The sequence below is a fragment of the Streptomyces sp. NPDC001450 genome, from assembly GCF_053597295.1.
The window spans coordinates 1-56,743 of the sequence record NZ_JBSFHY010000040.1 but is presented as its reverse complement, the minus strand read 5'-3'; the positions used below and the strand labels follow the sequence as shown (position 1 = coordinate 56,743).

General features: G+C 71.0%; 48 protein-coding genes, 1 tRNA gene and 4 pseudogenes (1 of these 53 cut by a window edge). 31 read left to right on the top strand and 22 right to left on the bottom strand.

The annotated features are described in order from the left end of the window. The 5 genes from ACWC5O_RS34685 to dnaK all read left to right on the top strand — a co-directional run. A protein-coding gene (locus ACWC5O_RS34685) for a phage holin family protein (protein WP_450583112.1) crosses the window boundary here: on the top strand, positions 1–1,009 show its end. The gene continues 1,109 nt to the left of window position 1, outside the view; only the last 1,009 of its 2,118 coding nucleotides appear in the window; its start codon lies off the left edge, out of view; it ends in the stop codon at positions 1,007–1,009. A gap of 135 nt (positions 1,010–1,144) precedes the next feature. Beyond that, positions 1,145–2,206: an ATP-binding protein gene (locus ACWC5O_RS34680; RefSeq protein WP_450583114.1), complete on the top strand. Its 1,062-nt coding sequence runs from the start codon at positions 1,145–1,147 to the stop codon at positions 2,204–2,206. After that, complete coding sequence (locus ACWC5O_RS34675; protein ID WP_450583115.1) at positions 2,203–4,005, top strand: vWA domain-containing protein; 1,803 nt, start codon at positions 2,203–2,205, stop codon at positions 4,003–4,005. The genes ACWC5O_RS34680 and ACWC5O_RS34675 overlap by 4 nt, the downstream gene beginning before the upstream one ends. A 64-nt stretch (positions 4,006–4,069) precedes the next feature. Then, positions 4,070–4,495 (top strand): OsmC family protein, encoded by a 426-nt coding sequence (locus ACWC5O_RS34670; RefSeq protein ID WP_450583116.1) that lies wholly within the window; start codon positions 4,070–4,072, stop codon positions 4,493–4,495. 139 nt (positions 4,496–4,634) lie between these two features. Beyond that, a complete protein-coding gene (gene dnaK / locus ACWC5O_RS34665; protein ID WP_450583118.1) occupies positions 4,635–6,500 on the top strand; it encodes a molecular chaperone DnaK in 1,866 nt (621 codons plus the stop codon). A 90-nt stretch (positions 6,501–6,590) separates the two neighbouring features. On the opposite strand, the gene narI is transcribed toward dnaK, so the two are convergent. From narI to ACWC5O_RS34630, 7 genes are all read right to left on the bottom strand, one after another. Continuing rightward, positions 6,591–7,313 carry a respiratory nitrate reductase subunit gamma gene (gene narI, locus ACWC5O_RS34660; RefSeq protein WP_450583119.1) on the bottom strand — a complete coding sequence of 241 codons (723 nt, stop codon included), beginning with the start codon at positions 7,311–7,313 and terminating at the stop codon, positions 6,591–6,593. Then, positions 7,310–7,804 carry a nitrate reductase molybdenum cofactor assembly chaperone gene (gene narJ, locus ACWC5O_RS34655; RefSeq protein WP_450583120.1) on the bottom strand — a complete coding sequence of 165 codons (495 nt, stop codon included), beginning with the start codon at positions 7,802–7,804 and terminating at the stop codon, positions 7,310–7,312. Before narJ ends, narI begins: the two co-directional genes overlap by 4 nt. 9 nt (positions 7,805–7,813) lie before the next feature. Beyond that, complete coding sequence (gene narH, locus ACWC5O_RS34650; RefSeq protein WP_450583122.1) at positions 7,814–9,409, bottom strand: nitrate reductase subunit beta; 1,596 nt, start codon at positions 9,407–9,409, stop codon at positions 7,814–7,816. After that, on the bottom strand, positions 9,409–13,104 hold the full coding sequence (locus ACWC5O_RS34645; protein WP_450583124.1) for a nitrate reductase subunit alpha: 3,696 nt from the start codon (positions 13,102–13,104) through the stop codon (positions 9,409–9,411). The genes narH and ACWC5O_RS34645 overlap by 1 nt, the downstream gene beginning before the upstream one ends. A 108-nt stretch (positions 13,105–13,212) precedes the next feature. Then, positions 13,213–14,034 (bottom strand): SAM-dependent methyltransferase, encoded by an 822-nt coding sequence (locus ACWC5O_RS34640; RefSeq protein ID WP_450583126.1) that lies wholly within the window; start codon positions 14,032–14,034, stop codon positions 13,213–13,215. Positions 14,035–14,048: 14 nt separating this feature from the next. Beyond that, positions 14,049–14,951 (bottom strand): helix-turn-helix domain-containing protein, encoded by a 903-nt coding sequence (locus tag ACWC5O_RS34635; RefSeq protein ID WP_450583127.1) that lies wholly within the window; start codon positions 14,949–14,951, stop codon positions 14,049–14,051. Between the two features lie 96 nt (positions 14,952–15,047). Next, positions 15,048–15,896, bottom strand: coding sequence for a helix-turn-helix domain-containing protein (locus ACWC5O_RS34630; RefSeq protein ID WP_450583129.1), 849 nt, complete (start codon positions 15,894–15,896; stop codon positions 15,048–15,050). A gap of 68 nt (positions 15,897–15,964) precedes the next feature. On the opposite strand from ACWC5O_RS34630, the gene ACWC5O_RS34625 reads away from it, so the two are divergent. The 3 genes from ACWC5O_RS34625 to ACWC5O_RS34615 are packed head-to-tail and all read left to right on the top strand — an operon-like array spanning position 15,965 to position 18,177. Beyond that, on the top strand, positions 15,965–17,041 hold the full coding sequence (locus tag ACWC5O_RS34625) for an ADP-ribosylglycohydrolase family protein (RefSeq protein WP_450583130.1): 1,077 nt from the start codon (positions 15,965–15,967) through the stop codon (positions 17,039–17,041). 48 nt (positions 17,042–17,089) lie between these two features. Further along, positions 17,090–17,395 carry a 4a-hydroxytetrahydrobiopterin dehydratase gene (locus tag ACWC5O_RS34620; RefSeq protein WP_450583132.1) on the top strand — a complete coding sequence of 102 codons (306 nt, stop codon included), beginning with the start codon at positions 17,090–17,092 and terminating at the stop codon, positions 17,393–17,395. A 5-nt stretch (positions 17,396–17,400) separates the two neighbouring features. After that, the gene (locus tag ACWC5O_RS34615) at positions 17,401–18,177 is read left to right on the top strand and encodes a class I SAM-dependent methyltransferase (RefSeq protein ID WP_450583134.1); all 777 of its coding nucleotides are present in this window, start codon (positions 17,401–17,403) and stop codon (positions 18,175–18,177) included. A 181-nt stretch (positions 18,178–18,358) separates the two neighbouring features. Here ACWC5O_RS34615 and ACWC5O_RS34610 read toward each other — a convergent pair whose 3' ends face one another. Both ACWC5O_RS34610 and ACWC5O_RS34605 read right to left on the bottom strand, forming a co-directional pair. Next, positions 18,359–18,715 (bottom strand): hypothetical protein, encoded by a 357-nt coding sequence (locus ACWC5O_RS34610; RefSeq protein WP_450583214.1) that lies wholly within the window; start codon positions 18,713–18,715, stop codon positions 18,359–18,361. Between the two features lie 420 nt (positions 18,716–19,135). Then, positions 19,136–22,051 carry a glycoside hydrolase family 48 protein gene (locus ACWC5O_RS34605; RefSeq protein ID WP_450583136.1) on the bottom strand — a complete coding sequence of 972 codons (2,916 nt, stop codon included), beginning with the start codon at positions 22,049–22,051 and terminating at the stop codon, positions 19,136–19,138. Positions 22,052–22,313: 262 nt separating this feature from the next. On the opposite strand from ACWC5O_RS34605, the gene ACWC5O_RS34600 reads away from it, so the two are divergent. Together ACWC5O_RS34600 and ACWC5O_RS34595 are read left to right on the top strand one after the other, a co-directional pair. Further along, positions 22,314–23,789, top strand: a complete 1,476-nt coding sequence (locus ACWC5O_RS34600) for a cellulose binding domain-containing protein (RefSeq protein WP_450583137.1) — start codon at positions 22,314–22,316, stop codon at positions 23,787–23,789. A gap of 39 nt (positions 23,790–23,828) precedes the next feature. Then, entirely contained in the window at positions 23,829–25,550 is a 1,722-nt protein-coding gene (locus tag ACWC5O_RS34595; protein ID WP_450583138.1) for a glycoside hydrolase family 6 protein, read from the top strand. 24 nt (positions 25,551–25,574) lie between these two features. On the opposite strand, the gene ACWC5O_RS34590 is transcribed toward ACWC5O_RS34595, so the two are convergent. Beyond that, entirely contained in the window at positions 25,575–26,381 is an 807-nt protein-coding gene (locus tag ACWC5O_RS34590) for a phytanoyl-CoA dioxygenase family protein (RefSeq protein ID WP_450583140.1), read from the bottom strand. A gap of 87 nt (positions 26,382–26,468) precedes the next feature. Here ACWC5O_RS34590 and ACWC5O_RS34585 point away from each other — a divergent pair, with 87 nt between their 5' ends. Further along, a complete protein-coding gene (locus ACWC5O_RS34585; protein ID WP_450583142.1) occupies positions 26,469–27,368 on the top strand; it encodes a class I SAM-dependent methyltransferase in 900 nt (299 codons plus the stop codon). Positions 27,369–27,482: 114 nt separating this feature from the next. Continuing rightward, positions 27,483–28,184, top strand: a complete 702-nt coding sequence (locus ACWC5O_RS34580; protein ID WP_450583143.1) for an SDR family oxidoreductase — start codon at positions 27,483–27,485, stop codon at positions 28,182–28,184. Positions 28,185–28,197: 13 nt separating this feature from the next. Here ACWC5O_RS34580 and ACWC5O_RS34575 read toward each other — a convergent pair whose 3' ends face one another. Beyond that, on the bottom strand, positions 28,198–28,893 hold the full coding sequence (locus ACWC5O_RS34575; protein ID WP_450583145.1) for a glycoside hydrolase family 75 protein: 696 nt from the start codon (positions 28,891–28,893) through the stop codon (positions 28,198–28,200). Between the two features lie 186 nt (positions 28,894–29,079). Between ACWC5O_RS34575 and ACWC5O_RS34570 the strand changes: the two genes are divergently transcribed. Then, the gene (locus ACWC5O_RS34570; protein WP_450583147.1) at positions 29,080–29,691 is read left to right on the top strand and encodes a hypothetical protein; all 612 of its coding nucleotides are present in this window, start codon (positions 29,080–29,082) and stop codon (positions 29,689–29,691) included. Positions 29,692–29,816: 125 nt separating this feature from the next. On the opposite strand, the gene ACWC5O_RS34565 is transcribed toward ACWC5O_RS34570, so the two are convergent. After that, entirely contained in the window at positions 29,817–30,653 is an 837-nt protein-coding gene (locus ACWC5O_RS34565; protein ID WP_450583148.1) for an aldo/keto reductase, read from the bottom strand. Between the two features lie 306 nt (positions 30,654–30,959). Between ACWC5O_RS34565 and pqqA the strand changes: the two genes are divergently transcribed. From pqqA to ACWC5O_RS34535, 6 genes are all read left to right on the top strand, one after another. Then, complete coding sequence (pqqA, locus tag ACWC5O_RS34560; protein ID WP_450583150.1) at positions 30,960–31,127, top strand: pyrroloquinoline quinone precursor peptide PqqA; 168 nt, start codon at positions 30,960–30,962, stop codon at positions 31,125–31,127. Beyond that, positions 31,124–31,900, top strand: coding sequence for a pyrroloquinoline-quinone synthase PqqC (gene pqqC, locus ACWC5O_RS34555; protein WP_450583152.1), 777 nt, complete (start codon positions 31,124–31,126; stop codon positions 31,898–31,900). The genes pqqA and pqqC overlap by 4 nt, the downstream gene beginning before the upstream one ends. Next, positions 31,897–32,229, top strand: coding sequence for a pyrroloquinoline quinone biosynthesis peptide chaperone PqqD (gene pqqD / locus ACWC5O_RS34550; RefSeq protein ID WP_450583154.1), 333 nt, complete (start codon positions 31,897–31,899; stop codon positions 32,227–32,229). The genes pqqC and pqqD overlap by 4 nt, the downstream gene beginning before the upstream one ends. Further along, on the top strand, positions 32,226–32,936 hold the full coding sequence (locus ACWC5O_RS34545) for a radical SAM protein (RefSeq protein WP_450583156.1): 711 nt from the start codon (positions 32,226–32,228) through the stop codon (positions 32,934–32,936). Before pqqD ends, ACWC5O_RS34545 begins: the two co-directional genes overlap by 4 nt. 121 nt (positions 32,937–33,057) lie before the next feature. After that, positions 33,058–36,516: a glycosyl hydrolase family 28 protein gene (locus ACWC5O_RS34540; protein WP_450583158.1), complete on the top strand. Its 3,459-nt coding sequence runs from the start codon at positions 33,058–33,060 to the stop codon at positions 36,514–36,516. An 11-nt stretch (positions 36,517–36,527) separates the two neighbouring features. Further along, complete coding sequence (locus ACWC5O_RS34535) at positions 36,528–38,558, top strand: PQQ-dependent sugar dehydrogenase (protein WP_450583160.1); 2,031 nt, start codon at positions 36,528–36,530, stop codon at positions 38,556–38,558. A gap of 7 nt (positions 38,559–38,565) precedes the next feature. Here ACWC5O_RS34535 and ACWC5O_RS34530 read toward each other — a convergent pair whose 3' ends face one another. From ACWC5O_RS34530 to ACWC5O_RS34520, 3 genes are all read right to left on the bottom strand, one after another. Beyond that, complete coding sequence (locus ACWC5O_RS34530; protein WP_450583162.1) at positions 38,566–40,392, bottom strand: AMP-dependent synthetase/ligase; 1,827 nt, start codon at positions 40,390–40,392, stop codon at positions 38,566–38,568. 212 nt (positions 40,393–40,604) lie between these two features. Then, positions 40,605–40,850: a hypothetical protein gene (locus ACWC5O_RS34525; RefSeq protein ID WP_450583163.1), complete on the bottom strand. Its 246-nt coding sequence runs from the start codon at positions 40,848–40,850 to the stop codon at positions 40,605–40,607. 28 nt (positions 40,851–40,878) lie between these two features. Further along, positions 40,879–41,757, bottom strand: coding sequence for a LysR substrate-binding domain-containing protein (locus ACWC5O_RS34520; protein ID WP_450583164.1), 879 nt, complete (start codon positions 41,755–41,757; stop codon positions 40,879–40,881). Positions 41,758–41,900: 143 nt separating this feature from the next. On the opposite strand from ACWC5O_RS34520, the gene ACWC5O_RS34515 reads away from it, so the two are divergent. After that, positions 41,901–42,944, top strand: a complete 1,044-nt coding sequence (locus tag ACWC5O_RS34515; RefSeq protein ID WP_450583208.1) for a bile acid:sodium symporter family protein — start codon at positions 41,901–41,903, stop codon at positions 42,942–42,944. Here ACWC5O_RS34515 and ACWC5O_RS34510 read toward each other — a convergent pair. Both ACWC5O_RS34510 and ACWC5O_RS34505 read right to left on the bottom strand, forming a co-directional pair. Next, positions 42,885–44,759 (bottom strand): exo-alpha-sialidase, encoded by a 1,875-nt coding sequence (locus ACWC5O_RS34510; RefSeq protein ID WP_450583165.1) that lies wholly within the window; start codon positions 44,757–44,759, stop codon positions 42,885–42,887. The genes ACWC5O_RS34515 and ACWC5O_RS34510 overlap by 60 nt on opposite strands. 127 nt (positions 44,760–44,886) lie before the next feature. Next, positions 44,887–45,804: a quinone oxidoreductase family protein gene (locus tag ACWC5O_RS34505; protein ID WP_450583166.1), complete on the bottom strand. Its 918-nt coding sequence runs from the start codon at positions 45,802–45,804 to the stop codon at positions 44,887–44,889. A gap of 113 nt (positions 45,805–45,917) precedes the next feature. Between ACWC5O_RS34505 and ACWC5O_RS34500 the strand changes: the two genes are divergently transcribed. Together ACWC5O_RS34500 and ACWC5O_RS34495 are read left to right on the top strand one after the other, a co-directional pair. After that, positions 45,918–46,355 (top strand): MarR family winged helix-turn-helix transcriptional regulator, encoded by a 438-nt coding sequence (locus ACWC5O_RS34500; RefSeq protein WP_450583167.1) that lies wholly within the window; start codon positions 45,918–45,920, stop codon positions 46,353–46,355. Between the two features lie 19 nt (positions 46,356–46,374). Further along, on the top strand, positions 46,375–46,902 hold the full coding sequence (locus ACWC5O_RS34495) for an isochorismatase family protein (protein WP_450583168.1): 528 nt from the start codon (positions 46,375–46,377) through the stop codon (positions 46,900–46,902). Between the two features lie 4 nt (positions 46,903–46,906). On the opposite strand, the gene ACWC5O_RS34490 is transcribed toward ACWC5O_RS34495, so the two are convergent. After that, complete coding sequence (locus tag ACWC5O_RS34490; protein WP_450583169.1) at positions 46,907–47,626, bottom strand: SDR family oxidoreductase; 720 nt, start codon at positions 47,624–47,626, stop codon at positions 46,907–46,909. 127 nt (positions 47,627–47,753) lie between these two features. Here ACWC5O_RS34490 and ACWC5O_RS34485 point away from each other — a divergent pair, with 127 nt between their 5' ends. After that, complete coding sequence (locus ACWC5O_RS34485) at positions 47,754–48,581, top strand: LysR family transcriptional regulator (protein ID WP_450583171.1); 828 nt, start codon at positions 47,754–47,756, stop codon at positions 48,579–48,581. Between the two features lie 74 nt (positions 48,582–48,655). Here ACWC5O_RS34485 and fdhD read toward each other — a convergent pair whose 3' ends face one another. From fdhD to ACWC5O_RS34470, 3 genes and pseudogenes are all read right to left on the bottom strand, one after another. Beyond that, positions 48,656–49,504 carry a formate dehydrogenase accessory sulfurtransferase FdhD gene (gene fdhD, locus ACWC5O_RS34480; RefSeq protein ID WP_450583173.1) on the bottom strand — a complete coding sequence of 283 codons (849 nt, stop codon included), beginning with the start codon at positions 49,502–49,504 and terminating at the stop codon, positions 48,656–48,658. A gap of 7 nt (positions 49,505–49,511) precedes the next feature. Further along, positions 49,512–49,742 (bottom strand): annotated as a pseudogene (locus ACWC5O_RS34475) (2Fe-2S iron-sulfur cluster-binding protein); the annotation flags it as partial. Positions 49,743–49,790: 48 nt separating this feature from the next. Beyond that, positions 49,791–50,350: pseudogene (locus ACWC5O_RS34470) on the bottom strand (2-dehydropantoate 2-reductase); the annotation flags it as partial. 11 nt (positions 50,351–50,361) lie between these two features. Between ACWC5O_RS34470 and ACWC5O_RS34465 the strand changes: the two are divergent. From ACWC5O_RS34465 to ACWC5O_RS34450, 4 genes are all read left to right on the top strand, one after another. Then, positions 50,362–50,490, top strand: coding sequence for an MFS transporter small subunit (locus ACWC5O_RS34465; protein ID WP_450583175.1), 129 nt, complete (start codon positions 50,362–50,364; stop codon positions 50,488–50,490). Between the two features lie 138 nt (positions 50,491–50,628). Next, positions 50,629–51,576 carry a beta-ketoacyl-ACP synthase III gene (locus ACWC5O_RS34460; protein ID WP_393484720.1) on the top strand — a complete coding sequence of 316 codons (948 nt, stop codon included), beginning with the start codon at positions 50,629–50,631 and terminating at the stop codon, positions 51,574–51,576. A 143-nt stretch (positions 51,577–51,719) separates the two neighbouring features. Then, positions 51,720–52,397, top strand: coding sequence for a GntR family transcriptional regulator (locus tag ACWC5O_RS34455; protein ID WP_450583177.1), 678 nt, complete (start codon positions 51,720–51,722; stop codon positions 52,395–52,397). A 32-nt stretch (positions 52,398–52,429) separates the two neighbouring features. Further along, positions 52,430–52,951 (top strand): GNAT family N-acetyltransferase, encoded by a 522-nt coding sequence (locus ACWC5O_RS34450; RefSeq protein WP_450583178.1) that lies wholly within the window; start codon positions 52,430–52,432, stop codon positions 52,949–52,951. Here the strand turns inward: ACWC5O_RS34450 and ACWC5O_RS34445 are convergent. Next, positions 52,948–54,147: a low temperature requirement protein A gene (locus ACWC5O_RS34445; RefSeq protein ID WP_450583180.1), complete on the bottom strand. Its 1,200-nt coding sequence runs from the start codon at positions 54,145–54,147 to the stop codon at positions 52,948–52,950. The two genes, ACWC5O_RS34450 and ACWC5O_RS34445, sit on opposite strands and share 4 nt — an antisense overlap. Positions 54,148–54,301: 154 nt before the next feature. On the opposite strand from ACWC5O_RS34445, the pseudogene ACWC5O_RS34440 reads away from it, so the two are divergent. The 4 genes and pseudogenes from ACWC5O_RS34440 to ACWC5O_RS34425 form a co-directional block, all read left to right on the top strand. Further along, positions 54,302–54,547, top strand: a pseudogene (locus ACWC5O_RS34440) (succinate--CoA ligase subunit alpha); the annotation flags it as partial. Positions 54,548–54,783: 236 nt separating this feature from the next. Next, positions 54,784–56,325 (top strand): aldehyde dehydrogenase family protein, encoded by a 1,542-nt coding sequence (locus ACWC5O_RS34435; protein ID WP_450583181.1) that lies wholly within the window; start codon positions 54,784–54,786, stop codon positions 56,323–56,325. A 183-nt stretch (positions 56,326–56,508) separates the two neighbouring features. Continuing rightward, positions 56,509–56,593, top strand: a tRNA-Leu gene (locus ACWC5O_RS34430). Positions 56,594–56,658: 65 nt separating this feature from the next. After that, a pseudogene (locus tag ACWC5O_RS34425) lies at positions 56,659–56,743 on the top strand (DNA-binding response regulator); the annotation flags it as partial.

Here is a 56,743-nt window from a genome sequence, read left to right as displayed (position 1 = left end):
CGTGGTCGCCGCCGTGATGGGCGACCTGCTCGCCGGCCGCACCGCCGTCTACGCCGACCTCGTCGCCTACGACGAGGTCGCCCACCACTCCGGACCGTGCAGCCGGGACGCCGAGAAGGTGCTGCAGCGCCTCGACCGGTCCCTCGCGCTCATCGAGAAGGCCGCCGAACACGCCCCGCGCCCCTACCGGATCGTCGTCCTGTCCGACCACGGCCAGAGCCCCGGCGAGACCTTCCGCGCCCGCTACGGCCTCACCCTCGCCGACCTCGTCCGCGCCGGCTGCGGACTGCCGGTACCGCGCCGGGCGGAACGCACCCGCAGTGGTGCAGAGGCCCGCACCGCCGTCCGCGCGGCCCTGCACCGGCCCGTGGAGGAGAAGGGCGAGCTGCACCGGCCCTCCCCCACCCTTCGGGCGGGGGGACCCCCATCGCGCTTCGCTCCGGACTCCGAGCCGATCGTGCTGGCCTCCGGCAACCTCGGCCTGGTCTCCTTCCCGGACGTGCCGCACCGCATGACCAAGGAGGAGATCGAGGCCCGCCACCCCGCCCTGCTCGCCACCCTCGCCAACCACCCCGGCATCGGCTTCCTGCTGGTGCGCAGCGAGGAACACGACGGCGTGGTGCTCGGCCCCTACGGCACCGAGATCCCGCTGGCCGAGCTGGACCACGAGCCCGGTCCGCTCGCCCGGTTCGGCCCCGGCGCCGCCGATGCCGTCCGCCGCACCCACTCCTTCCCGCACACCGCCGACATCATGGTCAACTCCTTCCACGACCCCGCCGACGGTGAAGTCCTCGCCTTCGAGGAGCAGATCGGCTCCCACGGCGGCCTCGGCGGCGCCCAGTCCCACCCCTTCCTGCTCTCCCCGCTCACCCTGTCCGCGCCGGTCGAGGAGGGAGCGGAGCTGACCGGTGCCGAGCACGTGCACCGCGTACTGCGCCGCTGGCTGCGCGAGGCGAACGGCCCCCAGGTGCCGATCGGCACGGAGGCCGAAGAGGAGCGGGCCGCCTGAGCGTGGAGGCTCTCAGCGCCGGGCCGTGCAGAAAATTCAAGTGACGGCCGCAACCATCAATTGAGAACCTCGACGGCGAGCAACCACGTACGCGAGAGCGGCGCCGGTTTAGGCGCAAAGAAGGGAGCCTCTGCTTTGCAGGCTGCCGTCACGGTCACCCCTGCCCGCCTCCCCGAGCTGCTGCTCGGCCTCGCCACCGTCCGGCCCGTCTTCGTCTGGGGCGCCCCCGGCATCGGAAAGTCCTCCCTGGTGCGGGAGTTCGCCGCCTCGCTCGGCCTGGAGTGCGTGAGCCTGCTCGGCACCCAGCTCGCCCCCGAGGACCTGATCGGCGTGCCGCAGATCCGCGACGGGCGCTCCGTGTTCTGCCCGCCGGAGACGATCGCCCGAGACGAGCCGTACTGCCTGTTCCTGGACGAGTTGAACGCGGCCACCCCGGACGTGCAGAAGGCCTTCTACTCGCTCATCCTCGACCGCCGTATCGGCAGCTACGAGCTGCCCGAGGGGTCCATCGTCATCGGCGCCGGCAACCGCGCCACCGACAACGCTCTCGCCCGGCCCATCGCCTCCGCCCTGGTCAACCGGCTCGCCCACGTCCACCTCGAGGCCTCCCCGACGGACTGGCTCGCCTGGGCCGCGGGCCACGGCATCCACCCGTGGATCCTGGACCACCTCACCGACCGGCCCGACCACCTGTGGTCCCAGCCGCCGAAGACCGAGGAGCCGTTCTCCACGCCCCGCTCCTGGCACATGCTCTCCGACGCCCTGCACTCCTTCGGACCCGACCTCGACGAACCCACCCTGAGCGTCCTCGCGCACGGCACCCTCACCCCGGCGCACGCCACCGCGTTCTGCGGCTACGTCAAGATCGTCCGCAGCCGCTTCGGCATCGAGGCGATCCTCAGGGGCGACGCCCGCTGGCCGCACCGCCTGGAGGACCGCGACCTGCTGTACTACCTCGCCGAGTCCTTCCGCGGCCGCCTGGTCAAGGAGCTGCCGGTCAGCAAGGAGCACATGTCGGCGAACGGCCGGCAGACCGCCTACCGCGCCAAGTCCCTGCTGGTGCAGCTCGCCGAGATCTCCGTCGAAGTCGCGCAGAGCGTCATCGCCTCCGACGCCGACGGCAACCCCGTCCTGCCCGCCTGGTTCCTCATCGAGGCCGCCCGGGACATGCCCCGGCTGGTCGAGGCCCGGCGATGAGCAGCCGTACCGCGAAGAGCAGGAAGAAGCCGGATCCGGCCGCCGAGGACTGCGCCAAGGGCGTCCAGCTGGTGTGGGCCAACCCGGCGCTCGCCGCGATCGAAGCCGACATGTGCCGCCGCGAGGACTGCCCCGCCTCGCCCCGCCAGGGCCTGGTCCGCATCGACTCCGGCGGCCGCGTCCACCTGCACCCCACCCGCCGGGCGGAGCCCGCCGAATGGGCCTGGGCCATCGCCCACGGCCTGATCCACCTCGGCTTCGGGCACGTCCCCGCCGCCAAGGGCGAACGCGTACAGCCGGACCGCTACGACCTCGCCGCGCGCTGCGCCGTCGTCAACCGCTTCCTGCTCACCTTCCCCGTCGGCCGCACCCCCGACGACCTGCCCGCGTCCTACCCCGACGGCGACGAGGAGCAGATCGCCGCCCGCTGGCGCCGTGACGAACACATCCCGGCCGTATACGAGCGCTGCGGCACGGCCGGCACCGAACCCGACCAGCTGCTCGTGCCCTGGACCGGCCACCTGCAGCAGCCCCCCGACTGGCAGCTCGCCTTCGCCCACGGCCTCACCCGCACCATGGCCACCGCCATGGACCTGGCCGGCGGCCGCCGCGACGACATGACCGGCGGCCCCACCCGGCTGCGCCCCTGGGAGCGGGCCCTGAGCTGGTTCGTCTCCTCCTACCCGCTGCTCGGCGGCATCGCGGCCGGCATCAGACTCGTCGCCGACGCCGAACTCGCCCGCGCCCACGGCATCGCCGTCGCCGCCGTCAACGCCGAGGCCGGCGAGATCTACGTCAACCCGCTGCGCACCTTCGAGGACGAGGAGTGGCGGTTCGTCCTCGCCCACGAGATGCTGCACGCCGCCCTGCGCCACGGCGACCGCTGCGGCACCCGCGACCCCTACCTGTTCAACGTCGCCTGCGACTACGTCATCAACGGCTGGCTCGCCGAGATGCAGGTCGGCACCATGCCCGACGGTCTGCTGTACGACCCGCGGCTGGCGGGTCTGTCCGCCGAGGAGGTCTACGACCGCATCGCCGGCGACCGGCGCCGCATGCGCCGCCTCGCCACCCTGCGCGGCAAGGGCCTCGGCGACGTCCTCGGCGCCCCGCTCGGCCCGCCCGGCGCCCCCGTGGACCTGGACGAGTTCTACCGCCGCGGCCTGGTCCGCGGCATGGACCTGCATCAGGGGCAGCAGCGCGGATTCCTGCCGGGCGGACTGGTCGAGGAGATCCGCGCGCTCAGCCACCCCCCGCTGCCCTGGGACGCCCGACTGGCCCGCTGGTTCGACGAGTTCGTGCCCAGCCCACAGGCCGTACGCTCCTACGCCCGCCCCTCGCGCCGCCAGTCCGCCACCCCCGACATCCCGCGCGCGGGCCGCTACCTCCCGCCGCAGGAGATCGCCCGCTGCACCTTCGGCGTCGTCCTCGACACCTCCGGCTCGATGGACCGCACCCTGCTCGGCAAGGCCCTCGGCGCGATCGCCTCCTATGCCGAGGCCCGCGACGTACCGGCCGCCCGCGTGGTGTTCTGCGACGCCGCCCCGCACGACGCGGGCTATGTGCCGGTCACCGAGATCGCCGGCCGGGTACGGGTGCACGGGCGCGGCGGCACCGTTCTGCAGCCCGGTATCGACCTGCTGCACCGCGCGCCGGACTTCCCGCCGGGCGCGCCGGTGCTGGTGATCACCGACGGCTGGTGCGACGTCCTGCGGGTGCGGCGCGAGCACGCCTATCTGATCCCGCAGGGCGGTCGCCTTCCGTTCACTCCGCGTGGCCCGGTCTTCAGGGTGCAGTGAGCCCGGATGTGATCGGATGGGGGCGCAGGACTTGGACACGGGACCACATGCGAAAGGAACCACCGTGGCTACCACGCGCACCGCACACACGGTCTGGGAAGGCAACCTGATCGAGGGCAACGGCGTCGTCACCTTCGACTCCTCCGGCATCGGCCAGCAGCCGGTGTCGTGGCCGTCGCGTGCCGAGAAGGCGGGCGGCAAGACCAGCCCCGAGGAGCTGATCGCCGCCGCCCACTCCAGCTGCTTCTCCATGGCCCTCTCGCACGGCCTCACCGGCGCCGGCACCCCGCCCACCCGCCTGGAGACCAAGGCCGACGTCACCTTCCAGCCGGGCGAGGGCATCACCGGCATCCACCTCACCGTCCGCGGCGAGGTGCCGGGCCTGGACGCGGAGGGCTTCGCCTCGGCGGCCGAGGACGCCAAGAAGAACTGCCCGGTCAGCCAGGCCCTGACCGGTACGACCATCACCCTGACGGCCGAGCTGGCCTGAACGCCGCACGACCGCCACGATGCCGCGCTCCCGCGCAGGGGCGCGGCATCGCCGTTTCCGGGTATTCGTACATTGACAGCGCCGTACGCACGTTTTGTGCTGGAAGGGTGCGAGGCGCCCTGGCGGAAGGGAACGGACCATGGCACGTGCGGTCGGGATCGATCTGGGGACGACGAACTCGGTGGTGGCCGTCCTGGAGGGCGGCGAGCCCACCGTCGTCACGAACGCGGAGGGCGCGCGGACCACCCCCTCCGTGGTGGCATTCGCGAAGAACGGTGAGGTACTGGTCGGCGAGGTCGCCAAACGGCAGGCCGTGACGAACGTGGAGCGCACGGCCCGCTCGGTGAAGCGGCACATGGGCGACGGGGCCTGGCGCTTCCCCGAGCAGGGCACCGTGGACGGCGCCCGGCTGCGTGCCCAGGAGCTGTCGGCGCGGGTGCTGCAGAAGCTGAAGCGGGACGCGGAGGCCTATCTCGGCGAGGACGTCACGGACGCGGTGATCACCGTGCCGGCGTACTTCGACGACGCCCAGCGGCAGGCGACCAAGGAGGCCGGGGAGATCGCCGGCCTGAAGGTGCTCAGGATCATCAACGAGCCCACGGCCGCCGCCCTCGCCTACGGTCTGGACCGCGGTGAGGAGCAGACCGTCCTCGTCTTCGACCTCGGCGGCGGCACCTTCGACGTGTCCCTGCTGGAGATCGGCGACGGCGTCATCGAGGTGAAGGCCACCAACGGTGACACCCACCTCGGCGGCGACGACTGGGACCAGCGCGTGGTCGACCACCTGGTCAAGCGCTTCAAGGGGCAGTACGGCATCGACCTCGGCGGCGACAAGATGGCGGTGCAGCGGCTGCGCGAGGCCGCCGAGAAGGCCAAGATCGAGCTGTCCTCGTCCTCGGAGACCTCGATGAACCTGCCCTACATCACCGCCTCCGCCGAGGGCCCGCTGCACCTGGAGGAGAAGCTGACCCGCGCCCAGTTCCAGGAGCTGACCGCGGACCTGCTGGACCGCTGCAAGACCCCCTTCCACCAGGCGGTCAAGGACGCGGGCGTGAAGCTCTCCGCCATCGACCACGTCATCCTCGTCGGCGGCTCGACCCGGATGCCCGCGGTCACCGACCTGGTCAAGGACCTCACCGGCAAGGACCCGCACAAGGGCGTCAACCCCGACGAGGTGGTGGCGGTCGGCGCCACCCTCCAGGCGGGCGTGCTCCGCGGCGACGTCAAGGACGTCCTCCTCCTGGACGTCACCCCGCTGTCCCTGGGCATCGAGACCAAGGGCGGCATCATGACCAAGCTGATCGAGCGGAACACCACGATCCCGACCCGCCGTTCGGAGATCTTCACCACCGCCACCGACAACCAGCCCTCGGTCGGCATCCAGGTCTACCAGGGCGAACGCGAGATCGCCGCCTACAACAAGAAGCTCGGCGTCTTCGACCTCACCGGCCTGCCGCCCGCCCCGCGCGGTGTCCCGCAGATCGAGGTGGCCTTCGACATCGACGCCAACGGCATCATGCACGTCTCCGCGAAGGACCTCGCGACCGGACGGGAACAGAAGATGACCGTCACCGGCGGCTCCGCCCTCCCCAAGGACGACATCGACCGCATGATGCGGGACGCCGAGCAGTACGCCGAGGAGGACCGGCAGCGCAAGGAGGCCGCCGAGACCCGCAACCAGGCCGAGCAACTCGTCTACCAGACCGAGAAGTTCATCCGTGACAACGAGGACCGCGTGCCCGCCGACACCCGCACCGAGGTCGAGACCGCGGCCACGGAGCTGAAGACCCTGCTGGAGCAGAACGCCGACACCGCCGCCCTGCGCACGGGCGTCGAGAAGCTCGCCACGGTCAGCCAGAAGATGGGGCAGGCCATGTACAGCCAGGCCCAGCCCTCGCCCTCCGGCACTTCGGCCGAGGAACAGAGCGCGCCGCCCGAGGAAGAGGGAGTGGTGGACGCGGAGATCGTCGACGAGGACCGGGAGCAGAAGGGCGGCGCTGCCTAGGGGGTGTCGTTTGGATCAGGCCGGCCATGACGAACAGTGCGGACAGGCCGACCGGACCCCGCGATGCCGGGATGATCCAAACGACACCCTCTAACCGCCCAGCCGTTCCCAGCCCCGCCGCTCCGGCCGCGGCCCGAGCTGCCTCGGATCCCGTGTCCGGTAGACGACATACGGCCGGAACAGGTACTGCACCGGTGCGCTGAACATATGCACCAGGCGGCTGTACGGCACGAACGCGATCAGCAGCATGCCGATCACCGCGTGCACCTGGTACAGCACCGGCACGCCCTCCATCAGGCGGGTCTTCGGCTGGAGCGTGAACAGACTGCGCGCCCAGGGGGCGATCGTCTCGCGGTAGTCGTAGCCGCCGCCGGAGGCATGGGTGAGCTTGGCGGCCATGCCCAGGACGATCGCCCCGAGCAGGACGACGTACATGATCTTGTCGTTGACCGTGGTGGCCCGGAACACGGGGGAGCGGGTCCGCCGACGGTAGACGAGCAAAAGGATCCCGACGACCGTCAGCACTCCGGCCGCCGTCCCGCCGTACAGCGAGAACAGGTGGTACGTGCGCTCGCTGACGCCGATCGCGTGCGTCCAGGACGCGGGCACGAACAGCCCGACCAGATGCCCGGCCAGCACGAACAGGATGCCGTAGTGGAAGCAGGGCGAGGCGATGTTCAGGAGCTTCGACTCGTACACCTGCGACGAGCGCGTGGTCCAGCCGTACTTGTCGTAGCGGTAGCGCCAGACGAGGCCGGCCACCAGCAGGGCGAAGGCGATGTAGGGCAGGGCGCCCCACAGGAGTGTGGTCATGAGCGCACCCCGGTGTGTGCGGTCGGGAGTGTGGCGCACACGGCGTCCAGGACGGCCGCGTACGGTGTGCCGTGGTCGGTCAGCCGGGACCGCAGCTGTTCCAGGCCGTCGCGGTGTTCGGTCAGCAGATCGGTGTCGCCGGTACGGGCGGTGAACTCCAGCACCGCGGGCAGGAAGTCCGGCAGTTCCTCGCCGCTGAACTCCAGCCCGTGCTGTCGGTAGACGTCCTTGAAGCGGACCAGGGACATGCCCCGCCGCCGGGTGTCGCCGTCCCGCCACCAGCTCAGGTACAGGCTGTGCCGGTTCCTGAAGTCGAAGACCTGCACATAGTGCATCGCCAGCTCCTGCGGCTCGGTGACGGCCGCGTGGTCGGTGAACGCGCGCAGCTGCGGAGCGGCTTCGCGCAGCAGCGGCAGCCGGGCGAAGAAGTCGTCGTCCGGGTAGGTCAGGCAGAGCGCCGCCGCCTGGTACAGCACCGCGTCCGAGGGCATCAGGGCCTCCTAGGCGTCGTCCGCTTGGTCCGAGGTCTGCCGCTTGCGCAGCAGGTGGAAGTTCTCGACGGACACCAGCGGCAGCCGTCTGCGGCCGGAGTCCTGCCCGAAGGGGCCGTCGCCGCCCATGCCCGGGCCGCCCTCGCGGTCGAGGCTGCATCCCTCGGGCAGCGCCGACTCCTCCAGCCGGCGGGCGTCGCCGACGGCGGCGGTCGGGATGACGTACCGGTCCTCGTACTTCGCGATCGCCAGCAGCCGGTACATCTCCTCGATCTCGTGCGGCTGCATGCCGACCGCGGCGGCGATCGCCGTGTCCGGTTGCTCGCCGAGGTTGAGCGCGCGCATGTGGGACCGCATCGCCGCGAGCCGCTCCAGCGACGCCCGCACCGGCCGGGTGTCGCCCGCCGTGAACATCTCCGCCAGGTACTCCAGCGGGATGCGCAGGGTGTCGATCGCGCCGAAGAGGTTCCGCGCGTCCTCCCCGTCGTGCCCGGTCTCGGCCAGCGCGTCCACCACCGGTGACAGTGGCGGGATGTACCAGACCATCGGCATCGTCCGGTACTCGGGATGCAGCGGCAGCGCCACCCGGTACCTGCTGATCAGCGCGTGCACGGGGGAGCGGCGGGCGGCCTCGGTCCAGTCGTGCGGGATGCCCGCCTCCTCGCAGGCCTGCCGCACCGCGGGGTCCTCCGGGTCGAGGAAGACGCCCAACTGGGCCTCGTACAGCTCCCGTTCCTCCCGCACGGACGCGGCAGCGGTCACCCGGTCGGCGTCGTAGAGGATCACTCCCAGGTAGCGCAGCCGGCCCACGCAGGTCTCGGAGCAGACCGTAGGCAGCCCGACCTCGATCCGCGGGTAGCACAGGGTGCACTTCTCGGCCTTGCCGGTGGCGTGGTTGAAGTACACCTTCTTGTACGGGCATCCGGTCACGCACATCCGCCAGCCCCGGCACCGGTCCTGGTCGACCAGCACGATGCCGTCCTCGGCGCGCTTGTACATCGCCCCCGACGGGCAGGAGGCCACGCACGAGGGGTTCAGGCAGTGCTCGCAGATCCGCGGCAGATAGAACATGAAGGTCTGCTCGAACGCGAACTTCACCTTGTCCGAGGCCTGTTGGCGTACGCGCTCCACCATCGGGTCGAGGTCGCCGTGAGCCGGTGCGCCCGCGAGGTTGTCGTCCCAGTTCGAGGACCACTCGATCTTCATCGGCTTGCCGTCCAGGGACGACACCGGCCGGGCGACCGGGAAGTCCTCGCCGAGCGGGGCGTCGGTGAGGTTCCGGTAGTCGTACGTCCAGGGTTCGTAGTAGTCCTTGATCTCCGGCAGCCTGGGGTTGGAGAAGATCCCGGCGAGCTTGTGCAGCCGGCCGCCCGCCTTGAGCCTCAGGAAGCCGCGGCGGTTCAGCTCCCAGCCGCCGCGCCACTTCTCCTGGTCCTCGTAGCGGCGCGGATAGCCCTGCCCGGGCCGGGTCTCGACGTTGTTGAACCAGACGTACTCCATGCCCCGCCGGTTGGTCCACGCCTGTTTGCAGGTGACCGAACAGGTGTGACAGCCGATGCACTTGTCGAGGTTCATGACCATCGCGATCTGGGCCATCGGACGCATCAGTACTCGACCTCCTGGCTGCGACGGCGGATCACCGTCACCTCGTCGCGCTGGCTGCCCGTCGGGCCCAGGTAGTTGAAGGCCCAGGACAGCTGGGCGTAGCCGCCGATCAGATGGGACGGCTTGAGGATCAGCCGGGTGAGCGTGTTGTGGATGCCGCCGCGCATACCGGTGGTCTCCGTCTTCGGCACGTTCACCGTGCGCTCCTGCGCGTGGTGCATGTAGACCGTGCCGGCCGGCATCCGGTGCGAGACGACCGCGCGGGCCACGACCACGCCGTTGCGGTTGACGGCCTCGATCCAGTCGTTGTCCCGCACCCCGATGGCGTCCGCGTCCTGCGGGGACATCCAGATGTTCTGGCCGCCCCGGGACAGGGCCAGCATGAACAGGTTGTCCTGGTACTCGGAGTGGATCGACCACTTGTTGTGCGGGGTGAGATAGCGCACCGTCACCTCCCGCTGTCCGTCGGGCCCGAGCCGCGGTTCGCCGAACAGCCGGTTCATGTCCAGCGGCGGCCGGTACACCGGCAGCCCCTCGCCGAGTTCGTGGATCCAGTCGTGGTCCAGGAAGAAGTGCTGGCGCCCGGTGAGGGTGTGCCACGGCTTGCCGTGCTCGGTGTTCAGCGTGAACGCGGTGTACCGGCGGCCGCCGGACTCGCTGCCCGACCACTCCGGTGAGGTGATCACCGGCACCGGCGCCGCCTGCGTGTCGGCGTACGTGACCCGCTTGCCCTCGTGCTCGGCGGCCAGCTGCGCCATCTCCTGGCCCGTGCGCCGCTCCAGCGTGTGGAAGCCCTGGGTGGCCAGGCGCCCGTTGGTGGTGCCGGACAGGGCCAGGACGGTGTTGGCCGCCTTCACCGCCGTGTCCAGGGACGGGCGGCCGTCGGCCGGTCCGCCACGCACAGCGCCGTTCAACTCCCGTAGGTGCGCGACCTCTTCGTCCGGCCGCAGGACGATCCCCTTGGCGGGCAGCCCGAGTTGCTCCACCAGCGGGCCGAGCGCGCCGAACCTGGCGCCGACCGCCGTGTAGTCGCGCTCCACCACGGTCAGGTTGGGCAGCGTCCTCCCGGGCTCGGGGTCGCAGTCCCCGCGCTTCCAGTCCAGGACCACCCCGCCGGGCTGGGCGGTCTCGCCCGGGGTGTCGTGCTGGAGCGGGGTCGCCACCAGGTCCTTGCGGACGCCCAGGTGGTCGACGGCCAGCTCGCTCAGCTTCTCGGCGAGCGCCTTGAAGGCGTCGAAGTCGGTGCGCGCCTGCCAGGGCGGGTCCACGGCCGGCGTGAAGGAGTGCACGTAGGGGTGCATGTCGGTGGAGGACAGGTCGTGCTTCTCGTACCAGGTGGCCGCGGGCAGCACCACGTCCGACAGCAGGGTGGAGGAGGTCTGCCGGAAGTCCAGCGACAGCAGCAGGTCGAGCTTGCCCTCGGGCGCCTCCTCCCGCCAGACCACGTCCCGGGGCCGTTCACCGGGCGCGGCCTGCTCGGCACGCAGCGAGGAGTGGGTGCCGAGCAGATGCCGGGTGAAGTACTCGGCGCCCTTCGCGGACGAGCCCAGCAGGTTGGCCCGCCACAGGGTGAGCACGCGCGGCCAGTTCTCCGGCGCGTCCGGGTCCTCGCAGGCGAACTTGAGTGTACCCGCACGGAGTTCGGCCACCGCCCTCGCCACCGGGTCGCCGAACACCTCGCCCAGATCGAGCGGGTTGCGGTCGAAGGTCGGGTACGACGGCATCCAGCCGGCGCGGGCCGACAGGGCGAGGCAGTCGGCCGCCGTCATCCCCGCGAACCTGCCCTCGCCGAGCGGCGAGGCCAGCACATCGGCGCCGAAGCGGTCGTAGCGCCACTGGTCGGTGTTGAGGAACCAGTACGCGGTGCCGATCATCTGCCGCGGCGGCCGCACCCAGTCGGAGGCGGCGGCCAGCGTCGCCCAGCCGGTCACCGGCCGGCACTTCTCCTGGCCGACGTAGTGCGCCCAGCCGCCACCGTTGCGGCCCTGGCAGCCGGTGAGCTGCAGCAGGGCGAGGAAGGCGCGGTAGATCGTCTCGGAGTGGAACCAGTGGTTGGTGCCGGCACCCATGAGGATCATGCAGCGGCCCCGGGACCGCTCGGCGGTCCGGGCGAACTCGCGCGCGATCTTCACGCACTGGGCGGCCGGGACGGAGGTATGCCGCTCCTGCCAGGCGGGCGTCGCCGGGGAGCGGGCGTCCTCGTAGGAGGCGGGCCACTCGCCCGGCATACCGGGCCGCCACACACCGTACTGCGCGAGCAGCAGGTCGTGGACAGTCGTCACCAGCGGCCCGGCCGCCCCGCCCAGCCGCGTCGCCGGCACACCGCGCCGCAGCACGTCCCCGCGCCCCTGCCCGTGCTCCCCGCCCTCGGTGTCGAACCGCGGCAGCAGCACCTCGACGTTGGCCGCGACCTCACTGCCGTACAGACTCAGCTCCGGCTGCACCGCGCCGAGTTCGAGATTCCACTTCCCTTTGCCCGACTCGGTCCAGCGGAAGCCCAGGGAGCCGTTCGGGACGACCGCCCGGCCGCTCGCCCGGTCCAGGACGACCGTCTTCCACTCCGCGCCCTCGCCGCCCTGCCCGAGATCGGCGGCGCGCAGGAACTTGTCCGGCACGTACGCCCCGTCCCGCTCGCGCAGCGTCACCAGGAACGGCAGGTCGGTGAACTTGCGTACGTAGTCCGCGAAGAACGGTGTCTCCCGGTCGACGAAGAACTCCTTGAGGATCACATGCCCCATGGCGAGCGCCAGCGCGCCGTCGGTGCCGGGGTGCGGGTGCAGCCACTCGTCGGCGAACTTGGCGTTGTCCGCGTAGTCCGGCGCCACCACCACGACCTTCTGGCCGCGGTAGCGGGCCTCCGCCATCCAGTGCGCGTCCGGGGTCCGCGTCACCGACACGTTCGAGCCCCACATCATCAGATAGGCGGCGTCCCACCAGTCACCCGACTCCGGCACGTCCGTCTGGTCCCCGAAGACCTGCGGGGACGCCACCGGAAGGTCCGCGTACCAGTCGTAGAACGACAGCATCGACGCGCCGATCAGCGAGTGATAGCGGGCGCCGGCCGCTTGCGACACCATCGACATCGCCGGGATCGGCGAGAACCCGGCGATGCGGTCGGGGCCGTAGGTCTTGATGGTGTGCACCTGGGCGGCCGCGACGATCTCCACGGCCTCGTCCCAACTCGCCCGCACCAGGCCGCCCTTGCCGCGCGCCCGTTGGTAACGCCGCCGCCGCTCTGGGTCGTTCTGCAGGTCCGCCCACGCCAGTACCGGGTCGCCGAGCCGCTGCTTCGCCTCCCGGTACAGCTCCAGGAGCACGCCCCGGACGTACGGGTAGCGCACCCGGGTGGGGGAGTAGGTGTACCAGGAGAACGCGGCGCCACGCGGGCAGCCGCGCGGCTCGTACTCGGGGCGGTCCGGGCCCACCGACGGGTAGTCCGTCTCCTGCGTCTCCCAGGTGATGATCCCGTCCTTGACGTACACCTTCCACCGGCAGGAGCCGGTGCAGTTCACCCCGTGGGTGGAGTGCACCACCTTGTCGTGGCTCCACCGGTCCCGGTAGAAGACGTCCCCTTCCCGGCCGCCGGTGAGCGTGACGCTGTGCAGGTCGGGCGCGGGCGTGCCCGGCCGGAAGAACCGCCCGGCGCTCAGCAGCGCCGCACCGGGCTCCCTCGGTGGTGTCCGCGTGTCCGTCACGTGTGCTCCCTTGCTCACCCCATGGTTCAGAACCTAGGGGCGGGCAGGGACACCCACCTGTTCAGACCGCCGTACGGGTCATCAGGCACGGACGGTCACCCGTACGGGTCAGGGCTTGCGGGCCACCCCCGCGTACACGGGCACCACGCCCTCCGCCTGCGCCGCCACGTCCTCCGGCTCCGGGCGCCACCCGTGCACGGGGATCACCCCCGGACCGAGGAGTTCCAGGCCGTCGAAGAACCGCCGGAACTCGGGCAGCGTGCGCGGGTGGAAGGGCGTGCCGCTCCTGCGGAACAGCTCGGCGGCCCGGGCCACCCCGTCCGGGCTGAGGTCCTGCGTGACCTGGGACAGGATCAGGAAGCTGCCCGGCGCGAGCCGCGCGACATAGCGCTCGACCAGGCCGTACACGTCGTCGTCGGCATCGGCGCCGTCGCCCAGGTAATGGGTCAGCGCGATCAGGGACAGCGCCACCGGCCGGCCGAGGTCGAGGCTCTCCCCGGCCCGCCGCAGGATCGTGTCGGGGTCCCGGACGTCGGCGTGGATGTACTCCGTGCCGCCCTCGGCGGAACCGTGCAGCAGCGCCTCGGCGTGGCGTAGCACGATCGGGTCGTTGTCCGCGTACACCACCCGGGACTCCGGGGCCGCGCCCTGCGCCACCTGGTGCAGGTTGGGCTCGGTGGGGATGCCGGTGCCGATGTCCAGGAACTGCCGGATCCCGGCCTCGGCCGCCGCCCGCACGGCGCGGTGCATGAACCGGCGGTTGGCGCGCGCCCCGCGCACCACCGTGCCGTCCGCGGCCAGGATCTTCCGGGCCAGCTCCTCGTCCACCGGGTAGTTGTCCTTGCCGCCCAGCCACCAGTCGTACACCCGCGCCGGGTGCGGCCGGCTGGTGTCGATCACGGTGGGTGGCGCGGCGTCCGGTCCGGTCATGCGGTGTGTGCTCCTCAGCTGTTCGCAGGGGTGTCGGAGGTTTCGCGGGGGAGCCGGAAGTTCTCGCGGTACTCCCGGAGCAGCTTCATCGTGCGCTGCGCGGAGGCGGCCCGGGCCGTCATGTGGTCCAGCACCTCCAGATGCGCCGAGACCTCCCGGCGCGAGTCCAGGTACAGGGCGCCGGTCAGGTACTCGGTGAACACCATGTCCGGCAGCTCCGGCTCGGCGAACCGGAACAGTGTGAACGGGGCGTACGTCCCCGGGTGCGGGCCGGACGCGAACTCGGCGAGCTGGAGGGTGACCCGGTCCCGTTCGGCGTACTCCAGCAACCGGTCCAGCTGGTCGCGCATCACCTCGGGCCGGACGCTCACCGGACGCCGCAGCACCGTCTCGTCCATGATCACCCATAGGTGGGGCGGATCGGCCCGCTCCAGCAGCCGCTGCCGCTCCATGCGCAGCGACACATGCCGCTCGACCGTCTCCGGGCCGGTCTGCCCTATCGTCCCGGCCTCCATCACCTCGCGCGCGTACTCCTCGGTCTGCAGCAGACCGGGCACGAAGTGCGGCTCGTAGGAGCGGATGATCCGGGCGGCGCCCTCCAGGCTCACGTACAGGCTGAACCAGTCGGGCAGCACGTCGTGGTAGCGCTGCCACCAGCCCGGCTGGTTCGCCTCCTCGGCCAGCCGCACGAACGCGGCCGACTCCTCCTCGGGCACCCCGTAGGTGGTCAGCAGCACCTGCACGTACGGGATCTTCAGCGCGACCTCGGCCATCTCCATCCGCCGTACGGTCGCCGACGCCACCCGGAGCACCCGGGCGGCCTCCTCACGGCTGAGACCGGCCGTCTCCCGCAGCTCCTGCAACCGCTTGCCGAGCACCACCTGGCCCACGGTGGGCGCAGCCCGCCGCTCACTCACGCCACGCCCTCCCCTACGCGCCGAAGTACGCGGGCAGTCTGTCACGCGACGCCGTTTCGCACACGCTGTCGAGGGGAGTCGGCTCGGGTGAGTTCGTCAACCGGCCAGTGTGTGCAGGTACTTGGTGGTCGCCGGATCCGCGGGCAAGAACGTCTCGATGGCGAGTTCGGCGACCGTGACGTCCATCGGCGTGTTGAAGGTGGAGATCGACGACACGAACGACAGGATCCGGCCGTCGTGCTCGATCTGCATCGGCAGCGCGAAGTACGGCACCGGCTCGGCCGGTTCGTCGCCGGGCGCGTCCTTTGGTACCGGGTAGGCGGCCACCTCCTCGTACAGGGCGCGCAGTTGGTCCGAGCGGTGCAGGGCGATCTCCCGTTCCATCTGCGCCAGCAGGTGCCCGCGCCACTCGCGCAGGTTGCGGATGCGCGGCGCGAGCCCCTCCGGGTGCAGGGTCAGCCGCATCGCGTTCGGCGTGGGCGTCAGCAGCTTCTCGGGGACGCCCTCCAGCAGCATCGTGATGCCCCGGTTGGCGGCCACCACGGTGTACCCGGCGTCGACCACCAGCGCCGGGTACGGCTCGTATCCCTGGATGAGGCGCTCCATGCCGTCGCGCAGCGCGTCCAGCGCCGGGTCGTCCAGCGGGGTCTCCGGGTAGTGCGGGGCGTAACCGGCCGCCAGCAGCAAGGCGTTGCGCTCGCGCACCGGCACGTCCAGGTGCTCGGCCAGCCGCAGCACCATCTCCTCGCTGGGCCGGGAGCGGCCGGTCTCGATGAAACTGATGTGCCGGGCGGAGGAGTCGGCGCGCAGCGCCAGCTCCAGCTGCGAGACCCTGCGCCGCTCCCGCCAGGCGCGCAGCAGCGGGCCGATGCCCTTGTCGGCCTTGTCGGTCCTGTCGGCGGGGGTGGCGGCGGATGCGTTCGGGCCGGTCGCGACAATGGTCATACGGACGACCGTAGTCCAGGAGCCCGCCCGACGACCGCAACCGGGAACCGGAGTTGAGGAGCACCCGCATGAACCAGCCGTGGAAGCCGTCCTGGGAGGCCGCGGCGGTGTACCGGTCCAGGGTCCGCGGCTGTCTGCTCGGCGGAGCCGTCGGTGACGCCCTCGGCTACCCCGTCGAGTTCGCCTCCCTCGACCGGATCCGCGTCTCCCACGGCGAGCGCGGGGTGACCGGCCTCGTCGCCGGCGCGCACGGGGTGGTCGGCCGGATCAGCGACGACACGCAGATGACCCTGTTCACCGTCGAGGCCCTCGTCCAGGCCCACGCCCGCGAGCGGGAGAAGGGGATCGGCGGCGGCTGGGCGCTGCTGCTGCGCCAGGCGTACGAGCGCTGGCTGCAGACCCAGTCGAAGCCGGGCCCCGAGGAGGCCGAACCACAGCCCGCCGGCGGCCTGCTCGCCGAGGCCTGGCTGTACGCCCGCCGCGCCCCCGGCAACGCCTGCCTGTCCGGGGTCGCCCAGATGTACGCGCCCGACCCCCAGCTCCCGCTCGACGGCAGGCCGGGGCAGGTCAACCCGGACTCCAAGGGCTGCGGCGCGGTGATGCGCTCGGCCCCCTTCGGCCTCGTCAACCCCGCCGACGCGGCCTTCGCCATGGCCGCCCGCGGCGCCCAGATCACCCACGGCCACCCCACCGGCTACTACGCGGCGGGCGCCCTGGCCGCGATCGTGGCCCACCTCGTCGCCGGGGAGTCCCTGGAGGGCGCGGTGCTGCGCACCCTGCGGCTGCTGGCGCGCCACCCCGGCCACGCGGAGACCTCGGCCGCCCTGCGCGAGGCCCTCGACCTGGCCGCGGACGGGTCGCCGACCGCGGAGAAGGCCGAGTCCCTCGGAGCGGGCTGGGTCGCCGAGGAGGCCCTGGCACTCGGCGTGTACTGCGCCCTGGCGGAGCCCCGCGTCAAGGACGCCCTGCTGCTGTCCGTCAACCACTCGGGTGACAGCGACTCCACCGGTTCGATCTGCGGCAACCTGCTCGGCGCCCGGCACGGCGACGTCGGCCTGCCCCACGCCTGGGTCGAGCGGGTGGAGGGCCGCGCCCGCATCGCCGCGCTGGCGGACGACCTCGCCGCGGAGCGCGTACGGGGCTGAGCGTGGCAGGCTGAACGCGTACCAGCCCGCCCCGAAGGGAGACCGGTCATGGCCGTCGAACCGCTGTCGCAGAAGGAGATCGAGGACCGGCTGGCCGAGCTGCCCGGCTGGTCGGTGGAGGACGACCGGCTCACCCGCACCTACCGGCTCGGCTCGCACTTCGCGGCCACGGCGCTGGTCGTGCACATCGCCCGGATCCAGGACGAGCTGGACCACCACTCCGACCTGACCCTCGGCTACAACACCGTCTCCCTCAGCGTGAACACCCATAGCGCGGGCGGCGTCGTCACCGGGAAGGACTTCGAACTCGCCCACAGAGTGGAGGACATCGCGCCAGGTCACGGGTCACACTGAGCGGTGTGCTGGACTACGACAAGGAAGCCGACGCCTACGACGCGTCCCGCGGCGGCGAGCCGCGCGCCGAAGCCGCCGCACACGCCGTCCTCGGCCTGATCCCGGACCGGCCGGGCCGTCTCCTCGACGTCGCCTGCGGCACCGGCATCGTCACCCGGCGCCTGGCCGCCTCCCGCCCCGGGCTGCGGGTGACGGGCGCGGACCTCGCCCCCGCCATGGCCCGGATGGCCGCGGCGCGCCTGCCCGGCGCGGTCCTGCTGACCGACACCCGCCGGCTGCCCTTCGCCGACGCCACCTTCGACGCGGTCACCAGCATCTGGCTGCTGCACGTGCTGTCCGACCCCGCCGACGTCCGCGCCGTCGTCGCCGAGTGCGCCCGCGTGCTGCGGCCCGGCGGGGTCTACGTCACCACCGTCGACAAGGCCGCCGCGCACGACGTCGGCAGCGACATCGACACCGTCCTCGCCCCGCGCCCCCGCCGCCCCGCCCGGGACGCCGCCGAAGTCCTCACGGCCCACGCGGCCGAGCACGGGCTGCACCCCGCCGGACAGGCCACTTTCCCCGGCCTCGGCCAGGGCCGCAGCCCCCGCTCCACCATCGCCGACCTGCGGCGCGGCTGGTTCACCGCGCTGCCGCCCGGCGACTCCCGCGTCGACGGCTTCGCCGAGCGGCTGGCGGCCCTGCCCGACCAGGACCGCCGCCGGCCCGACCCGCGGTTCAGCCTGCGCTCGTATCGGAAGCCGACGGCAACTCCCGTGCAGGCGACGGCACCTGACACGTGACCCCGTCCGTCCTCCCCGGGAGGTAGGTCACGTGAACCCCCCGCACCCCCACCGCACAAGCCACAGGTCCGCGCTCGACGCGGCCGTCACGGCGGCCCTGCTCGGCGCCGGTCTGACGGCGCTGTCGACCGGCTCCGCCGCGGCCGCCCCTCGCCCGCCTCCCGAATCGGGATCACCGCCGTCACCTCCTGCCGTTGTCCCGCGACGGCTGTCCTGCGACCTCGCCGCCGGGTGTCAGGGTGAACCGGGTGCCGTCCATCGTCGTCGTGGCAGTCGCCGGCTTGCCGTACGCCTGCATGGTGAACTCCTCCGCCTTGCCCATGTGCAGGTCTGCTTCGGCGGCGTCGCTCCATGAATTGACCCGCACCCACACCGACCAGTCGTTCACTCGTTTCTCTCGCCATGGCCCCCAGGTGTCCTGCGGCAGCAGCCCCGCGCCCCGGCCCGAGAACACGTACCAGGCCACGAGACCGAGCAGGATCACGACGGTCACGAGCGGAAGCGAGATGATCGGGCGACGGATGCGGGAGAGACTCATGACGTTCCTTCTGGGTCGGAGCGAGGGCTTCGCCGCAGACGAGGACGACATTCGGCCGGGGCGCGTTCCAGACGCCGGGGTTCGGAAAGCTCGTCACCTGCGACCAGGTCGCTCCGGAGTCCGTCGACCGCCACAGCCCCTTGCCGCTGGGCGCACCCAGATACAGCACGCTGTCAGCGAGGGTCACCTTGGGGTGGAGGCGGCCAGCGCCAGCACGGCGGTGAGGATGCGGGTTCTTCGCACCGTGGGGGCCTTCCTACAGGAGGAGGGCGTGCGAGCCGGGCGGCCCCCAGTGCGGGTGGGGACCGCCCGGCCGACGGTGCGATGTCGCGCCCCACAGGGGCGCGGGGCTGTATCGACATGCGGCTCCGCCGCGCGGGCGCGACCAGCCACGGACGGCCCGCAGTCTCGCTGTCGGCCCTATTCCAGAAGCTCCGCGTACGAGCCCATGGCCAGGGCGATGTCCGCCTCGGCCCAGAAGCGGTGGTACGTGAACACGGGCGCGGCGCCGCCCTTGAGGTAGGCCTCGATCTTCGACCAGGCCGGGTCGTTCTTGTAGAAGGACCGGATCGAGGAGAACGTCGAGGAGGAGTTGATCGCGTCGCCGTTCGGCATCGTGCCGCTCCAGCCGCTCGGCACGTACACGCTGTCGCCGAACCTGCTGTAGTCGCTGCGGGTCTCGGGGACCGCGATACCGAGGCTGTCCTGGTAGTTGGCCCACATGCCGTCCAGCAGCGCCTTCGCCGTCGACTTGGCCGTCGCGTCACCGGATTTGGCGGCGTAGTAGGTGAGCGTCTTGGCGTAGGCGGCCGTCACGCCGACGTCGTTCGTGTAGTCGGCGACGGTGACGTGAAGTCCGCTGTTGCTGCCGGGACTCGACGCGTTCCAGGTGTCGGGCCGGCCCGACCACTGGAGAGTGGAGGGGATCCGGTAGGTGCCGTCCGGGTTGATCGTGGTCTTGGACAGCGCCCACTTCACCCACTTGTCGAGGACCGCCTTCGCGGTGGCGTTCCCGGTCTGCTGGTAGTACTCGGCGACCCGCTCCATCGACCAGGCCTGGAACCCGAACCACTGGTTCGAGGGCGGGTCGTGGTAGACGGGCTGCCAGTCGTAGTACATGCCGTAGAACGTCGACGTGCCCGTCGGCGGGGTGGCGTACCTGCCCTGCCAGCTGTTGGTCGCACCGCCCGCGATAGCTCCCTCGGACGACTGCAGCCACTGGTAGAACTCCAGCTGCCGCTGCAGCGACTTGCCCCAGTCGGCGGCGCCGGTCGCCGACTTCGGCTTCAGGTCGGCGTACGAGCTGAGCGCGTACGCGGCGAGCGGGTTCTGGTAGCCGCCGTGGACATGGCTGGAGCCGATCCGCCAGGCCCAGCCCGCGCTGGTGTCGGTGGCGCCGCCCCAGGCGTAGTACCAGGACAGCAGGTAGTGCGAGGCGTCCTTGCCGGTGCCGGCCGGGCAGGACGAGGCGCCCACGCAGTTGCCGATCTTCTTGAAGTACTTGTCGTACATCGCGTACCGCAGGTAGTCGCCCATCTTCGCCGCCTTGGCGACCGTCGCGGACACGTCACCGCCCTTGCCCTGCGTCTTCGCCCACACATCGGCCCAGTACGCGGCCTGCACCGCACGCGCGTCGGCGTCCGGGGCGTCCGTGTACTTCCACTGCCTGGCGTAGGAGGAGTCGCCGGTGAACAGGTCCAGGTAGCCGTTGGTGCCGCCGTACTTGAAGGCGTCGCAGGTCGGCTGCGGGACGGTCTCCCAGACCGACTCCTGCGGACCGCGCTGGAAGGTGTTGATGTACGACGGACCGGTGGCCGTCGGCCCCGCCTCGCACTTGCCGGGCTCGTTGCCGTAGCCGTAGACGTTGTCCACGTCCTGGATCCAGTGCATGCCGTAGACGTCGTCCGTGCCGTAGGCCGACTTCAGCTCGCCCGCGATCGGGTCGGAGCCGACCGGCACCGACGTGTCCAGCTTCGCCGGATACTCGTTCGGCGTGTCCTGCTCCGGGGCGTATGTCGCCGGCTTCGAGGCGTTGTAGAAGGAGTTCGTCGGCTGGTCGGCACGGGTGGGGATCATGTACTTCTCCATGAGGTCCCACGCGCCGTTGAACTTCGACCAGTCGCCCGTGACCTTGCCGTACATGGCCTGCAGCCAGAGAAGGTAGCTGTAGGCCTCCGACGTGGTCTCGTGGCCCTGGTCCGGGGCCTCCACGATCAGCGTCTCCACCGAGTGGTACGGGATGCCCTCGGGGGAGAAGTAGCCGTTCGCCGGGTTGGTGATCTTCCCGTACAGGTCCAGGAAGCGGGCGTCGTAGGCCTTCGTCGCGGTCAGCTCGGTCACCGTGACCGTCGCCTTGGTGTGGCCGGTCGCCGAGGCCGTGAAGGTGGCGCTTCCGGTGCCGGAGGCGTCGGCCGTGACGGTCACCGGCTGCGCGGTGCCCCAGTTCGACGGGGTGAAGGTGAGCGAGGAGCCGTCGGTGACGGACAGCCCGGTGTTGCCGTCCGTGCGGGCCACGCTCACCGTCACGTTCGCGCTCGGCTGCGTCGAAAGCTTCACCGAGAACGAGCCCGTCCTGCCCTGCTGGATGCCCAGCTGGGTCGGCGAGGCCACGACGGCGGGTCCCGAGGCGACCGTGATGCCGACCGGTGTGGACTCGGCGGAGGCACCGAGGCTGTCGTACGCCTTCGCCACCAGTGAATGACTGCCCACGGTCAAACTGGAGACCGAAAGCGAGTACGGAGCGCTCGTGTCGGTGCCGAGCAGCGTGGTGTCGTCGTAGAACTCCACCTTGCTGATCGTCGCGTTGTCGGCCGCCGCCGCGGTCGCCGCGAGCGGCACCGCGTCCCCCTGTGTGTAGACCGCGCCCGCGCTGGGGCTGGTCAGCACGGTGACCGGCGGCTGGTGTGCGCCGGCGCAGGGCGTGCCGTCGACCGCGAAGGAGGTGGGGGCGGCGTTGGCACCGCTGTAGGTGAACTGAGCCCCGGTGGACACCGCGCCACCGGCAGCGATCGTGCCGTTGTACGAGGCGTTCTGCACGGTGATCGTCTGGCCGGACTGGGACCAGGTGCCGTTCCAGCCGTTCGTCAGCTTCTGGTTGCCCGTGTAGCCGTAGGTCAGGGTCCAGCCGTCGATCGCGGCCGTGCCACGGTTGGTGATCGTGAGGTCGGCCGTGAAGCCGGAACCCCAGTCGTTGGTCTTGTAGTCGACGCTGCACTGAACGGTCGCCGCGTGCGCGGCCGTCGTGCCGGTGGCGAGCATCGTCAGGGGCAGGGCGAGCGCGGCCAGCGCGGCGGTCCACCACCGCCGTGCGGCTCTGCGTCTGCGTCCGGGATCCATGTGCTGGTTCCTCCTTGCGGCTTGCGGCTCGGATAAGAAGTCAAGGCTTGAACCAGTGGGAGCGCTCCCATAGTGCGGACGAGGGTAAGAGCGGTCAAGGTGTTTGAAGAGTCGAAAAGATTCGACGTACTCGGTTGAGGAGAAGTCAAGCAACTCCCCTGGGCAATCAAGCCACTTGCCGCTACCTTCCTTCGCACCAGTGGGAGCGATTCCATTCAGTCGACGCGTCCGTCACGGCGCGTCAAGCTGCAAGGAGTCGCTCATGCGACACCCCCCGCGTTCAGTACTTTTAGCCGTCGCCGGTGCGGTCGCGCTTCTCGCAAGCGTGGTCGTCCCGGTGGTCACGGCCGAGGGAGCCACGCCCGCGTGCACGGTGGAGTACGCCGTCACCAGCCAGTGGGACACCGGCTTCCAGGGCTCCGTGAAGATCACCAACAACCGTGCAGCGCTGACCGGTTGGCAGCTCGGCTTCGACTTCGCGAGCGGCCAGGAGGTCACCCAGGGCTGGAACGCCAAGTGGTCCCAGTCCGGCACCACCGTGACCGCCGTCAACGAGAGCTGGAACGGCGCCCTCGGCGCCGGCGCGAGCGTCAGCGCCGGGTTCCTCGGCTCCTGGTCGGGGAGCAACGCCGTACCGACGACGTTCAAGCTCAACGGCACCACGTGCAACGTGGATTCCGACCCGACGACACCCCCGCCGACCGATCCGCCCCCGTCGGCCGGCACCGCGCCCGCCCTGCACGTCTCGGGCACCAAGCTCGTGGACACCGCCGGCACGTCCCGCCGCCTGCTCGGCGTGAACCGCTCCGGCGGCGAATTCATGTGCGTGCAGGGCTACGGCATCTGGGACGGCCCGGTGGACGACGCGGCGATCAAGGCGATCGCCGACTGGAAGGCGAACGCCGTCCGCATCCCGCTCAACGAGGAATGCTGGCTGGGCCTTTCCAACATCAAACCCGAGTACGGCGGGGCGAACTACATCAACGCCGTCAAGGACCTGGTGGCCCGCGTCGAGGCGCACGGCCTGACCCCGGTCCTCGAGATGCACTGGTCCCACGGCCAGTACACCGGCAACTCCTCGGGCTGCTCCGACGTACACGCCACCTGCCAGAAGCCGATGCCCGACATGCAGTACGCCCCGTCCTTCTGGGCATCGGTGGCCGGCACCTTCAAGGACGACCAGGCGGCCGTGTTCGACCTGTTCAACGAGCCCTACCCGGACCGGGCGACCTCCAGCACGACGGACGCCTGGAAGTGCTGGCGGGACGGCGGCACCTGCCCCGGGATCTCGTACGAGGTCGCCGGTGTGCAGGATCTCGTCGACAGCATCCGCGGTGCCGGGGCGGAGAACGTCATCATGGCCGGCGGGCTCGCGTACTCGAACGACCTGAGCCAGTGGCTGACCTACAAGCCCACCGACCCGACGGGCAATCTCGCCGCCGCCTACCACGTCTACAACTTCAACACCTGTGCGAGCGAGAGCTGCTGGAACTCCACGCTCGCCCCGGTCGCGGCCCAGGTGCCGCTGGTCGCCGGCGAGATCGGCGAGAACACCTGCTCGCACGGCTTCGTCGACCAGGTCATGAAGTGGTTCGACGACCGCGACCTGTCCTACCTCGGCTGGACCTGGAACACCTGGGACTGCTCCTTGGGCCCGTCCCTGATCACCGCCTACGACGGGACACCCACCGCGTACGGCATCGGGCTGCGTGACCATCTGCGCGCCCTCAACCCGTAAGCCCCGGGCAAGACTCACGGAAGAAGGAAACCCGCACTCATGAGTCGTACCAGAACGTCACTGCTCGCCGCCCTGGCGCTGGTCGCCGGGGCCTCCGGGACGGCGCTCACCGCCGCGCCGGCCGGCGCCGCCACCACCTCCATCCCCTGCACCGTCGACTACAAGGTGCAGAACCAGTGGGACACCGGCTTCACCGCCGCCGTCACCATCACCAACAACGCGGCCGCGAAGTCGAGTTGGTCGCTGAAGTGGTCGTACGCCGGAAACCAGCAGGTGACCAGCGGCTGGAACGCCAAGATCACCCAGAGCGGCACGGCCGTCACCGCGAACAACGAGACCTACAACGGCACGCTGGCCACGGGCGGTTCGGTCAGCTTCGGCTTCAACGGCTCCTACAGCGGCACCAACGCGGTACCCACCACGTTCACCCTCGACGGCGTCACCTGCAACGTCGACGACGGCGGCAGCGGGGGAGGCGGAGGCGGCGGGAACGGCGGGGGCACCGGCACCCGCGTCGACAATCCCTACGCCGGCGCCAAGGTGTACGTGAACCCGGAGTGGTCGGCGAAGGCCGCCGCCGAACCTGGCGGCAGCCGCGTCTCCAACCAGCCCACCGGCGTCTGGCTGGACCGCATCGCCGCGATCAACGGAGTCGGCGGAGGCATGGGACTGCGCGCCCACCTGGACGCGGCCCTCGCCCAGAAGGGCAGCAACGAAGAGGTCGTCCAGCTGGTCGTCTACGACCTGCCGGGCCGGGACTGCGCGGCACTGGCCTCCAACGGCGAACTCGGCCCCACCGAGATCGACAAGTACAAGACCCAGTTCATCGACCCGATCGCGGCGATCCTCGCCGACCCGAAGTACGCCTCCCTCAGGATCGTCACCACCATCGAGATCGACTCGCTGCCCAACCTCGTCACCAACACCGGCAGCCGCGCCACCGCCACCGCCAACTGCGACACCATGCTCGCCAACGGCAACTACGTGAAGGGCGTCGGCTACGCCCTCGCCAAGCTCGGCGCCATCCCCAACGTCTACAACTACCTCGACGCCGGCCACCACGGCTGGCTCGGCTGGGACGACAACTTCGGCGCGTCCGCCAACGTGTTCAAGCAGGCGGCCACCAGTGAGGGGGCGACCGTCGACGACGTACAGGGCTTCATCACCAACACCGCGAACTACAGCGCCCTGAAGGAGGACAACTACACCGTCAACGACAGTGTCAACGGCACCTCGGTGCGCCAGTCGAAGTGGGTCGACTGGAACCGCTACGTCGACGAGCTGTCCTTCGCCCAGGCCTTCCGCAACCAGCTGGTCTCGGTCGGCTTCAACTCCAGCATCGGCATGCTGATCGACACCTCCCGCAACGGCTGGGGCGGCACCGCCCGCCCGACCGGACCCGGCCCGAAGACCAGCGTGGACACCTACGTCGACGGCGGCCGCTACGACCGCCGTATCCACGTCGGCAACTGGTGCAACCAGTCCGGTGCCGGCCTCGGCGAACGTCCCCAGGCCGGCCCGGCCGCCGGGATCGACGCCTACGTGTGGATGAAGCCCCCGGGCGAGTCCGACGGCTCCAGCAGCGCCATCGCGAACGACGAGGGCAAGGGCTTCGACCGCATGTGCGACCCGACGTACACGGGCAACGCCCGCAACGGCAACAGCATGTCGGGCGCCCTGCCGAACGCACCGCTGTCCGGGCACTGGTTCTCCGCCCAGTTCCAGCAGCTGATGCAGAACGCCTACCCGCCGCTGTCCTGACGACGCGGTGACGGTCCGCCGGGGTCAGTCCTCCAGGGACAGGCCCCGGCGGATCGCCCGCTCCACCACCGAGCGGCTCCCGTCCGCGCGGTCCGGTGCGTACGGCACCGCCGGGTGCAGCGGGGGCTGCGCCATGAAACGGGGACGCGTGCCGTGGTGCGGCTGGGCCGCGTGCACCAGGAACGGGTGGCAGAGGTAGACGTCGCCGGGGCGGCCCGTGGCGTACGCGAGCGGGCGGTGCGCGGAGGCGGCGGCCACCTGGGGGCCCAGCTCCAGGAAGGACGCGCCCGCCTCGCCGTACGGTTCGAGGACCCGCGGCACGTCCAGATGCGAGCCGATCCGGATCCGGGTCGGGGCGTCGGCCTCGGTGACCTCGCTGAACAGGAACAGCATCAGCAGGGCACGGTCCCGGGAGCGCAGGTTGGAGTGGTAGTGCGCCTGGCCCTCGGGCAGATAACTGCCTTCGATGTGCCAGCCCGCGTCGTCCGGCTCCTCGGCGTGCGGGAACCGGAGCGGGAAGCTGCCCAGCGAGTAGCGCGGCTCCCACCGGCCCGCGCCCACGAGCGCATCGAACGCCTCATGCAGGGCGGGGGAGTTGGGGGCGGCCGCGAAAGGGCCCTGTGCCATGCCGGGCACCCACACCACCGGATCCTGCCAGGTGTCCGGGTCGTCGGGGTCGTAGCCCGTCTCCCGCCACAGCAACCGTGCACCGTCCTCGGCGACGCGAGGCGGGAAAGCCCCTTCGATCTTCACGAACCCGTCTTCGAGGAACCGCTCCACCAGCTTGTCGTCCACCGGCCCATCGTCGCCGGGCCCCTTGCCGGGGCGCATCCGGTTTTTGCCGGACCGGCAACAGCGCTGGCCCACGGCCGGTGCGCCGTCGCACGCTGAGCGCATACCGACGAGAGGCTGGGCACCATGGCGCACGACCACCACGAGCATGACCACGACCACCGCCACGGGCACGCGCACGGCACCGACATCGACTGGGCCGAGATGGCTCCGCACCTCGAGGCCCAGGCGGAGCTGTTCACCCCCGTCTACGAGCGGGCCATGGCCTGGCTGGCGAAGGAGGTGACCGAGCCGGGGCTGATCGTCGACGCGGGCAGCGGGCCCGGCGTCGTGGCCTGCCTGTTCGCCGAGGCCTTCCCCGGGGCGCGGATCGTGGCCGTCGACAGCACCGAGCCGCTGCTGGAGCGCGCCCGCGACCGCGCCGTACGGCAGGGCGTGGCCGACCGCTTCGAGACCGTTGCCGGTGAACTGCCGGGCGTGCTGGACGAGTTGGACTACCCGGCCGATCTGCTGTGGGCCAGCCGCAGCCTGCACCACCTCGGTGACCAGCGGGCCGCGCTGGCCGCGTTCGCCGCCCGGGTCGCCCCCGGCGGCACCCTGGCCCTCCTCGAAGGCGGCCTCCCCTCCCGTTTCCTGCCCCGTGACATCGGCATCGGACGCCCCGGACTCCAGGAGCGGCTGGACGTGGTGGAGGCGGAGTGGTTCGCGCGGATGCGGGCCGACCTGCCCGGCTCGGTCGCGGTGACCGAGGACTGGCCGGCCCTGCTGACCTCCGTCGGCCTGAAGCACACCCGCACCCGCAGCTTCCTGCTCGACCTGCCGGCCCCGGCGACCGACCGGGCCCGCGCCTATGTCGCCGCCTCCCTGACCCGGCTGCGCGAAGCGGCCGCCGAGCGCCTGGACGCCGAGGACCTGGCCACCCTGGACCGCCTGCTCGACCCGGCCGATCCCGCGAGCGTGCACCGCAGGCCGGACGTGTTCGTCCTGGGCGCGTACACGGTCCACACGGCGGTACGGCCGGTCTGAGCACCCGCCGTTGCCTCCCCTCGGTGCCGTAACGCCCTACCTGTGACGGGACTTGACTTGGAGAACGCTCGAAGTGATGGACTGCGGGCGTTCACCGACACACAGGGGGAAACCATGAACGACGCTCCGGTCGCGCTCATCACCGGTGGCGGCAGCGGTATCGGCGCCGCCGTCGCCCGGCAGCTGCTCGACGCCGGGTACCGGGTCACGGTCACCGGGCGTGGGGAGCAGCGGCTGCGGGACTTCGCCGACAGCCTGGGGAATCCCGACGCGCTGCTGACGGTCGCCGGCAGCGCGTCGGCCTTCGACGACGTACAGGACGCGGTCGACCGCACGCTCAAGGCGTACGGCCGACTGGACACCGTCGTCGCCAACGCCGGCTTCGCCACCCACGACTCCGTCGCCGACGGCGACCCGTCCGGCTGGACCGAGATGGTCCTCACCAACGTCCTCGGTCCCGCCCTGCTCGTCCGGGCCTCCGTCGACGCGCTGAAGGAGACCGGCGGCCGGATCGTCCTCATCGGCAGCGTCGCCGGGTTCGTGCCGACGCCCGGCAACCTCTACGGCGCCACCAAGTGGGCGGTCACCGGGCTCGCCGAGAACACCCGGCGCCAGGTCACGGAGTTCGGCATCGGCGTCACGCTGGTCGCCCCCGGCCGGGTGGAGACCCCGTTCTGGGACAGTCTCGGCAGCCTGCCCCCGGGCCATCTCCTGACCGCGGACCAGATCGCCGACTCGGTGGTCTGGGCGATCCGGCAGCCGGCCGGGGTCGACATCAACACCGTGGTCGTACGTCCGCTGGGGCAGCCCAACTGACGCACGTACGGCTTCAGTTGTTGGCGAGGAACTGCCTGGCCAGCTGGTCCCCGAGGGAGACGGCCGCGCTGTGGCTCTCGATCGGGGAGACCTTGGAGTTCTTGAACAGGATGTACGTCACGCCGGAGTCGGCCCCGCCGGTGGCCGGGTCGGGGTCGATACCGAGCGCCTTGGCGGTGGCGTACGAGGCCTCGCCGATGATCTTCGTGGGGCCGGTGTCGCCGACGACGGCGTACTCGACCTTGTTGTTGTAGATGACGGCGACTACGCCGCCGCCCTTGATGCCCGCGCCGGAGTAGTTCCAGATGCTGCTGGAGCTGGGCACCACGACGTACGGCAGGGACTCGGCCTTCAGCGGCTTGCCGTCGGACTGGTGGAAGGCGGTGTCGTCCTGGTACCAGGGGTCGCGGTTCTCGTTGCAGTTGGTGGTGCGCTGGCCGTCGCAGTCGACGTCCATGTCGGCCTTCCAGAACACCGCGCCGTTCTTGCCGCACACAGGGATCGTGGCCGAGGTCTCGTCGTCGGTCTTGTACTTGCCGTTCGAGATCTGCGAGCACGACGTCACCTTGGCGAGCAGGTCCGCCGCGCTCACCGAACCCTCCTGGGCGGAGGTGGGTGCGGAGTTGCCCGAGGCGTTGGCGGGCAGCACTCCGGCGGCGAGGAGAGCGGCCCCGGAGGCCGCGGCGAGGGTCAGTGTTCGAAGACGCACTGTCGGGCCCTTCTGTTAGGAAAGTTTCCTTACCGAGTACCTAACGTGTCCCCTCCCGCATGTCCCCGTCAAGTCCCTGCGGAGAAGTCGCGCGCACGCTGGGCCGTTTGCGGGGACTTTCCCACCGGATGCAGTGAATTGCCCCCAGGGGAACACTGGTCATGTCGAACTGGGAGGCGAATCATCATGTTCGTACGCACCGTCTATGTGACCGGCGACCCCGCGAAGATCGACACGGCCATCAGGGCGCTGAACACGGAGGGGCGCGAGCTGCTCCAGGAACGTCCGGGCTACTGCGGAGCGGGGGTCTTCGTGGACCGGGAGCTCGGCAAGCTGCTGGGCGTGAGCTGGTGGGACACGGCCGAGGCGCGGCACAACAGCGACGAGGTCATGCGGCTGCGCAGGCAGGCCCTGCTCGGGCCGTTCGCCGGCACACTGACGGTGGAGAACTTCGAGGCGGTGGTGTACCACCCCCTCCAGCCCCCACGCATGGGCGGCGGACTACGCGTCACGCGGGTGGAGTTCGACCCCGCGGACGCCGACCTGGTCGCCGAGACGTTCCGGTCGACCGTGGTCCCGCGCCTCGAGACGCTGCCGGGCCTGGCCTCGACCGCCCTGCTCGTCGACCGGGAACGCGGCACGGGTCAGGTCGGTGCCCTCTTCGTCGACCGTGACTCGATGGTGGCCTCGCGGGCCGGCCAGGCGGCGGCCCGGCACGAGGGTGTCGCCAAGGCGCATGTGGACGTCGTCGGCCTGGAGGAGTTCGAGGTCGTGCACACGGACGTGCACCTGGGCTGACCGGTCCCGTGGGCTGACGGGTCCCGAGTCGGTGCCCGGAAAGCCCCCTCGTGCGGGGAAGTTCAGGCGGACGGCCGTCCGTCCTGCTGCTCCGGTGGGGCGAACGGCCGTTCGTCGGGCGGGTGTCAGCCCATGTCGAAGGTGGCCGGGTCCGGGCCGAGGCGGCGGTCCTCGTTCAGGGCGCTGATCGCCGCGAGGTCCTCGTCGTCCAGGCTGAAGTCGAACACCTCGATGTTCTCCTTGATCCGCGACGGCGTCACGGACTTCGGGATCACGACGTTGCCCAGCTGGATGTGCCAGCGCAGCACGACCTGGGCCGGAGTGCGGTTGTGCTTCTGCCCGATGGCGACGACGGCCGGCACCTCCAGCAGGCCCTTGCCGTGGCCGAGCGGCGACCAGGCCTCGGTCCTGATGCCCTGCTCCGAGTGGAACGAGCGCGCCGCGCGCTGCTGCAGGTGCGGGTGCAGCTCGATCTGGTTGACCGCCGGGATGACCGAGGTCTCCGCGATCAGCCGCTGCAGGTGCTCGGGGAGGAAGTTGGAGACGCCGATCGCCTTGACGCGGCCTTCGGCGTAGAGCTTCTCGAACGCCTTGTAGGTGTCGAGGTACTTGTCCCGGGACGGCAGCGGCCAGTGGATCAGGTACAGGTCCAGATGGTCGAGACCCAGCTTCTCCAGCGACGCGTCGAACGCGCGCAGGGTGGAGTCGTACCCCTGGTCGCTGTTCCAGAGCTTGGTGGTGACGAAGATGTCCTCACGAGGCAGGCCGGAGGCGGCGATGGCCTTGCCGGTGCCCTGTTCGTTGCCGTAGATCGCCGCTGTGTCGATGCTGCGGTACCCGGCCTCGAGCGCCGTGGCGACGGCCCGCTCGGCCTCGTCGTCCGGCACCTGCCAGACGCCGAAGCCCAGCTGGGGCATCTCGACGCCGTTGTTGAGGATGATCGGGGGGACCTTGCTGCTCACGAGCTTCTTGATCCTTCGGTTGTCGACAGGTGGTACTCCATCGTCAACGATCACAGGCCGGCCTGCATTCCTGACCGCGGAATCCGTGCCGACTGACCGGCGAGTCAGTCCTGGGAGCCCCAGATTGGCCGGAAACGCATCCGACGTCATCGGTCCGGACCATTGACCGCGGCCCTTCATCCCGGGACTCTGTATCGCGCCACCGGACGTGTCACTGAACATAGTGCATGCATGTGAACGGCCTCTGACCATGGCCGCTGTCTGCCCTCTGAGAACCCCCACCCTCAGGAAAGCGGGTATGCGCACATGAACAAAACCCTGCCCACGACCCCTCGCACGGCCCTTCCGCACCCGAAGACATCGGATGAAAAGGTCTGGCGAAGCCCCGGGTACCAGATCGTGGAGACCGCCCTCGAAGTGACCGCCTACGCGCTCGCCGACCGCCGCGCACCCGAGCCGCCCCCGGCCTCATGAGCGCGACCGTCCCGCGTGTCCAGGACGCCTGGAACGTCCCCCGTACCGATGTCCCCGGCGCCGTCCCGCCCGTCGGCGCCGTCTGGTCGGCCGCAGAGTTCACCGAACGGCTGCGCGCCGTCACCGCGGCCCGCTACCACGACCGGCACCCCTTCAACCTGCGGATGCACCGCGGCGAGCTGACCCCCGCCGAGCTGCGCCGCTGGATCGCCGCACGCTTCCACTACCAGCGGCACATCCCCGTCAAGGACGCCCTGATCCTCGCGGGGCTCGGCCGGCCCGAGCAGCGCCGCCTGTGGCTGCGCCGTATCCGCGACCACGACGGCACCGGGGACGGGGGCCCCGGGAGCGAGGGCGGCATCGAGCGCTGGCTGCGGCTCGGCGAGGCGGCCGGCCTCGGCCGCGAGGAGTTGTGGGACGCCTCCCGGGTGCCACCCGGGGTGCGGTTCGCGGTCGAGGCCTACGTCACCTTCTGCCGGCTGCGCCCCACGCTGGACGCCGTCGCCGCCTCCCTGACCGAGCTGTCCGCACCGGACTTGATGCGCACCCGCATCGCCGCCTTCGAACGCCACTACCCGTGGATCGACCCGGCCGGTCTCGCCTACTTCCGCACCCGTGTCGCCCAGGGCGCCCGTGACGGGGAGGAGGCCCTCGCCCTGGTCCTCGCCACCGCCCGCACCCGTGAGCAGCAGGAACGGGCGGTGGCCGCGCTCACCTTCAAGTGCGAGGTGCTGTGGGCGCTGCTGGACGCGGTGGACGGGAGCACCTCGTGAGCTCCTCGCGCCCCGTAGCCCGCCTGTCGCCTCCCGTAGCCCGCCAGCCGCTTCCCGCGGCCCGTCGGCACCCGACCGCCTGGCGTCCCGCCATCGCCCGGGGCGTCCTGCTGCGGCACGACCCCGTGCGGGACACGGACCTGTTGCTGCTGCCGGAACGGGTGGTCGTCCTGCACGGCCGCGCGGGCACCGTCCTGCGGCGGTGCGACGGCAGCCGGACCGTGGCCGGCATCGTCGCCGAGCTGTCCGCGGAGTATCCCGGCGCACCCGTCGCCGTCGAAGTGCCGCACTTCCTGGCCGGGTTGCGGAAGGAGGGCTGGCTGACATGACGACCGTCGCTCCACCGTGGGCCCTGCTCGCCGAGCTCACCCACGCCTGCCCGCTGCGCTGCGGGTATTGTTCCAACCCCGTCGAACTGGTTGGTCGGTCAGCAGAGCTGACCACGGAGCAGTGGGCCGGGGTGTTCCGGCAGGCGGGTGCCCTCGGGGTCGTCCACACCCATCTGTCCGGCGGCGAGCCGCTGCTGCGCCGCGACCTGCCCGAACTGGTGGCAGCCGCCGATGCGGCGGGCCTGTACACCCAGCTCGTCACCAGCGGGGTGGGCCTGGGCGAGCGGCGGCTGGCCGGGCTGGCCGAGTCCGGGCTGCGCAGTGTGCAGCTGTCCGTGCAGCACGCGGTCCCCGCCGTCGCCGAACGCATCGCGGGCGTCAGGTCGTTCGCGGCGAAGGAGCGTGCGGCCCGGCTGGTCCGCGAGGCGGGACTGCCTCTCGGGCTCAACGCCGTCCTGCACCGCGTCAACATCGAGGCCCTGGACGCGCTGATCCGGCTCGCCGTGGACTGGGGCGCGGACCGGCTCGAACTGGCCCACACCCAGTACCACGGCTGGGCGCTGCGCAACCGGACCGCCCTGCTGCCGACGCCCGGCCAGGTCGAACGAGCCCGCTCGACCGTCGCCCGCTGGCGCGAACGACTGGGCGACTCCCTGGAGTTGGTGTGGGTTGCCCCCGATATGAACGAGCAACTGCGAGGTGCGTAGTGTCATGAGCACGATCAGGAGAGGGCTGCGCCTGCGAGACCGTCGAGGACGGTTCCCTGCAGAACACCTACCTCCTGCGCACCAACCTCCGCGGCTGCCAACTCGTCTGAGGAGCCGTCCCATGCGTTCCAGCCCCCCGCACGGCAGAGGTGCGGCGGCGATCGTCCTGTTCGTCGTCGCCGTCGTCCTCGGCCTCACCCACCCCGCCGCCCTCGCGGCCCCCGGGCAAGCGCCCCGCGCCGCCGTCTTCGACGTACGCGACTACGGCGCCAAGGGCGACGGTTCCACCAACGACACGCCCGCCGTCAACAAGGCCGTCACCGCCGCGAGTTCGGCCGGCGGCGGCACCGTCCGCTTCCCGGCCGGCACCTACAAGTCCAAGAACACCATCCACATGAAGAGCAACGTGACGCTCCAGGTCGACACGGGCGCCACGATCCAGGGTTCCTCGGCGGACACCTACGACGCGCCCGAGTCCAACCCGTACGACAAGTACCAGGACTACGGGCACAGCCACTTCCACAACGCGATGATCTACGGCGACAAGCTCACGAACATCGGCTTCGTCGGCGGCGGGGTCATCGACGGCGCCGGCAACCTGATCACCGGCAACCCGAAGCCGGGCGAGGCCGACAAGATCCTCGCGCTGACCCGCTGCGACGGACTGCGGATCGGCGACGGCCTCACCCTGCGCCGGGGCGGCCACTTCGCCGCCCTCGTCAACGGCTGCAGGAACGTGACGTCGGACCACCTGACCATCGACACCGCGAGCGACCGCGACGGCTGGAACATCATCTCCACCACCGACGTCACGGTCACCGACGCGCACATCAGGGCGAACGACGACGCGCTCGTCTTCAAGAGCGACTACGCCCTCGGCGCCAAGCTCCCCAGCGGCCATGTCCGGGTGAGCGATTCGTACCTCTCGGCACGGTGCTGCAACGCCCTGATGTTCGGCTCCGAGACGTGCGGCGACTTCTCGGACTACCGGTTCGAGAAGATCCGCATCGAGGGCGCCGACAAGTCCGGCCTCGGCATGGTGTCCATGGACGGCGCGAAGATCTCCGACGTCCACTACCGCGACATCACCATGACGGACGTCCACTCACCGATCATGCAGAAGATCGGCACACGCAAGCGCTGCGGCAACAGCCCGGGTGTCGGCTCGATCAGCGACGTGACGTACGACGACATCACGGCCACCGGCGACAGCCCGTCCTTCAGCCCGACCCTGTGGGGCGAGATTGGCCACCGGATCAGCGGCATCACCTTCAACCACGTCGACATCACCGTGCCCGGCGGCAACGGCACCATGTCCACCGCGGTGCCGGGCAACGACCCGAACGACTACAACCCCAAGAGCATCGGGACCCGGCCGGCCTACGGCTGGTACCTGCACAACGCCGACCACGTGCGGTTCACCGACAGCTCCGTGAAGTTCGCCGCCGACGACGGCCGTCCCGCCGTCGTCGCCAACGCGGCGAGCGACATCCGCTTCGCCCGCTTCACCGCCCAGCGCGGCGCCGCCTCCCCGCACGACGCCGGCTTCCAGAACGTCACCGGCTACTGCCTGACGGACAGCCGCACCACCTCCGGCGGCACCCTGCGGATCGCATCCACCGGGTCCACCGAGAACTGCGGTGCGCCGGCCAGGCCCCTGGACCTGGAGAACCCCCGCCAGGACTTCCTCCGGGCCTCGGTCGGCGGCCTCTTCCTGCACTGGGGCCTGCGCACCGCCCCCGCCCACACCAGCTGCAGTGCCTGGGAGAACGACGTCACCAGCGGCGGCTGGACGCCGGAGTACTGGGTGAACGAAGCCCGCAAACTGCACACGCAGTACCTCGTCCTGGCCACGTTCCACAGCCGGCTGGGCTACGCCCGCCCCTGGCCGTCGAAGATCCCCGGCTCCTGCTCCACCGAGCGGGACTTCCTCGGCGAGCTGATCACGGCCGCCAAGGCCAAGGGCATGAAGGTCATCCTCTACATGACCGACGACCCCCAGTGGCACGCCGAGGGCGGCCACGAGTGGCTCGACTCGGCCGCCTACTCCGCCTACCGGGGCAAGAACGTCGACCTGACCACCCGCGACGGCTTCGGGCAGTTCAGCTACGACAACTTCTTCGAGGTCATGGACCGCTATCCCGACCTCGGCGGCTTCTGGATCGACAACGACAACGCGTACTGGGAGAGCCACAACCTCTACGCGCAGATCTATCAGAAGCGCCCGAACTACACGCTCAGCAACAACAACGAAGACACGGCGATCATGGACATGGTCAGCAACGAGCAGAAGACGGGGATGACGCCCGCCTACGACTACCCCCAGGCCGTCTACACGGCCCAACCCCGTCTGACCGAGGCCGACTTCAAGCTCCCCTCGACCGGTGCCTGGTGGTACGACGGCTCCAACCCGTCGGTCGACCGTATGCTCACCCTCGGCCGCCTCGTCACCGACGCCGGTTCCTCGGTCAAGGCACTGATGGCCGAGACCGCCCAGGTCAACGGCAAGTTCCCGGCCGACCAGGCCGCCTTCAACAACTTCGCGAACACCTATCTCGACCCCATCTGGGAGTCCCTGCACGGCACCGAGGGCGGCGGCTACATGTACGGCGGCCTCAAGCCGGGCTTCTGGAACGACGGGGCGCACGGCGTGACCACGATCAGCAAGACGGATCCGAACCGCCATTACATCCATGTCCTGACCCCGCCCAGTACCAGAACTCTGCGCATCCGCGACAACGGCTGTCGCATCGCGTCCGTCATCAACCTCCGCACCGGAAAGGCGGTTTCCTGGTCGCAGTCCGGCGGCGTGCTCACGCTGACCGGGCTCGGCGACTGGGACCCGTACGACACCGTCTTCAAGGTCACCAGCGCCGGCCGCCAGGGCATCCTCACCGGTGTCAGGGTGACCGCGAGCGCCTCGGCGAGCGGTCACACCGGGGCGGCCGCCGGTGACGGCGACTACCTCACCTACTGGGACAACGACAAGACGCTGCCCGTCAGCCTCACCTTCGACCTCGGCTCGGCCAAGAAGGTCCAGTACATCGGCCTCAACCAGCGCGAGGACTCCGTCGCCTACGCCCGCTCGGACACCGAGCAGTCGGCACGGATCAAGGACTACAAGGTGTACCTCAGCAACGACGGCTCGACCTGGGGGAGCGCGGTCAAGACCGGTCGGCTGCCGAGTCGCCGTGGAATCCAGGGCATCGACCTCACCGCGGCCGACGCCCGCTACGTCCGCCTGGAGGCCGACACCACCTGGGCGGCCTCCTCCGACTCCACCCGCTACAAGCGGCTGCGGATCGACGAGGCGTGGATCGGCACCGCGTACGCGACACCATCGGCCTTCACCACCGAGTCGGACAACGGCCACTCCCTGCGCCCCGCCATGGGCTGGAGCAGCGGGAGCTTCGTGCGCCGCCGGCCGGCCGAGTCGAAGATCAGGGCCCAGGCCGACGCGCCCGACTGGTCGGTCAACCGCGACCGCCCCTGCGGCTCAGGCACCGGCGGCGACTCCTGCAGCGGCGTGACACAGCAGCCGTACGACCACCCGAAGGTCTTCGCCCAGTACACGGGCTGAGGGGAACACCCATGAATCTCAAGAGAGTTCTGCCCTACGGACTGGCCGCGGCCCTCGCGCTGCCCCTCGCCGGTCTGAGCCAGGGCACCGCCCTCGCGGCCACCGACTACCAGGCCGAGGACGCCCGGATCTCCCAGGGCGCCGTGGCCACCAACCACACCGGCTACACGGGCACCGGCTTCGTCGACTACACCAACATCAAGGGCTCCTACGTGGAGTTCACGGTGAACGCGGCCGCCGCCGGCACCGCGGCGGTCACCCTCCGCTACGCCAACGGCACCTCCACCGACCGCCCGATGGACATCTCTGTCGGCGGCACGGTCGCCGCGCCCGCGGTGTCCTTCCCCGCCACGGCCGACTGGAACACCTGGGCCACCAGGACCGTCAACGTGCCGCTCACCGCCGGGTCCAACACGATCCGCGCGGTGGCCACCACCGCCGACGGCGGCCCCAACCTGGACCGCATCAGCGTCGGGGCGGCGACCGACACCCAGGCCCCGACCCGCCCCGGCCGGCCCGGCTGTTCCGACATCGGCGAGAGCGGCCTCACCCTCGGCTGGGGCGCGTCCACCGACAACGTGGGCGTGGCGGCGTACGACATCTACGAGCACGGCAACAAGATCAGCGAGACGCCCGGGAGTTCGACCAGCAAGGCGCTGACCGGGCTCACCCCCGACACCACCTACAACCTCACCGTCGTCGCCCGGGACGCGGCCGGCAACACCTCGCAGGCCAGCCCCGTCGTCGACTGCACGACGAAGTCCAGCTCCGACACCACACCGCCGACCGCACCCGGCACCCTGTCCGCAGCCGACGTCACGGCGAACACGGCCGACCTCGGCTGGGGCGGGTCGACGGACGACCGCGCCGTCGTCGCCTACGACGTACGCAGCGACACGACCGTCTACAAGACCGTCACCAGCGGTACCTCGACCACCCTCACCGGTCTCGCCTGCAACAGCCCGTACTCCCTGAACGTCGTCGCCCGGGACGCGGCCGGGAACGTCTCGCAGCCGAGCAACACCGTCACCTTCACCACCAAGGCCTGCGCCACCGACGGCGGTGTCCCGTCCTCCGTCGCCACGCTGTCGACGGGCTGGACGATCCCGTGGGGCACCTACTGGATGCCCGACGGCAAGACCGCGCTGGTCACCGAGCGGGACGACTTCCGGGTCTGGAAGGTCACCAAGGACGGGGCGAGGACCCAGGTGGGCACCGTCCCCGACGCCGTCACCACCAACGGCGAGGGCGGGCTGCTCGGGGTCGCCGTCGACCCCAAGTGGGACACCGACCACTACGTCTACTTCATGCACACCGCGTCCGAGGGCAACCGCGTCGTCCGCATGACGTACGACGGCACCAGGCTCGCCGACTACAGGGTGCTGCTCCAGGGCATCAAGAAGAACCGGTACCACAACGGCGGCCGCCTCGCCTTCGGCCCGGACGGCTATCTGTACGTCTCCACCGGCGAGGCCCAGACGCCCGACCTCGCGCAGGACAAGAACTCCCTCAACGGCAAGATCCTGCGCATGACGACCGACGGCAGGCCCGCCCCCGGCAACCCCTTCGGCAACTACGTCTACTCCCTGGGCCACCGCAATCCGCAGGGCCTCGCCTTCGACCGCAACGGGCGCCTGTGGGAGGCCGAGTTCGGCAACAGCTCCAAGGACGAGCTGAACCTCATCAAGCCCGGCGCCAACTACGGCTGGCCGACCTGCGAAGGCAACTGCTCCGTCGCCGGCATGACCAACCCCAGGGCCACCTGGAACGTCTCCGAGGCCTCGCCCAGCGGCATCGCCATAGTCCGCAACGTCATCTACATGGCGTCCCTGCGCGGCGAACGGCTGTGGCGCATCCCGATCAGCGGGGACACCGAGAAGGTCGGCACCCCGACCGCCTACTACGTCGGGACCTACGGCCGGCTGCGCACCGTCACCAAGGTGCCCGGCGCCGACCAGCTGTGGCTGTCCACCACCAACTGCGACAACAACGGAGGAGCGGCGGACGGATCCGACAGGATCTTCAAGGTGACGATCAGCTGACGGGGGGTCAGGCCCGGTAGAGGGCCTCGACCTCGCTCTCGTACGCCTTCTCGATCGCCTTCCGCTTCAACTTCAACGACGGCGTCAGCAGGCCGTGTTCCTCGGTGAACGGCTGCGCCAGGATGCGGAAGGTACGGATGGACTCGGCCTTCGAGACGAGGGTGTTGGCGGCGACCACCGCCCGTCGCACCTCCGTCTCCAGGTCCGGGTCCCGCACCAGCTGCGCGGGCGTCAGCTTCGGCTTGTTGCGCATCTGCAGCCAGTGCTCCACGGCCTCCTGGTCGAGGGTGACCAGGGCGGCGATGTAGGGGCGGTCGTTGCCGACGACGATGCACTGGTTGACCAGCGGATGGTCGCGGACCCGCTCCTCCAGGACACCGGGGGAGACGCTCTTGCCGCCGGAGGTCACCAGGATCTCCTTCTTGCGGCCGGTGATGGTCAGATAGCCGTCCTCGTCGAGGGAGCCGAGGTCGCCGGTGGCGAGCCAGCCGTCGTGCAGGGTCTCGTCGGTGGCCTTCTGGTTGTTGAGGTAGCCCTGGAAGACGTTGCCGCCGTGCAGCCAGATCTCCCCGTCGTCCGCGATGTGCACGGTGACGCCCGGGACGGCCTGGCCGACGGTGCCGTAGCGGGTGCGGTCGGGCGGGTTCGCGGTCGCCGCCGCCGTCGACTCGGTCAGGCCGTAGCCCTCGTAGATCTGCACGCCCGCGCCCGCGAAGAACAGCCCGAGCCGGCGGTCCATCGCCGATCCGCCGGACATCGCGTTCCGGATCCGCCCGCCCATCGCCGCGCGGACCTTCGCGTACACGAGCTTGTCGAACAGCTGGTGCTGCATCCTGAGGGCCGCCGACGGGCCCGGACCGGTGCCCCAGGCCTTGGCCTCGGCGGCGTCGGCGTACTTCACGGCGATCTCGACCGCCTTCTCGAACGGCCCCGCCTTGCCGTCCTTCTCCGCCTTGCGCCGGGCCGCGTTGAACACCTTCTCGAAGATGTACGGCACCGCGAGGATGAACGTCGGCCGGAACGCGGCCAGGTCCGGCAGCAGCGCGGCCGCGTGCAGCTGCGGCTGGTGCCCGAAACGGACCCGGCCACGGATCGCCGCGACCTCCACCATCCGCCCGAAGACGTGCGCCAGCGGCAGGAACAGCAGCGTGGAGGCCTCGTCGCCCTTCTTGGAGTGGAACACCGGCTCCCAGCGCCCGATCATGGTGTCCGCCTCGTACATGAAGTTCCCGTGCGAGAGCACACAGCCCTTGGGCCGGCCGGTCGTGCCCGAGGTGTAGATGATCGTGGCGACCGAGTCCGGGGTGACCGCCTGCCGGTGCCGGTGCACCACCTCGTCGTCCAGATGCGCGCCGGCGTCGTACAGCTCCTGCACACAGCCCGCGTCCAGCTGCCACAGCTCCCGCAGCCGCGGGAGCCGGTCGATGACCGTGGCGATGGTCATCGCGTGGTCCTCGTGCTCCACGATCGCCGCCGACACCTCGGCGTCGTACAGCATCCAGAAGCACTGCTCGGCCGAGGACGTCGGGTAGATCGGGACCACCTGGGCGCCGATCGTCCACAGCGCGAAGTCGAACAGGGTCCACTCGTAGCGGGTGCGGGACATGATCGCGACCCGGTCGCCGAACCGGACGCCACGGGCGAGGAGCCCCTTGGCCAGGGCGAGGACCTCGTCGCGGAACTCGGCGGAGGTCACGTCCCGCCATTGGCCCGACTCGTCCTTGCGGCCCAGCGCGATGTGCAGGGGGTCCGTCCGGGCATGCTCGAAGACGACATCGGCCAGGCCGCCCACCGGCGGCGCCGACGCCAACGGAGGGGTGGTGAACTCGCGCAAACCCTCGCTCCCCGTTCCTATGACGCTCCGCACAGCGCCGTGAAAGCTACCCCACCCACAGTCGGGGCGGGAGGGGGTACGAAATCGACCAATGCTCACCATCGGCCTGGGCAGTGCCCGGAAAATACACTCACATGCGGAAGGGTCGGACAGAATACTTACGGTTCAGTAAGTTTCGGTGCCGTAATCTCCACCGAATCTGTACGACCCGATTACGGCCCGACGGCAGCCTCCTCAGGACTCAGGCGCGCGGCGCCTTCGTCTTCTCTGTTCAGCGTCGTGGCGGCCGATTCCGTCACTCCGGTCCGCTGCGCGCCGGGTGCCCTGACCAGGACCAGGACCAGGACCAGCGCTTCCGCTGCCGCGCCGTGCGGGAGCGTGCCGGTCGTCCGGGCGGTCGGGACGGTGCCGAACACCGCGACCCCCGGCGCGTACCCCAGCTGCCGGACGGTGTTCACCGCACCGGCCGCCGTGCCGGCCCGCTCCTCAGTGCCCGCCGCGCTGACCCCGGTGCAGCCGGTCCCCGCCCGTCAGGACCGCCGCCGCCAGCGCGTTCGCCGCGGCCTCGGCCGCGCCGCGCCGCCGGCCGTGCACGAGGACGAAGTCCACCTTGCCCAGCTCCGGCAGGCCCGAACGGTCCGCTACCCGGAACAGCCCCGGCGGGATCAGCCGCCGCGAGTGGGCCATGACGCCGAGCCCCGCGCGGGCGGCGGCGATCAGGCCGTTGAGGCTGCCGCTGGTGCACGCGATCCGCCAGCCGCGCCCCTGCTCCTCCAACGCCTCCAGAGCGCGGGCGCGGGTGATGCCGGGCGGCGGATAGACGATCAGCGGGACCGGCCGGTCGGGCTCCAGGCGGACGTGTTCGGAGCCGATCCACACCAGGTCGTCGCGCCACACCAGCTCGCCACGCGGATCCTGCGGGCGCCGCTTGGCCAGCACCAGGTCGAGCTTCCCCGCCGCCAGCTGCTCGTGCAGGGTGCCGGACAGCTCCACCGTCAGCTCCAGGTCGACCTCCGGGTGATCGTGGCGGAAGCCCTCCAGGATCTCCGGCAGCCGGGTGAGGACGAAGTCCTCCGAGGCGCCGAAGCGCAGCCGGCCCCGCACCCGGGTGCCGGTGAAGAACGCCGTCGCCTGTTCGTGCACCTCCAGCAGCCGGCGGGCGAAGCCCAGCATCGCCTCGCCGTCCTCGGTCAGCTCCACGGAGTGGGTGTCCCGGGAGAACAGCTGCCGGCCGGTGGCCTCCTCCAGCCGGCGCACATGCTGGCTGACCGTGGACTGGCGCAGCCCGAGCCGCCGGGCGGCCTGCGTGAAGCTGAGCGTCTGCGCCACCGCCAGGAACGTGCGCAGCTGGGTGGGGTCGTACACGACGGCAGCGTACCGCCGGTCATCACGGAATGCGATGACAGTAAGAGTGGTATGTGGGATTCCCGATCGGTGCCCGGGAGAGGACGATGGAGAGGGGCCCTCCGGGCTCCTGTACGCACGTGACGAACTGCAAGTGGAGCGCCGTGAAACGCCTGCGCTGGCCGAGCTGGATGCCGATCGACCCGTACATCGTGCTGTTGCTCGGCACGGTGGGCCTCGCGGCGCTCTTCCCGGCCCGGGGCACCGGCGCCGACGTGGCCTCCGGGGCGTCCACGGCCGCGATCGCCTTCCTCTTCTTCCTCTACGGCGCCCGGCTCTCCACCCGTGAGGCGTTGGACGGTCTGAGGCACTGGCGGCTCCACGTCACCGTCCTGGCCTGCACCTTCGTCATCTTCCCGGTGCTCGGTGTCGCCGCCCGCGGCCTGGTGCCGGTGGTACTGACCCAGCCGTTGTACCAGGGTCTGCTGTTCCTCACCCTGGTGCCGTCCACGATCCAGTCGTCGATCGCGTTCACCTCGATCGCACGCGGAAACGTGCCTGCCGCCATCTGCGCGGGCTCGTTCTCCTCGCTGGTCGGCATCCTCGTCACCCCGCTGCTGGCGGCCGGGCTGCTGGGCAACGACGGCGGCGGGTTCTCCGCGGACTCCGTGGTGAAGATCGTGCTCCAGCTGCTGGTGCCGTTCCTCGCCGGGCAGGTGATGCGTCCCTGGATCGGCGGTTTCGTCGCCCGGCACAAAAAGGTCCTCGGCCTGGTCGACCGCGGCTCGATCCTGCTGGTCGTCTACACCGCGTTCAGCGAGGGTATGACCCGGGGCATCTGGCACCAGGTCAGCCCCGTCCGGCTGGCCGCGCTGCTCGGCGTCGAGGCTGCCCTGCTGGCCGTCATGCTGGGCCTGACCTGGTACGGCGGCCGGGCGCTCGGCTTCGGCCGGGAGGACCGGATCGCCATCCAGTTCGCCGGGTCGAAGAAGTCCCTCGCCTCCGGACTGCCGATGGCGAGTGTCCTGTTCGGCGCTCACGCCTCCCTGGCCGTGCTGCCGCTGATGCTCTTCCACCAGATGCAGCTGATGGTGTGCGCGGTCATCGCCAAGCGGCGCTCCCACGACCTGGAGGAGCCCACCCAGGAGTCAGGCGTCCCCTCCGCTCACGTGATCGAGGGGCAGCCACAGCACCGTGTCCTTCGGTGACCGCAGCACCTTCGGGTCGGACAGCTCCTCGTCGGTCAGGGCGCGGTCCCAGACGTGGACCTCGTCGATCGCTCCGGTGAAGAAGGCCCGGCTGTCCATGCGCTGGCCGATGTGCACGCCGAAGGGCGAGTTGCGGCTGACCGAACCCGGCACATCGGCGACGGTGGACCGCACACCGTCGACGGACAGCGACAGCCGGCCTGCGCCGCGCCTGAGGACGGCGTGGTGCCACTGGCCGTCGTTGTACGCGGTGTCCGTGCGCACGAAGGCGGTCTGCGGAGCGGCCGCACCGTTCCGTACCGTGATCAGCCCCTGCACACGGTGGTTCGCCGGCTCGCCGCGCATCCACACCTGCGGCTGAGTGGTGCCGATGCCACCCATCCAGAGCAGCGGCTGCTCGCCGGTCGTGGCCGTGTACCGGAACCACAGGGACGCCGTGAAGTCCCCGGAGCCGAGCGGAAGCTCGGGGCGGTACTGCAGGCGTACGGCGTCGTCGGCGCCGTCGAACTCCAGCGCCCCGTCGAACACGCCGTCGGTCTCCTCGGCGTCGCCGAGCACCACGGCCGGGCGGGCGTGCGGGGCGAGGTCGGCGGTGTGCGGGCCGGGGCCGCGGCGCGGGGCGAGCCAGTCGTCGGTGAAGCGGGCGAAGCGGATCTCGTCGCGCGCGTCGACCGCCCCGCCCTCGTACATCAGGCCCACCGTGTCGTGGTCGACGCGCACCAGGTCGGAGTAGCCGGACCAGTCCGTGGTGACGACCGTGCCGCGGTCCACGCTGTCCCAGGTGCGGCCGCCGTCGTAGGAGGAGCGGATCATCATCGTGCGGCGCCGGTCGGGGTCGGCGGGGCACGACAGCAGGATGCGGTCGCCCACGCGCAGCATCGAGCCCTGCACCTGAGGGGTGTAGAGGTCCGGGAGGTCGCGGAAGGGCGCGGCGAAGCTGCCGCCGCCGTCCCGGCTGACGGCCTGGGTGCGGTGGCCGAGGTCGGTACCGTCCTGCTCCCGGCCGCTGACCAGGACCGAGCCGTCCGTGCGTTCGGCGAGGGTGAGTTCGGAGGGCTTCTGCCGGAAGGTGCCGTCGGCGGCGATCGGCCAGGTGTCGGTGGCGCCGATCCGCCAGTGGCCGCCGTGGTCGTCGCTGACGATGAGCGCGGCGTGGTTGGCGCTGACCCGGCTGCCGTCCCACGTCTCGGTGTTGACGCCGAAGACCAGCCGGCCGGCGTACCGGCCGTGGGTGAGCTGAATGCCGTGCACGGGGCCGGTCGCGTACCAGGAGTTCCAGTCGGCGGGCAGGATCTCGGGGCTGAGATCGCGCGGCTCGGACCAGGTCTCTCCGTCGTCGTCGCTGTACTGCAGATGCGGGCTGCGGTCACAGGGCACCGGGCAACTTGCGCTGTCCGTACGGCCGGTGTTGTACGTCTCGGCGAGCCAGATCCGGCCGGTGTCGCGGTCCACGATCGGCGCCGGGTTGCCGTGGGTGTCGCCCGCGCCCTCGTTGACCACCTGCAGCGGGCCCCAGGTGCGGCCGCCGTCGGTGGAGCGCTTGACCACGAGGTCGATGTCGGCCGCGTCCCCGCAGTTGAGGACCCGGCCCTCGGCGAAGGCCAGCAGCGTGCCCTCGGTCGTCCGCACGATCGCCGGTATCCGGAAGCAGGCGTAACCGGGGTCCTGCGACGCCTTGAAGAGGATCTGCTGCTCGAACTCGGGTGAGCCGGTGATGGGTTGGGCGTGCGCCGGGTGCGGCAGCACCAGCAGAGCGGCCGCCGTGAGGGCGGCGGCCAGGCAGTTTCTCAGACGGGTGCGGATTCCTGACGGCATGGCGCGACCTGCCCTTCACGCGTCGAGACATGTGGACATCCGGACATCCGACGTCCAACATGCGTGTATCAGACGGTAGTTGGGGCCTCCGGCGCCTCACAAGAAGCGTGCAGCTACTTCGGAGGGCTCACGGGCGCAGCACCACCTTGCCGAGGTTGCTCCGTGACTCGATCGCCTCGTGCGCCCTCCCCGCGTCCTCCAGCGTGAACTCGCCGTGCACGGCGGGCTTCAGGGCGCCGTCGGTGAACAGCCGCCACAGCTCCCGCCGCCACCGCTCGTACAGCTCCGGCCGGCCGCGGGCGATCAGCGCCACCTGGAAGCCGATCACCGACTTGGCGCCGACCAGCAGGTCGTACGCCTGGATCGTGCCGCCGCCCGAGCTGTAGGCGACCAGCCGGCCGTGCGGGGCGAGGGCGGCGAGGGCGGGGGCGAGCAGATCGCCGCCGACCGCGTCCAGGACGCAGTCGACGGGCTCTCCCCAGCTGTCGTCGCCGTACCGCACACAGCCGTCCGCGCCCAGCGAGCGGACGAAGTCCGCCTTGGCCGGATCGGAGACGGCGCCCACCACCCGGCCCGCACCCCGCGCCCGCGCCAGCTGCACCGCGAGCTGCCCGACCCCGCTCGCCGCGGCCGTGACCAGCACCGCCTCGCCCCGCACGAGGCGCGCCGCCTCCAGCGCGCCGAGTGCCACCAGCCCGCTGCGCACCAGCGCGACCGCGTCGACGGAGGTGGCGCCGTCGGGTACGGGGGAGGCCATGGCCTCGTGCAGCAGGGCGAAGTCGGCGTACCCGTGGCCGAAGCACAGTCCGGTGACCCGGTCGCCGGTGCGGAAGCGGGTCACGCCCTCGCCGACGGCCACCACCTCGCCGGCGATCTCGCCGCCCAGCGGGATCGGTTCGGCGGCCTCGGTGACCTTGCGGACGACGGGCAGGGTGACGCCGACCGCCTCGCAGCGCACCAGCAGCTCACCCACGCCGGGCTCGGGGACGGGTGCCTCCTCCAGGAACAGGGGGCCGCCGGTGGACTCGTACCGGACGCGACGCATCGCAACCTCCAGGGGCGGGGGTGGTCGTTGGGGACACCAATGAATTCATTGGGAGCCCCAACGGTAGCGATGGATCGTTGGGAAGTCCAATGATTCTTCGGTAGGCTGCGCACATGGCCGAAGCACCCCTCCCTGCCATCCGCGCCCTGCCCAGCTGGCTCCTCGGCCGGGCCGCCGCCCGCGGGCGCTCCCTGGTCGCCGACGCCCTCGCGGCCGAGGGCATGAAGATGTGGCACCACGTGGTGCTCTCCGCCGTCCGCGACCTCGCCCCCGTCGCCCAGGCCGACCTCGGCCGTAGCGTGGGCCTCGACCCCAAGGACCTGGTCGGCGTCCTCAACGACCTGCAGTCCGCCGGCCTCGTCGTCCGCGCCCCCGACCCCAAGGACCGGCGCAAGAACGCCGTGTCCCTCACCGACGACGGCGCCCGCCTGCTCGCCCGCTGTGAGAAGGCCGCCCGCGAGGCCAACGACGAACTGCTCGCCCCGCTGTCGTCGGCCGAACGCGGTCAGTTCATGGGCCTGTTGATCCGGATTTCCGGCACGGACGGCTGATGGGGGCTAACGTTCCGTCATGACCGCAGCTCGAGTGCTCGATCCGCAGCGCACCGCCCTCGTCCTCGTCGACCTGATGGACCGTATCGTCGCGCTGCCCCTGGAACCCCGCAAAGGCACCGAAGTGCTCGCCACCGCCGAGGAGTTGGCGGCCGCCTTCCGTGCCGCCGGGTCACTCGTCGTCCTGATCCGGGTCGAACGCCCCGCCGTCGCCGAGCAGCCGCCCGGCAGCGGGCTGGCGGCGGGGCTGTCCGGGGACGGCGACCTGGAGATCGTCAAGCGCACCATCGGCGGCTTCCAGGGCACGGGCCTGGACGAGCGGCTACGCGAACGCGGCATCCGCACGCTGCTGTTCGGCGGCATCGCCACCAACCTCGGTGTCGAGTCAACCGCCCGCGCCGCCGCCGACCTCGGCTACGACCTCGTCTTCGTCGAGGACGCCATGGCCGCGTTCACCGCCGCCGAGCACGAAGCCTCGGTCAAGCTCGACTTCCCGAGGCTCGGCACGGTCGTGACCGCCTCCCAGGTACGCCTCGCGGCCCGCTGATCCCTCACACCAGCAGCCCGCCCCCGTCCACGGTCACCACCGACCCGGTGCTGTAACCGCCGCGCATCAGGTACAGGTACGCCTCCGCCACATCCGCCGGCTCGCCGACCCGCCCCACCGGCAGCGACTCGGCGGACGACCGGAACAGCCCCTCCCGGTCGCCCTCCGGCAGCTCCCGCCACAGCTCCGTACGCACCACCCCCGGCGAGACCACGTTGACCCGAACCGGCGCCAGCTCCAGGGCCAGCGCCCGGGTCAGGGACTCCATCGCCCCGCACAGCGCCGCCGCGGCCGTCGTCCCCGGCATCGGCCGCCGCCCGGCGGTCCCGGTGGTCAGTACCACCGAACCGCCCTCCCGGATCGAGCCGGCGCCGTACTTCACCGCCGTGTACGCACCCCACAGCCGCGTGTCCAGGAACCGCCGCGCCCGCACGAGAGACGCCTCGGCCAGGCTCTCCAGCAGCAGCGACTCACCGGCCGTGTACACCAGGTGGTCGAAACCCCCGATCCTCCCGAAGAAGCCGCGTACCGCCGCCTCGTCCGTGGCGTCCAGTACGTGCCCCTCGGCGCTCCCGGGCAGCCGCTTCGGTGCCGCGTCCACACTCTCCTGCCGACGCGAGGCGACCAGCACCTCGGCGCCCTCCCGCGCCGCGCCCTCGGCGACCGCGAGCCCGATGCCCGACGTACCCCCGATGACGACGACACGCTGTCCCCGCAGATCCATTGTGTTCCTTCCGTATCCGCTCTGGTGCGATCCAGCCTGCGATCGCGTCCACCTCTGCGTCCAAGACCTCTTTCGTCCGTGGCGATACCCTGAAGGCATCGCCACCGGTACGACGGAAGGGGCGGCCATGGACCTGGACCTGCGGAAGGTCCGCTACTTCGTGGCGGTCGCCGAACTGCTGCACTTCGGCCGCGCCGCCGAGCAGCTGCACATCGCCCAGCCCGTCCTCAGCCGCCAGATCCGGGCGCTGGAGAAGGACTTGGGCGCGGAGCTGTTCGTACGCGACAGCCACGGCGTGACGTTGACGTCGGCCGGCCGTCAACTCCTGGATGACGCACGGCATCTGCTCGCGAGTGCGGACGCCGCACGCCGTCGGGTGCGGCGGGCTGCCCGCGGCCCGGGGCGCTTCGTCGTCGGGTTCCGCGCCGGGGTGGTCGTCACCCGCGCGCTGCGGGACTTCGGGGCCGCCCACCCGGACGTCGACGTGCACGCGCGCCGAGTCGAGTGGGACGACCAGGAGGAGCTGATCCTGGACGGCACCGTCGACGTCGCCTACGTACGACGCCCGGTCCGGGACCGGGGACTGAGGCTGCTGCCGCTGTACAGCGAGGCACGCGTGGCGATGCTGCCCGCCGACCACCGGCTCGCCGGCAAGCGGGAGCTGCGCCTCGCCGACCTGGTGGACGAGCCGAGGCTCAGCTACGCCGACCCGGGCCCCGACGAGGTGCCGATCCGCACGATCGAGGAGAAGTTCGAGTGCGTGGCGAGCGGAGCCGGCATCACGCTCGTACCGGAGTCGGTCGCCCTGCAGTACTCCCGCCCGGACATCACGTACGTGCCGGTGTCGGACGCGGAGCCCGACGAGGTGCTCCTGGCCTGGGAGGCGCGCCGACGCTCACCGCTCATCGCCGGGTTCGTCACCGCCGCCCAGGCCCGGGCGGAGACGGCCGGCTGAGGCGGGGCCCCTGCGGCGCAGGGGGCGCTGCTCCCCGCCGGTCGGGGCCCCGCCGCCGTGCCGCGGGGAACCGGTCAGCCCTGGGCGGCCGCGGCCCGCAGGGCGACGCGGTCCTCACCCGCGTACACGTTCATCGAGCTGCCCCGCAGGAAACCCACCAGGGTCAGGCCCGTCTCGGCGGCCAGGTCCACCGCGAGCGACGAGGGCGCCGACACCGCCGCCAGCACCGGGATCCCCGCCATCACGGCCTTCTGCGCCAGCTCGAACGAGGCCCGGCCCGAGACCAGCAGAATCGTCCGCGACAGCGGCAGACCGCCGTTCTGCAGCGCCCGGCCGACCAGCTTGTCGACCGCGTTGTGCCGGCCCACGTCCTCCCGTATGTCCAGCAGCTCCCCGTCCTCGGTGAACAGGGCGGCCGCGTGCAGCCCCCCGGTCCGGTCGAACACCCGCTGGGCCGCCCGCAGCCGGTCGGGGAGGCTCGTCAGCAGCTCGGGGGTGACCCGGACCGGGGGAGTGTCGGCGATCGGCCAGCGCGCGGTCGTCCGTACGGCGTCCAGACTGGCCTTGCCGCACAGCCCGCACGAGGACGAGGTGTAGACGTTCCGTTCCAGGGTGAAGTCGGGCAGGGCGACGTCCGGGGCGGTCCGCACGTCGACCACGTTGTACGTGTTCGAACCGTCCGCAGTCGCCCCGGCGCAGTAAACGATGTTCTGCAGATCGGAGGCGGTGGCCAGGACACCCTCGCTCACCAGGAACCCCGCCGCCAGCGCGAAGTCGTCACCCGGCGTGCGCATGGTGATCGCGAGCGGCTTCCCGTTCAGCCGGATCTCCAGGGGTTCCTCGGCGACGAGTGTGTCCGGCCGGGTCGAGACCGCCCCGTCCCGGATGCGGAGGACCTTGCGTCGTTCCGTGACTCGTCCCATGTCCTGATCAGCCCCGGTTCTGTACGTGCTGGTAGCCGAAACGGCCCTTGATGCAGAGATTGCCGTGGGTCACCGGGTTGTCGAGCGGCGAGGTGACCTTCACGATCTCATTGTCCTGCACGTGGAGCGTGAGGTTGCGGCCCACTCCGCAGTACGCGCACACCGTGGTCGTCTCCGACTGCTTCGACTCGTCCCAGGTACCGGCCGCCCGCATGTCGAACTCCGATCTGAACGACAGCGTCCACGGCTCCACCAGCTTGCGGTACTCCTCGAACCCCGCCCGCGACCGCCGTTCGACGGAGACCCCGACCTGACAGCCCAGCGCCTCGGCCACGGCGAGGGTCTCGCGCATCATCGTCTCGATGACCCGGCGGGTGCCGCCGTGCAGACACATCTGCCGCATCGTGGCGCGGGCCGGCGCGCTGATCGGGTTGAAGGAGATGATGCCGAGCAGCTTGACCCAGATGTCGCCGCGCAGGTCCTGCTCCACCGGGCACTTCAGGCCGCCGGCCTGCATCGCCTCGCTGAAGTCCAGGCAGCGTGCCGAGACGCTGCGGTCGGGCTCACCGACGGAGAACCGGGTGCGCCCTCCAAGCGCCGTACGACGCCCGGCGACCGGAGTTCGGTCGCGGCGTGGACGACGCAACCGACGGCCCGTTCGGGCGCGAGGACGTCGCTGACGGCGCCGCCCGGGTCGACGCTCTCGACGCGGTGGCCGTCGTAGGGGCCGCCGTGCCGGTGGAAGTACCACCACGGGATGCCGTTCTGGGCGGCCACCACCGACGTGCGCTCGTGCAGCAGCGGCGTGATCAGCGGCCCGCACGCGGCGTACGCGTTCGCCCAGAGGGAGGTCCCCGATGCCCAGCGACACTAGCCTGCCTGGCCGCCGGATCCTGATCGGCTTCTCCTGGCTGTGGGTCGGGGCACCCCTCGCCTACGGGGTGTACGAGCTGGTGCAGAAGGTGACACAGCTGTTCACGGGATGAGTGCTCGGGCGTCCGAGCGTCTGAGGGAAGCCGACAACGCGGGCGCCGGATTCCTGTGGCTTCACCTGCCGTCGTACTCGTGAGTCACTGATCAGACTGGTGGATCCCGCTACCCACGGCAACGAGGGGATCCCCCACATGCACGGCTCGCGCATCGCCGCCATCGGTCATTACCAGCCCGCGAAGGTACTCACCAACGAGGACCTCGCGGGCATGGTCGACACCAGTGACGAGTGGATCCGCAGCCGGGTGGGAATCCGGACCCGACACATCGCGGGCCCGGACGAACCGGTCGACGAACTCGCCGCGCACGCGGCCGCCAAGGCCCTGGCCGCCGCGGGGCTCACGGCCCAGGACATCGACCTGGTGCTGGTGGCCACGTCCACCGCGATCGACCGCTCCCCGAACACCGCCGCCCGGGTGGCCGCCCGGCTCGGCGTCCCGCAGCCGGCCGCCATGGACGTCAACGTCGTCTGCGCCGGCTTCACCCACGCGCTGGCCACCGCCGACCACACGGTCCGGGCAGGCGCCGCGACCCGGGCGCTGGTGATCGGCGCCGACAAGATGTCCGAGATCACCGACTGGAGCGACCGCACCACGTGCGTCCTGGTCGGCGACGGGGCCGGGGCGGCCGTGGTCGAGGCGTGCGCACCGGGTCAGGAGCCGGGGATCGGGCCGGTGCTGTGGGGATCGGTGCCGGAGATGGGCAACGCGGTGCGTATCGAGGGCACGCCGCCGCGGTTCGCGCAGGAGGGGCAGAGCGTCTACCGCTGGGCCACCACCCAGCTGCCGCCCATCGCCCGGCGCGCCTGCGAGAAGGCCGGCATCGCACCCGCCGATCTCGCCGCGGTCGTGCTGCACCAGGCCAATCTGCGCATCATCGAGCCGCTCGCGGAGAAGATCGGCGCCGTCAACGCCGTGGTCGCGCGCGACGTCACCGAATCGGGCAACACGTCCGCGGCCAGCATCCCGCTCGCCCTGTCCAAGCTGCTTGAGCAGGGCGCCGTCCGCAGTGGCGACCCGGCTCTGCTGTTCGGCTTCGGCGGCAACCTGTCGTACGCGGGGCAGGTCGTACGGTGCCCGTGACGCCGTCCGCGGGGGCGCACGGGGCTGTGTGACGCGCTCAACTCCCACTTCTTCTGGCTTTTGTGCACCGTAGACTGTAGACGAAAGACAATTCATAGTGGGCAGTCCACCGTGTAGTGCAAACAGCCTGGAGGGGGACCGCGATGTTGCCGACCGGACTGCCGCAGGGAGCCGTACCCAAACTGGAACGGCCCGGCCCGTTGCGCGACCGTGTCTACGAGGCACTGCTGGAGCTGATCACCACCCGCGCCCTGCGGCCCGGCCAGCACCTCGTGGAGAGCGAACTCGCCGGACACCTGGGTGTCTCCCGCCAGCCCGTCCGCGAGGCCCTGCAGCGGCTCAACACCGAGGGCTGGGTCGACCTGCGCCCCGCACAGGGCGCGTTCGTCCACGAGCCCACCCAGGAGGAGGCCGACCAGCTCCTGACGGTCCGCACCCTGCTGGAGGCGGAGGCAGCCCGACTGGCCGCCCAGAACGCCGACAAGGCGGGCATCGACGTCCTGGAGGAGCTGTGCGCCGAGGGTGAGAAGGCGGTCGCGGCCGAGGACGTGGACCGTGCGGTCGCCCTCAACGCCGCCTTCCACGCCAAGGTGATGGAACTGGCGGGCAACACCGTCCTCGCCGAACTGGCCGGCCAGGTCGACCGCCGGGTCCGCTGGTACTACACCCCGGTGGCCCGGCAGCGCGGAAAGCAGTCCTGGATCGAACACCGGGAGCTGATAAGAGCGATCACCGCCCGCGACGAGCAGCGAGCCACCCACCTGATGCGCGAACACACCGAGCACACGCGCCGCTCGTACCACGAACAGAACGCGTCCTGAGCGCAGTCGGCGTCGCGTGCGATAATCCCCGGATGGGACCGATGACGAACGCCGCGCCCGTCACACTCCTGCCCGCGACTGCCGAACTGCGGCCGGTCGTCGAGCAGTTGACCCAGCTGTACCGTCACGACATGTCGGAGTTCCTCGGTCATCTCCCGGCGGCCGACGGGAGGTTCGGGTTCAGCGGCCTGCCGCTGTTCTTCGACGAGCCGGAGCGGGAGGCCCTGTTGATCCAGTACGGCACGGCCCCGGGCGGTTTCGTCCTGACCAGCCCCCTGCCCGAGGGCTCGACCTCGATCTCCGCGTTCTTCGTCGTACGAGCCCTGCGCAGGCGCGGCGTCGGCCGACAGGCCGCTCTCCAGCTCCTGCGCTCCCGCCCGGGAGCGTGGGCCATCGCCTTCCAGAAGGCCAACGGGGGCGCCGCCCGCTTCTGGCGTGGAGTCGCCACCGCCGCCGTGGGCTCCGCCTGGCACGAGGAAACCCGCCCGGTACCTCCTCCGGCGCCCGCCGGCCTGCCGGACGATCATTGGATCTTCCTGGACACGGCGGCCTAGGCGTCGGCCGGTTGCGCGACTGCCGGAGTCGTCCTGCACCGACGTGCCTCCACCGCCAGCATTCCCGTCAACACCGCCACCAGGAGCAGTAGTTCGCCATACGCGGGAAGGCGGGTGCCCGGTACCGCTGTCAGCAGGGCGAGCGGGGCCGCGGTGGCGCGGTAGCGGATCGGGCGGAGAGTCAGGGTGGCGCGGAAGGCCGTGTCGCCGGCCAGGAACAGGGCCACACCGCCCGCCAGGGCCAGCGCCGGGCCCCAGTGCGGGTGTTCGGTGAGGTGGCCGAGGGTCTTCTTCACGCCGGCCGCGAGGTAGGCGATGCCCAGCAGCATGGGCAGGAAGGCGTAGTAGTACGCGTTCATCGCCAGCCGCCACCGCTGCGGTGCCGGTGTGGCATGGAACGCGGCCTCCGCGCCCTCCTCGTCGCGTACGAAGTACGTCCACCACAGCGCGATGGCGAGCGCCAGCGCCAGGAACGCGCCGCCGAACAGGCCCGGCGTGAGCGGCAGATCACCGATGCCGACGCCGATGGAGATCACGGACTCGCCGAAGGCGATGATCAGCAGCAGCCCGTGCCGCTCCACGAAGTGTGCCGGGTCCAGGGTGCCCAACTGCACCCGGAGCGTCGCCGCGCTGCGTCCGTCCCTGCGGCCCGGCCCGTGCTCGGCGACGAACGGGGTCACGAACTGAAGGGCGATCGCCAGCAGCCACAGACCGTCAGCCGCCAGGCCGTCGGTGCCGCCCGCAGCCGTCACGGAGAGGGCGGCCAGCGCGTTCGGGACGCCGTACCAGATGGAGTCCCAGCCGTGGCTGCGTGTGTACAGCGCCGTGTGCACGATCACCACCAGCAGGAAGCCCAGTCCGAAGACCACGCCGGTGTCGTCGAATACCCGCGGGATCGCCAGCGCGCAGATCAGGAACGCGCCCATGCCCAGCATCAGCAGCAGGCGCCGCGACGGGCGGTCGGGCGGCACCTGGTTGGTGAGGTAGGCGTAGGCGCCGTACATCCAGAACAGCACGACCAGGATCAGAGCCACGCGGGCGGCCGTGGCGAACGACAGGTCGTGTGCCAGCAGCACGGTGAGCTGGGTCAGTGTGAAGACGAAGACCAGGTCGAAGAAGAGCTCCAGGCTGGTGACCCGGCGTCCTGGTTCCTCGGTGCCTCTGGGCGCGGGTGCGGTGTGCGTGTCCCTGTCCATGGTGCGCTGCTCCCCCTCCGATGATCGGTGAGCAGATCGTAGAGGGGGAACGCCGGGTGAGCGGGCAGGAGTCGGGCGTCAGGAGGCTGTCCGGGGGCGTGCTGCCGGGACCGTCGTGCCGCCGGTCCGGCCCGGTTGCCGGAGCAGCAGGTCGGGCGACGCCGAGGAACGCGCGGCCGCCTACATCCGCGCGCACGTCACCAAGCCGGTCGTCGGCTACATCGCCGGGTTCACCGCACCCGAGGGCCGGACCATGGGTCACGCGGGCGCCATCGTCTCCGGCTCGACGGGCACGGCCCGGGCGAAGCAGGAGGCGCTGGAGGCGGCCGGCGTCCAGGTGGGCAGGACCCCGAGCGAGACGGCGGCACTCGTCCTCGCGCGGCTGACCGCAGCGCAGTGACTTCACTCATAGTCGGCGCGCGGTGACTGTCGGTTCACCCGGCCCGTCGGTACCTTCTTCGGTCACGGCCGCGGCTCCCGCGCAAGACGTCCGGCGCACGACGGTGCGAGCCGTGCGCCGGACGGCCCCGCACCTCCTGCACCCCCCGCCACCACCCTTCCAAGGAAGCCTCACGGGTCCAAGGAAGGTCCCGCGGCCCTTTCCTCTCGACCGTGCACCGAGAGCGGAGTATCCGAATGGCACCCACCCTCACCCTCAAAGCCGGAACGTCCTGGGCCGAGGCCTGGCAGCGCTGCCTCGCCGCCGCGCCCGAGGCGTTCCGGGACGACCGCGTCCTCAACCTCTGGAACGCCGCCTGGCACGCGGACGGCCGGGCGCTTCCCGCCATCAGCCCGGTCGACGGCACTCCCGTCGCGGGCCCGCCCCGGCTGGACCGGGCCACCGCCCGGCAGGCCGTGCGGGCCTCGCTCGACCAGCACCGCGCCTGGCGGCACATCCCGCCGGCCGAACGCCGGGCCCGGGTCGCCGCCACCCTCGACGCGCTCACGCAACACCGCGAACTCCTCGCGCTGCTGCTCGTCTGGGAGATCGGCAAGCCGTGGCGGCTCGCCCAGGCGGACGTCGACCGGGCCATCGACGGGGTGCGCTGGTACGTGGACGGCATCGAACCGATGATCGCCGGCCGGGCACCGCTGGACGGCCCGGTGTCCAACATCGCGAGCTGGAACTACCCGATGAGCGTCCTCGCCCACACCCTGCTGGTCCAGGCCCTCGCGGGCAACGCGGTCATCGCCAAGACCCCGACCGACGGCGGGGTCGCCTGCCTGACCCTCGCCTGCGCGCTTGCCGCACGCGAGGGGATCCCCGTCACCCTGGTCAGCGGCAGCGGGGGCGAGCTGTCCCAGGCGCTGGTGCGCGCGCCCGAGATCGGCTGCGTCTCCTTCGTCGGCGGCCGCGACACCGGCGCCGCCGTCGCCACGGCCGTCGCCGACCTCGGCAAACGGCACGTACTGGAGCAGGAGGGCCTGAACACCTGGGGCATCTGGAACTACTCGGACTGGGACGCGTTCACCGCACTCGTCCCGAAACTCTTCGACTACGGCAAACAGCGCTGCACGGCCTACCCGCGCTTCGTGGTCCAGCGCGACCTCTTCGACGCGTTCCTCTCGGCGTACCTGCCGGCGGTCCGCAGGGTCAGGGTCGGCCACCCCCTGGCGGTGGAACGGAGCGGTGACCCGTGCCCGGAGCTGGACTTCGGCCCGGTGATCAACGCGGCCAAGGCCAAGGAGCTGCGTGACCAGGTCACCGAGGCCATCGACCGCGGCGCCGTCCCCCTCCACCGCGGCAAGGAGGCCGACGCCCGCTTTCTGCCGGGCCAGGACACCTCGGCCTACGTCCACCCGGTCACCCTGCTCAACCCGCCCCGCTCCTCCCCGCTCCACCAAGCGGAACCCTTCGGCCCGGTCGACACCATCGTCCTGGTCGACACGGAGGCGGAGCTGCTGGCCGCGATGAACGCCTCGAACGGCGCCCTGGTCGCGACGCTCTCCACGGACGACAGGGCCACGTTCGAGAGGCTGGCGCCGCAGATCCGCGCATTCAAGGTCGGCCACGGCACGCCCCGCTCCCGTGGGGACCGCGACGAGCTGTTCGGCGGGTTCGGCGCCTCCTGGCGCGGCGCCTTCGTCGGCGGCGAGCTGCTGGTGCGCGCCGTCACCCGCGGCCCGGCGGGCGAGCGGCTGCCCGGGAACTTCCCCGACTATCAGCTCATGCCCTGACCACCGCGTCCAGCCGCTCCGTGTACGCCCGCTCACTCCGCGTGCATCCCGTCGGCCGGGGCGCACAGTCGCGCCCCGACCCCCGCTCACCGCACGGATATGCAGGTGAAACGCACTCCGAAACCTTGGTATTGTTGTCCATGTCGCCGCGGGGAACAGCCCCCGCAAGGCGGCAGACACCTAGTCCGGGTGGCGGAATGGCAGACGCGCTAGCTTGAGGTGCTAGTGCCCTTTATCGGGCGTGGGGGTTCAAGTCCCCCCTCGGACACTCGTAGTAGTGGTACAGAAGCGAGGGCCTCGACCTGACGGTCGGGGTCCTCGTTGCGTTGCCGCCTGACCCTGGACGAGGACAGCCACGAGGTCTCGCGGGCCGGGGAGTCCATCCACCTCACCGCCACCGAGTTCGAGCTGCTCCGCT

Bases quoted from the DNA above. Each gene is read 5' to 3' on its own strand.
- ACWC5O_RS34675 (WP_450583115.1), top strand. From the start codon at position 2,203: ATGAGCAGCCGTACCGCGAAGAGCAGGAAGAAGCCGGATCCGGCCGCC.
- dnaK (WP_450583118.1), top strand. From the start codon at position 4,635: ATGGCACGTGCGGTCGGGATCGATCTGGGGACGACGAACTCGGTGGTG.
- narI (WP_450583119.1), bottom strand. From the start codon at position 7,313: ATGACCACACTCCTGTGGGGCGCCCTGCCCTACATCGCCTTCGCCCTG.
- narJ (WP_450583120.1), bottom strand. From the start codon at position 7,804: ATGCCCTCGGACGCGGTGCTGTACCAGGCGGCGGCGCTCTGCCTGACC.
- narH (WP_450583122.1), bottom strand. From the start codon at position 9,409: ATGCGTCCGATGGCCCAGATCGCGATGGTCATGAACCTCGACAAGTGC.
- ACWC5O_RS34640 (WP_450583126.1), bottom strand. From the start codon at position 14,034: ATGACCGGACCGGACGCCGCGCCACCCACCGTGATCGACACCAGCCGG.
- ACWC5O_RS34630 (WP_450583129.1), bottom strand. From the start codon at position 15,896: ATGACCATTGTCGCGACCGGCCCGAACGCATCCGCCGCCACCCCCGCC.
- ACWC5O_RS34625 (WP_450583130.1), top strand. From the start codon at position 15,965: ATGAACCAGCCGTGGAAGCCGTCCTGGGAGGCCGCGGCGGTGTACCGG.
- ACWC5O_RS34620 (WP_450583132.1), top strand. From the start codon at position 17,090: ATGGCCGTCGAACCGCTGTCGCAGAAGGAGATCGAGGACCGGCTGGCC.
- ACWC5O_RS34610 (WP_450583214.1), bottom strand. From the start codon at position 18,715: ATGAGTCTCTCCCGCATCCGTCGCCCGATCATCTCGCTTCCGCTCGTG.
- ACWC5O_RS34605 (WP_450583136.1), bottom strand. From the start codon at position 22,051: ATGGATCCCGGACGCAGACGCAGAGCCGCACGGCGGTGGTGGACCGCC.
- ACWC5O_RS34600 (WP_450583137.1), top strand. From the start codon at position 22,314: ATGCGACACCCCCCGCGTTCAGTACTTTTAGCCGTCGCCGGTGCGGTC.
- ACWC5O_RS34595 (WP_450583138.1), top strand. From the start codon at position 23,829: ATGAGTCGTACCAGAACGTCACTGCTCGCCGCCCTGGCGCTGGTCGCC.
- ACWC5O_RS34590 (WP_450583140.1), bottom strand. From the start codon at position 26,381: ATGCGCCCCGGCAAGGGGCCCGGCGACGATGGGCCGGTGGACGACAAG.
- ACWC5O_RS34585 (WP_450583142.1), top strand. From the start codon at position 26,469: ATGGCGCACGACCACCACGAGCATGACCACGACCACCGCCACGGGCAC.
- ACWC5O_RS34580 (WP_450583143.1), top strand. From the start codon at position 27,483: ATGAACGACGCTCCGGTCGCGCTCATCACCGGTGGCGGCAGCGGTATC.
- ACWC5O_RS34570 (WP_450583147.1), top strand. From the start codon at position 29,080: ATGTTCGTACGCACCGTCTATGTGACCGGCGACCCCGCGAAGATCGAC.
- pqqA (WP_450583150.1), top strand. From the start codon at position 30,960: ATGAACAAAACCCTGCCCACGACCCCTCGCACGGCCCTTCCGCACCCG.
- pqqC (WP_450583152.1), top strand. From the start codon at position 31,124: ATGAGCGCGACCGTCCCGCGTGTCCAGGACGCCTGGAACGTCCCCCGT.
- ACWC5O_RS34545 (WP_450583156.1), top strand. From the start codon at position 32,226: ATGACGACCGTCGCTCCACCGTGGGCCCTGCTCGCCGAGCTCACCCAC.
- ACWC5O_RS34540 (WP_450583158.1), top strand. From the start codon at position 33,058: ATGCGTTCCAGCCCCCCGCACGGCAGAGGTGCGGCGGCGATCGTCCTG.
- ACWC5O_RS34535 (WP_450583160.1), top strand. From the start codon at position 36,528: ATGAATCTCAAGAGAGTTCTGCCCTACGGACTGGCCGCGGCCCTCGCG.
- ACWC5O_RS34510 (WP_450583165.1), bottom strand. From the start codon at position 44,759: ATGCCGTCAGGAATCCGCACCCGTCTGAGAAACTGCCTGGCCGCCGCC.
- ACWC5O_RS34505 (WP_450583166.1), bottom strand. From the start codon at position 45,804: ATGCGTCGCGTCCGGTACGAGTCCACCGGCGGCCCCCTGTTCCTGGAG.
- ACWC5O_RS34500 (WP_450583167.1), top strand. From the start codon at position 45,918: ATGGCCGAAGCACCCCTCCCTGCCATCCGCGCCCTGCCCAGCTGGCTC.
- ACWC5O_RS34495 (WP_450583168.1), top strand. From the start codon at position 46,375: ATGACCGCAGCTCGAGTGCTCGATCCGCAGCGCACCGCCCTCGTCCTC.
- ACWC5O_RS34490 (WP_450583169.1), bottom strand. From the start codon at position 47,626: ATGGATCTGCGGGGACAGCGTGTCGTCGTCATCGGGGGTACGTCGGGC.
- ACWC5O_RS34485 (WP_450583171.1), top strand. From the start codon at position 47,754: ATGGACCTGGACCTGCGGAAGGTCCGCTACTTCGTGGCGGTCGCCGAA.
- fdhD (WP_450583173.1), bottom strand. From the start codon at position 49,504: ATGGGACGAGTCACGGAACGACGCAAGGTCCTCCGCATCCGGGACGGG.
- ACWC5O_RS34465 (WP_450583175.1), top strand. From the start codon at position 50,362: ATGCCCAGCGACACTAGCCTGCCTGGCCGCCGGATCCTGATCGGCTTC.
- ACWC5O_RS34460 (WP_393484720.1), top strand. From the start codon at position 50,629: ATGCACGGCTCGCGCATCGCCGCCATCGGTCATTACCAGCCCGCGAAG.
- ACWC5O_RS34455 (WP_450583177.1), top strand. From the start codon at position 51,720: ATGTTGCCGACCGGACTGCCGCAGGGAGCCGTACCCAAACTGGAACGG.
- ACWC5O_RS34450 (WP_450583178.1), top strand. From the start codon at position 52,430: ATGGGACCGATGACGAACGCCGCGCCCGTCACACTCCTGCCCGCGACT.
- ACWC5O_RS34445 (WP_450583180.1), bottom strand. From the start codon at position 54,147: ATGGACAGGGACACGCACACCGCACCCGCGCCCAGAGGCACCGAGGAA.
- ACWC5O_RS34435 (WP_450583181.1), top strand. From the start codon at position 54,784: ATGGCACCCACCCTCACCCTCAAAGCCGGAACGTCCTGGGCCGAGGCC.